General features: G+C 61.3%; 28 protein-coding genes and 2 pseudogenes (1 of these 30 running past the window's edge). All 30 read left to right on the top strand.

Annotated elements, in window-relative coordinates; all coding sequences use genetic code 11:
- Nucleotides 1-705: the 3' end of a YfhO family protein gene (locus tag HUU46_22705; GenBank protein NUM56457.1), read on the top strand. It extends 1,629 nt beyond the left edge of the window; 705 of the gene's 2,334 nt are visible here — the last part of the coding sequence; its start codon lies beyond the left edge, outside the window; it ends in the stop codon at nucleotides 703-705.
- A 98-nt stretch (nucleotides 706-803) separates the two neighbouring features.
- Complete coding sequence (locus HUU46_22700; GenBank protein NUM56456.1) at nucleotides 804-2,993, top strand: transglycosylase SLT domain-containing protein; 2,190 nt, start codon at nucleotides 804-806, stop codon at nucleotides 2,991-2,993.
- Nucleotides 2,994-3,546: 553 nt separating this feature from the next.
- Complete coding sequence (locus tag HUU46_22695) at nucleotides 3,547-8,736, top strand: IPT/TIG domain-containing protein (GenBank protein NUM56455.1); 5,190 nt, start codon at nucleotides 3,547-3,549, stop codon at nucleotides 8,734-8,736.
- Between the two features lie 111 nt (nucleotides 8,737-8,847).
- Nucleotides 8,848-11,331: a hypothetical protein gene (locus HUU46_22690; GenBank protein ID NUM56454.1), complete on the top strand. Its 2,484-nt coding sequence runs from the start codon at nucleotides 8,848-8,850 to the stop codon at nucleotides 11,329-11,331.
- A 553-nt stretch (nucleotides 11,332-11,884) separates the two neighbouring features.
- Entirely contained in the window at nucleotides 11,885-12,817 is a 933-nt protein-coding gene (locus tag HUU46_22685; GenBank protein ID NUM56453.1) for a PDZ domain-containing protein, read from the top strand.
- Between the two features lie 145 nt (nucleotides 12,818-12,962).
- The gene (gspD, locus tag HUU46_22680) at nucleotides 12,963-15,629 is read left to right on the top strand and encodes a type II secretion system secretin GspD (GenBank protein ID NUM56452.1); all 2,667 of its coding nucleotides are present in this window, start codon (nucleotides 12,963-12,965) and stop codon (nucleotides 15,627-15,629) included.
- A 3-nt stretch (nucleotides 15,630-15,632) separates the two neighbouring features.
- Nucleotides 15,633-17,375: a type II secretion system ATPase GspE gene (gene gspE / locus HUU46_22675; GenBank protein NUM56451.1), complete on the top strand. Its 1,743-nt coding sequence runs from the start codon at nucleotides 15,633-15,635 to the stop codon at nucleotides 17,373-17,375.
- Between the two features lie 4 nt (nucleotides 17,376-17,379).
- Complete coding sequence (gene gspF / locus HUU46_22670; protein NUM56450.1) at nucleotides 17,380-18,606, top strand: type II secretion system inner membrane protein GspF; 1,227 nt, start codon at nucleotides 17,380-17,382, stop codon at nucleotides 18,604-18,606.
- Between the two features lie 15 nt (nucleotides 18,607-18,621).
- Nucleotides 18,622-19,068 carry a type II secretion system major pseudopilin GspG gene (gene gspG, locus HUU46_22665; GenBank protein ID NUM56449.1) on the top strand — a complete coding sequence of 149 codons (447 nt, stop codon included), beginning with the start codon at nucleotides 18,622-18,624 and terminating at the stop codon, nucleotides 19,066-19,068.
- A 19-nt stretch (nucleotides 19,069-19,087) separates the two neighbouring features.
- The gene (locus HUU46_22660) at nucleotides 19,088-19,993 is read left to right on the top strand and encodes a prepilin-type N-terminal cleavage/methylation domain-containing protein (GenBank protein NUM56448.1); all 906 of its coding nucleotides are present in this window, start codon (nucleotides 19,088-19,090) and stop codon (nucleotides 19,991-19,993) included.
- Entirely contained in the window at nucleotides 19,971-20,657 is a 687-nt protein-coding gene (locus HUU46_22655) for a prepilin-type N-terminal cleavage/methylation domain-containing protein (GenBank protein ID NUM56447.1), read from the top strand. The genes HUU46_22660 and HUU46_22655 overlap by 23 nt, the downstream gene beginning before the upstream one ends.
- A pseudogene (locus HUU46_22650) lies at nucleotides 20,657-20,755 on the top strand (prepilin-type N-terminal cleavage/methylation domain-containing protein). The gene HUU46_22655 and the pseudogene HUU46_22650 overlap by 1 nt, the downstream one beginning before the upstream one ends.
- Before the next feature lie 989 nt (nucleotides 20,756-21,744).
- The gene (gene gspK, locus HUU46_22645) at nucleotides 21,745-22,833 is read left to right on the top strand and encodes a type II secretion system minor pseudopilin GspK (protein NUM56446.1); all 1,089 of its coding nucleotides are present in this window, start codon (nucleotides 21,745-21,747) and stop codon (nucleotides 22,831-22,833) included.
- On the top strand, nucleotides 22,830-24,359 hold the full coding sequence (locus HUU46_22640; protein NUM56445.1) for a hypothetical protein: 1,530 nt from the start codon (nucleotides 22,830-22,832) through the stop codon (nucleotides 24,357-24,359). Before gspK ends, HUU46_22640 begins: the two co-directional genes overlap by 4 nt.
- Nucleotides 24,360-24,373: 14 nt before the next feature.
- Nucleotides 24,374-24,892, top strand: coding sequence for a hypothetical protein (locus HUU46_22635; protein NUM56444.1), 519 nt, complete (start codon nucleotides 24,374-24,376; stop codon nucleotides 24,890-24,892).
- A 453-nt stretch (nucleotides 24,893-25,345) separates the two neighbouring features.
- On the top strand, nucleotides 25,346-27,253 hold the full coding sequence (tadA, locus tag HUU46_22630; GenBank protein ID NUM56443.1) for a Flp pilus assembly complex ATPase component TadA: 1,908 nt from the start codon (nucleotides 25,346-25,348) through the stop codon (nucleotides 27,251-27,253).
- Between the two features lie 18 nt (nucleotides 27,254-27,271).
- Complete coding sequence (locus HUU46_22625; protein NUM56442.1) at nucleotides 27,272-28,390, top strand: type IV pilus twitching motility protein PilT; 1,119 nt, start codon at nucleotides 27,272-27,274, stop codon at nucleotides 28,388-28,390.
- Between the two features lie 18 nt (nucleotides 28,391-28,408).
- A complete protein-coding gene (gene tadA / locus HUU46_22620; protein NUM56441.1) occupies nucleotides 28,409-30,151 on the top strand; it encodes a Flp pilus assembly complex ATPase component TadA in 1,743 nt (580 codons plus the stop codon).
- A gap of 29 nt (nucleotides 30,152-30,180) precedes the next feature.
- Nucleotides 30,181-31,416 carry a type II secretion system inner membrane protein GspF gene (gspF, locus tag HUU46_22615; protein NUM56440.1) on the top strand — a complete coding sequence of 412 codons (1,236 nt, stop codon included), beginning with the start codon at nucleotides 30,181-30,183 and terminating at the stop codon, nucleotides 31,414-31,416.
- Between the two features lie 52 nt (nucleotides 31,417-31,468).
- Nucleotides 31,469-31,555 (top strand): annotated as a pseudogene (locus tag HUU46_22610) (prepilin-type N-terminal cleavage/methylation domain-containing protein).
- A 741-nt stretch (nucleotides 31,556-32,296) separates the two neighbouring features.
- Complete coding sequence (locus tag HUU46_22605; protein ID NUM56439.1) at nucleotides 32,297-33,256, top strand: prepilin-type N-terminal cleavage/methylation domain-containing protein; 960 nt, start codon at nucleotides 32,297-32,299, stop codon at nucleotides 33,254-33,256.
- Between the two features lie 13 nt (nucleotides 33,257-33,269).
- Nucleotides 33,270-33,707, top strand: coding sequence for a hypothetical protein (locus HUU46_22600; protein NUM56438.1), 438 nt, complete (start codon nucleotides 33,270-33,272; stop codon nucleotides 33,705-33,707).
- Nucleotides 33,708-33,730: 23 nt separating this feature from the next.
- Nucleotides 33,731-35,332 carry a prepilin-type N-terminal cleavage/methylation domain-containing protein gene (locus tag HUU46_22595; GenBank protein ID NUM56437.1) on the top strand — a complete coding sequence of 534 codons (1,602 nt, stop codon included), beginning with the start codon at nucleotides 33,731-33,733 and terminating at the stop codon, nucleotides 35,330-35,332.
- Nucleotides 35,333-35,407: 75 nt separating this feature from the next.
- Nucleotides 35,408-43,633, top strand: coding sequence for a lamin tail domain-containing protein (locus HUU46_22590; GenBank protein NUM56436.1), 8,226 nt, complete (start codon nucleotides 35,408-35,410; stop codon nucleotides 43,631-43,633).
- Nucleotides 43,634-44,036: 403 nt separating this feature from the next.
- Nucleotides 44,037-50,612, top strand: coding sequence for an IPT/TIG domain-containing protein (locus HUU46_22585; GenBank protein NUM56435.1), 6,576 nt, complete (start codon nucleotides 44,037-44,039; stop codon nucleotides 50,610-50,612).
- A gap of 161 nt (nucleotides 50,613-50,773) precedes the next feature.
- Nucleotides 50,774-52,174, top strand: a complete 1,401-nt coding sequence (locus HUU46_22580; protein NUM56434.1) for an SUMF1/EgtB/PvdO family nonheme iron enzyme — start codon at nucleotides 50,774-50,776, stop codon at nucleotides 52,172-52,174.
- A 215-nt stretch (nucleotides 52,175-52,389) separates the two neighbouring features.
- The gene (gene pilM / locus HUU46_22575; GenBank protein NUM56433.1) at nucleotides 52,390-54,636 is read left to right on the top strand and encodes a type IV pilus assembly protein PilM; all 2,247 of its coding nucleotides are present in this window, start codon (nucleotides 52,390-52,392) and stop codon (nucleotides 54,634-54,636) included.
- Nucleotide 54,637: 1 nt separating this feature from the next.
- Nucleotides 54,638-55,570 carry a hypothetical protein gene (locus HUU46_22570; protein ID NUM56432.1) on the top strand — a complete coding sequence of 311 codons (933 nt, stop codon included), beginning with the start codon at nucleotides 54,638-54,640 and terminating at the stop codon, nucleotides 55,568-55,570.
- A 33-nt stretch (nucleotides 55,571-55,603) separates the two neighbouring features.
- Complete coding sequence (locus HUU46_22565) at nucleotides 55,604-56,182, top strand: hypothetical protein (protein ID NUM56431.1); 579 nt, start codon at nucleotides 55,604-55,606, stop codon at nucleotides 56,180-56,182.
- A 68-nt stretch (nucleotides 56,183-56,250) separates the two neighbouring features.
- Nucleotides 56,251-57,671, top strand: a 1,421-nt coding sequence (locus tag HUU46_22560; protein ID NUM56430.1) for a tetratricopeptide repeat protein, incomplete at its 3' end; no start/stop codon positions are given.

Below are 57,671 nucleotides of genomic sequence, written 5' to 3'. Positions count from 1 at the left end.
CTCACCGGGGAGGAACCGCGGCGTGACCGCAGCCCAGACTCTGCGTTAACGCCGCGGTCGCCGGGTTCGCGGTTGTTGCGCTACATGGCCGCGCGGTTGGTCGTGGCCGCGCCACAGGGGCCGATGTATGAAGGAAGCTGGGAGGACGGCGGATCCAACGTTCGCGAGGTGACGCCGGTGGGTGGCGTGCGGATGTTCGTGCTGGACGATGCGCTACCGCGCGCGTATTGGGTGCCTCGCGCACGGGTCGAAGTGGGGATGCCTTCGACGATAGACACATTGATGAGTCCCGAATTCGACCCCGCGCAATCTTGCGTGGTGGACGCACAGTCGAAGGGCATCGAAAAACTCGCGAATCAGTCCGGCGCGGTCGAGGGGACGCAATCGGCCTCTCCGCCGAGCGCTACGTGCAGCATTGAAGACGTCTCGCCGGAACGCGTGGTGGTGCGCGTGGACGCGCCGCGCGCGGGGGTGACCGTGTTGTGCGACAGCTACGATCCGGGATGGGGCGCGTCCATCGACGGCGTGCGGACGCCAATACTGAAGGTGAATGGGATTTTTCGCGGCGTCGCAACGCCCGAAGGCGCCCACGAGATCGTGTTCACGTACCGGCCGTGGAGTGTGTACATCGGTTACTGCATGTCCGGTTTGGTGCTACTCGCAGCACTGCTACCGAGCGTGCGCACTCTCGCAAGGCCGGCATAACCGGACGACTCGTTCCAATCGCGTTCGGCTTTGATCGAATCAATCTCGACTGTTACGATTCTCCCGCGTTTTGGCCCCCGTCTGGAGTGAACCGCCCGATGCCGCGAATCTTCATCATCTGTTCCCTGATGGTTTCGCTGAGCGCAATGGCGCGGGCGGATTCGTATCCCGGCGGCGCGCCGTACGTTGCCGCGCGCGACGCCGAACGTGGGGCACGGTACGCGGACGCGATTGCCGGGTTCGAGCAATGCGCGAAGGCCGATCCCGAGTTGGCGGAGTACGCGCGAGTCCGGGCGGCCGTGTGCCGCGCGCGTGGGGGCGACGCCGCGGGCGCCATCGAGCGTTTGCGTGCGATAGCGGACGGGCCCGCCGAGCATGCCGTTTCGCTTTTCGCGCGCGCGGAATTGGCCTACTTGTTATACGAGCAGGGCGGGAGCGCCGAGGCCGTTCGACTGCTTGAACCGATCGTCAACACGCCGATCAGCCCCAAATGGTTGGACCCATACGAGCGCGTGTATGGCGACAGTCTTATCGCATCGACCAATCCCGAAAGCCGAACGCAGGGGTTCGCGCTGTTCGCGCGGATGCTGGGCGAGGCGCGGACGCGATCGCAGCGGCTTGAAGCGGCGAACCGGCTCGCAAACTCGCCGGCCCCGCGCCAGCGGTTGGACGCGGCCGACGTATTCGTCAACGCGGGCGAATGGGCGAGCGGAATCAAGACGCTCGATGCGCTCGAGGCGGCGTTGGGTGCGGGACGCGCGGCGCACGCCACCGAGATCGACTATTTGCGCGCGCGACTCAAACTCGCCATGGCGCCCGACAAAGACGCCGGAAGGACGGCGTTGCTGTCCGTCGCCAAATCGCACTCGGACTCGGCATCCGGCCGGCTCGCGCTGATGTATGCCGCGCGCAGCTATTTCACGGCGGGCCGGGAACCGGAACCCAAGCCAAAGAAGGAACCGGCCGAAGCCGTGGCGCGGCGGCAGTCGTACCGCGAGACGGCCACGACGCTGTTTGACTTGATGGCGGGCCAGTTGCCGAACACGAAGGAAACGGGTGACGCCTTGTGGTGGTTGGCGCGCCAGCACCTCGACCGGGACGACGAGCCGGCGGAGATTGACGCCGCGCTTGCAGCGTTGCAGCGGCTTGTCGCCGTTTGCCCGAACCACGAGCGGGCCAGCGACGCGCTGTATCGCGTGGCGACAATCTTGCGCGAGAAGGGCGACGCGCAGGCCGCATTCGCGCCGTTGACACGGATTATCGAACAGCATCCCGACAGTGCCTATGCGTCTGCGGCGGCATACGGCAGTGCGGTGATCCTGCTGGCGCAGGAAGACCGGGCGCGTGCGGTATCGCATTTCGAGCGGGCCGTGGCGCTCGGTGGCATCGGCAATTTCTACGCGCACCGCGCGAACCAGTGTCTTGCCGAGATGGACCAGGCCCGTGCCGGGGCGTCCACGGCGATTGCCGCGCCGGGTATCGGGAACTATCTGCGGCCCATCGCAGTCGAGGGCATGCAAGACGCCGCGCAGCAGTTGTCCGACAAATGGATTGAGCGTATGCGGTTCTTCGCGTCGCACGGGTACGAGGAGGCGGAGTGGGAGGTGCTGGCGCACGCGCCCGCCGTACTCGAATCGAAACGCGCGGGCGCGTACCTCGCGGCGATCTCGGATGCCGGCCTCGCCGCAACGGTCGACCACATCATCGAACGTACGAAGTGGGGGTTGAAAGACGACCGACCGACGGCCGAGGCGCTGCCGGCGTTGTATCCGCGCGCCTACTGGACCGCGGTCCAATCGACGGCGCGCGAGACCGGTTCCGACCCATTGCTGTTGCTGGCTATCGCTCGGCAGGAGAGCCTGTTCCAGGCGCGGGTCGAATCGCACGCGGGCGCGACGGGGGTCATGCAACTCATGCCGAGCACCGCGGCGTGGATAGCGAAAACCGAGACGGCCATCGGCCCGGGGCACTTGGAAAACCTGGACAAGCCGGCCAGTTCGCTGCGCGTTGGGGGCTATTACTACCGGTACATTCTTGGAAAAAATGGCGGAAACACCGTCTACGCCATCGCGTCGTACAACGCCGGCCCGGGGAATGTCTCGAAATGGCGGGCACAGTTCGACGCCGGCCATCTGGACGAGTTCATCGAGGCGATACCGTTCGACGAAACGCGGGACTTTGTCAAGAAAGTCTTGGGCAACTACGCGGCCTACCATTCGATTTATCCGGCGCGAAATCGGGTTGCGCAAGGGGGATACGTTGAAATGGCGGCAGGGCTTGCGGAGTAGGTGGGTCAGCGGTGACGAAGGAGTGCTCAGCGCCGTGGAACTGGCGAGCGGTTATAAGTTGACAGATATTAGCAATAGTGCAAGCCTGCGAATAGGCAAAGATATACTTAACCTTCTGCTACGGTAGGAATTGCGCAACCCATGTTTGTTGACACCCCATATCTTCTATGATATAAGAGGTTGTGACAAGCATACTACGGGGTTGTAATCTTGTTGCGTAGGGTTATCTTCACGGGAGTGGGGGCGATCCTTCGGACGTACGTGTTGTGTCCAAAGCGAGGGTGCTGAAATTTGATCCGCGGCATACGGCCTACGGGTAAGGCGGGGTTTGCTCAGACCGTACACCATTACGCGCGCAGGTCGTGTCTTTTCGGGGTCTACCCTGAAGAGTGCGAAGCGACAGCGGTTGGAGGGTTCTCTCTTGGGTAAGTTTTACGGACTCCGAACGAGCGGCCTTTGCTGCGTGGCAAGCGCGGTTCTCTCAATCCTCGCAACAGTCTTATCGCCGCTGGCGCACGCGCAGGATTGCGACCCTGGCCCTCGAAATTTCGTTGTGCAAACAGAAGCGGCTGCGTTCGCCGTGGAGGATTTGTTGGCGGACGGAAGCGGGTTACTTCCATTGAACGACTGGCAGCCGCTGTTCCTTTTCAATATGAACGGTTTGCAGCCGCGTAATTTGTCGAATTTGGGATTCTTGGTGAAGGACGACCCCAACGGCGGTGATCGCGCCTACACGGTTGTCGGCGGAGAACTGCGAGAGTCGGACATTCTCGAGTTTGCGATTTTCCGCGAAGGCGGACCAGTTGACGAACGCGGCACACTGAACTACCAGGACTCTATTGTTCAAGGGCGAACTGGAGCGGGGCGACCATTTCCGGGTATTGACTGCCGGTTCGATGCACAGGGCGTTGTATTGGGGACCGGAATCACTATCGACTCGGACCCGACTGCGCTCGTTTACGACCTCGATCTAGAGGATTTTGCGATCGACAACATTTGTTGCGACGAGGGACAGAACTACATTGTCGCGGTGCGCACGTCGGCGACATGGCGCAATCATATTAGCTTGGCATATGCCTGGATCTGCGCCTTTATGGTGACGCCGCAAGGTGACATCGCGATTAACGATCAGGGCGCACCGTTGGATACCTACCCCGACGATGTGTTGGATCCGGGGACAGCTTACAGCTCAAGTTTCGCAGTGTGGGATGTCACCAGCGGACCCGTCGTGAACTTCAATAACGGTGGAGACCTCCGCTACAAGAACGCGTGGGCAAACCCGCGGTTCATGTACACACCCCTGGGCGAGTACAGCCGGCCCCGTTTCGATGTTGGAGGGGCCACATTCGACTTTGTCACGGGAGAGTTTCTCGAGTTACGAAAACTAGTGCCATTAGACAACTGGCGAGAGGTGATTGGAATAGACCTGCATGGAGCGGCCCAACCAGAGTTGCCACCGAAGTTCCCGTCGCCGGACGATGTAACGGTCGATGCCGCGGTAAAAGAAGTTAATATCATCCTCACCGATATTGGAGCGGATCCGAATGGGCCTCCAGGAAATGGCGGCTTCAATCCGACGCAAGGACTTGAATCATTCACGAACGCAAACGCGTTTCCCTTGGAAGCGCACCTTGACGACGCGGTTGGACGAGACTTCGCATTCAACGGAGCATGGGTGTACTTCGATACGAACAATAATGGCATGTTTGACGTGCCTGTGCCGCAGGGTGGTACGGGCGGCGTGACACTCACCGACCATCCAATGCTCCCTGAGGGCTTTAACCTCGGAGAGAACCCCGACGATATTAACCCTGGTGTCGCTCGCTGGGAATACGTTCCCTTCCCGCCAGGCGGCGGTGACCCGTGGTGGAAAATCCGCTTACGGTTCAGCGACAACGGTCGGCGTCGTATCGATCAGACCCCGACTGGTTATCTCGATCCGGTCCCCGACAACGAGACGGTTGTGTATCCTTCAAGCTTCGTACCGGATTATTTTGTTGTCGTTCGGCCGGATTCCGGCTATCAGGATGCTTCGGCGCTTCCGGGCGACGGTGTGGGGCTCACATACGGCGCGGATTTTCGCGCATTTATCGAGCCGCGCCGGTTCAATCCAAACAGCGGCCAGGAAGACGGCGGTATTTTCGTTCAGACGCAAATCCCGTTTGACAGTCTCATTGCGGAAGGGGTGTATATAGGCAATGCATGGCAGGAGAGTTCGCTATGGGTTCAGGAAGATGACGTTACACCGGAACCGTTCTGGCCGGAACGTACGCTCAACAGGACGAATGCAAAGCCGGCAAAGACAACCGTAGAGATTCACGATCTGGTGATCAACTACGAAACGAATAATCTTTTTGGCAAGCTGACCAACACTAACTACGGTGACAGCAACTTTTTTGACATTCTCGGCCTTGCTAACTTCGGGTTCATTTCAGGATTCGCTTCGTGGCTGGATCCATTTGGTCTGACGGCATCTCAATTCCAGGACTCTCATTCTGTCGGCGTAGTCGGCTGGCTTACGTTCGTGCCGGGAAGCGACGAGCACTTCTTTACCAACTTCCAATATCCATATGAGACGGTACCATTCTTCCAACCGGACAACGACCTGCCGCCGTTTGGGCCGCGTTCGGCCTTCTTCCCGACGCCGCCCGCCGCGCCAGAACTCCCGGACTATCTCGAATGGCCTGCGACCTTGGGGCCGGACGAATTCCCCATGGAAGCGAATTGGGACCTTGCATTCCGCGAGGGCCGGTACTTGAAGCAGCATATCGACTCGAACAGCCGCGCCACGGCAATGATCGGTGTCAACATCGTCGGCGCTGACGACCCGATCGTGAACCAGTTTTCGCCGATACAACTGCAGCAGTTGACGGTTGCCTTCTGGGGCCCGGATTTCGATCCGCGCGTCGATCTCTTGCCGCTCGACCCGGGCGGTACGTCCAGTAGTTCGGGTGTGTTGCTTGTTGAAGACGGCGTTCCGGATACGGAGTCAACCCAAACACCGACGCCATATTTTGGCCAGAACGGTATTTTTGGCGGCAACTTCGGCGTCGTGACCGAGTTATCGGTCGATACACCGGTGCCGCTGACAAACCTCGCGTGGCGAAACAATCCGGAACTCATTGACCTCAATGGCGATAATGTCGCCGACGACTTGAACGGCGACGGCGTTGTAGACGATGACGACCGCGCGTGGGTCCTTCGGCTGCGTCCGCGCACACCGTGGCGCTTGCCGGCACGCGATGAAGAAGGCGGGTTCTTCCCCGTCGATCCCGGTACCGGCGGCGGCGGTGGCGGCGGAAAGTCGCAGAACGCCAGCGAACAAGTAGAGAATAACGCGTCCGCAGTCCGTGCAGTTCCCGAGAGCGATATTACGGGAGGCGACGAGTCCGACACGTCCAAGGCAGACGCGGCACGCGTACCCTCGCCAACCGGCACGGACTACTTTGCGAAGATACCGGTGCAGGTAACCGAGCAGGAGTCGCTCGACGCGACCTTGGGCAGGACCGATGAGAAAGCGTTTGGTCCCGCGGGCAACTCCGGTGACGATTTGTTTGTCGTAGTTCGCACGTCGAACTTGATCACGCGGTTTGAGCAGTTCCGCTGCCTGGTGCCGTCGAGGCTTCCGGAGCGCAGCGTGAACGAGCAGCCGGCGGGTTTGCAGTTGTTACCGCAAACACCGATCAGCCTCGATGTGTATAGCAAGAGCCATCCCGAGGAAGGCGTTTACCCCTACTACGGTCCGGAGCCGTTCGGGTTCGACATGGTCGAAGCGAACGTTGCGGGCGATATTGTCGACCTGACGGGTACCGGCCAGACGATTACGCCCGAGAGCGGCGCGGTTGCGGTCCTCGGGCTCGATCTGAGCACGAACCGCGGCACGGACGGTATCGCGGCGGAAGGCGCGAGCGGCAGCGGCGGGGCGGCGCAGTTCAACGTGCCCGGCGCCGGTTGGACGGGCGGCGCGTTTGCCGGTTTGTTCCTGATCGACAGCAGCTTCACGCAGTGGCGCATCATTTCTAACACGTCGAACCGGCTAAATCTCGATGCGCCGGCGAACGCCAGCGGCACGCCTACGAACGGCGCGTGGAAGATTGTACGAGACCCGACCTTCCTCGAGCAGGTCATTGTCGAATTGTACGACCGCGACAACGACGGCGAATTCAATTTCCTCGATGACTTCGCGCCGATGGACATCGACCCGGAGATCAGCGGCCTCGCGATTTACCGAGACAACGACAACAACGCGTCCAACGAAAACGGCGTATTCGACGAAGGCGACTTGCCGGTGCAGTTGGACTATGCGCCGTTCCAGATCGGTCAGGCCGGCGAACCGTTGACCCAGCTCATGATGGTTTTCTCGACGCCGGGAACGGACGACATCCCGATTAACATGACGAACCAGACGCGGTACCGCCAATGGATTCCGGACACGTTCGGTACCGGCAATGACGATCCGAATAACGGGCCGGACTTCTTCATCGTGATTCGCACGTCGGATGGCATCACGTTGGGTGACGATTTCGGCGTGGGTATCGCCTCGTGGGGCCCGAATACGCCGACTGAACCGGACCCGGACACGTTCCCGCCGCCCCCTGCGTCGCGCGCGGGCGAGTTCGACGTGTTCAGCGAGTTCCCGTGGGGCGCGCGCGCGGTCGGGTTGATCACGATCTTCACGACGAACCCGTACTACAAGCAGTTCCCGGAAGAGGACAACAGCGGGTTCGAGTGGGTACGCTCGTCGATCAACAAACAGACCCAGACGCGAACCATCACGACGGTTGACGAGGTTTCGCAGCCGGACGACCTCATCATCACGGAGGTGTCCCCGGATACCTTGCCGGAGGAAGTTGTCGGCGACGGACTGACGCTGCTCATCACGGGCCAGAACTTCGGCGCGTCGCCAACGGCCACGCTGGATGACATCGCGTTGACAATCGTCTCGTCGTCGAACACGTCGATCACCGCGATCATCCCGGGCGGATCGATGCTCGATACGGACGGTGACGGGAACGTGTCGTTGCGCGTGGAGAACCCGGCGAACGGCGACTTTGACCGATTCAATGACTTTACGATCGTGCCGGGTCCGGGTGGCGGCACTGGACCGACGATCACGTCGATCGACCCGGATCAAGGCACGAAGAACGACTTCCCGGTTACGATTACGGGCACGAACTTCGACGACCCGACGGTGACGTTCGAGGGCGTAATCATGCCGATTCAGGGCACGCCGACGAGCACGACCATCGTCGTCGGTTTCCCGACGGGCGGATTGCCGTTTACGGGGCTGTTGGACGTTCAGGTCAGGAACAGCAACGGTCTGCTGGCCGTGAAAGCGAACGGATTTAACTACATCAACTCGCCGACTGGCGGCGGTGGTGGCGGCGGGTTCGGCGGCGGCGGTGGATTACCGCTCGGCGGTTGCTTCATCGCGACAGCCGCATACGGGTCGCCGTTCGAGTCGCACCTCGATACGTTCCGTTCCTTCCGCGACGAGGTGCTGCTGAAGACCGCGCCGGGCACGGCGATGGTCGAGGCGTACTACACGTTGAGCCCGGCCATGGCGGATACGGTTGCCGAGTACCCGGCGCTCGCGTACGTTGTGCGTATCGTGCTGACTCCGGTAGCATGGGTACTCGAGTCGCCGGTCTTGTCGGCGATGTTGCTCGTCTTGACGATTGGTGGGGTCGTCGCGTCGCGCGCGCGGAAGAAGCGCGCGGGCGCCGTGTCGCCATCGCGATAGAAAGTTGACTGATCGTCGCGCGTGCTGACGGCGCCGGGGCCTACCCCGGCGCCGGCCCGCGCGGTTCAGCGGGGTGGAAACCCTCCGGCTAACGAGAAAGGAATTCTTCTGGTGAGCACGACAACACGATGCGCCACGCGGCTTCTACTCACCGTAGCCCTCCTTACATTGGCGATCCCAAGCGCCTGGGCGTTCTATCCATTCGGGTTCTTCAGCACGATTCAGAACGGCCAGCTCGTCATCATCAAGTGGCCGCTGAGCGCCTTCGATACCAACGGCGACGGCGATGTAACCGCCGACGAGGGCCTTGAACTAAATTTTGAAATCGGAAATGGCGAAGACGGCTTCGATGCGACGGAAGCGGCGAAAGTTGAAGCGGGTTTTACCGAATGGGAACTGGTATCCACGGCGTACGCCGCGTTTCGCCGGGGTCAGAATATAACGGACCCTGTCGAACTGACCGGCGATCTCGCGTCGATCGATGCGTTTAATGTCGTTGTCTTCGAATCGGACAACGATGTGGTGGAACAAGGTGGAAGTATCATTGGTGGGTCGTTTGCCATCAATCTAATTGCGAATTCCTTTGAAGACACTTTTATAACGATTGGCGACACGACCGTACCGGTTACAGGCGGACAGATGATTGACATTGACTCCGCATACGCTGCGCAGGGTCGGGTCTTGGAAGCCGCCCAGAGCGGGACATTGAAAGGCACTGCCGTACTTGGTGCGGGGGGCTACTTGAGCCTTGGGTGGAGCCCGCTGACGAACATTGATGAAGAAGCGTCCGAGGTTGCCGGGGTCCAAATCGAAAACCGAGTCGTTGCCATCCGCAATTTTGACGGGACAATCGGATTGCGCGGCGTCACGTCCAGTATGTTTAACGACTTCTTCAATTACGACGATGGCGGCAATAACTTCGTCGATTCCTCTCAGGACCTAGCCCCGACGGACATCGCCGGGGTAACGTTCGTCTATCCGCGATCTAATTTGGATATCTTTTTCGATCTCAACCAGCGCGCACGCACCAACGCGGGAGCTAATCAGGTGTCGCAACCCATCGCGGGGGCGTGGATACGCGCTTGGTCCGATGCCGACAACAATCCGGGGACCGCGCGCGTTCCCATGTTTGACACCTTGACAGGTTTGTACTATAGCGGAGTAGATACGAGTTTCCGGGGACACTTCAAGCTCAAAGGTCTGTTTAAGGAATTAGAAACGATTAACGAGCAGACTTTCACCGCGTCGTACGTAGTGACGTGCAGCGAATTCTTGCCGATACTGTTCGGTGGCGACGCGCGACCGACTTACGATTCCACGCACGGGGGGTTTAACCAGGGCACTCCCGGCGCGGGCGCGATTACGTACGACACATTATTCCCCGCCGAAGTCTTTAACGAGAACGGAAACCTGTTTGGACTATCCAACACAAACCAGGGCACCCCGCTAATCTTCGACCTTATTACGCGAAAGATTGTGAGCCAGGATACAGGCAAGACGCTCGATGTGCTTCTCGCCACTGGACGTCCAATGTTTGGTGACGCCAACCAGACATGCCCCCTCAATGTAATTATTGGCCCCCCTGTGGATGACGGCGGCGACACCGGTGGTGATACAGGCGGTGGCGACACCGGTGGAGACACGGGCGGTGGCGATACGGGAGAAGAAGACGACGGTGGCGGTTTTGGAAAGGAAAACCTTGCCGCACTACGCGGGTTCCGCGACGACACGCTGCTGGGCAGCGGCCTCGGCGTAGCGATTACGGACGCGTACTATCGCATGGGTCCGGCGGTCGCGCAGTTCCTGCTCGAGCATGAGACGATTGCGGACATTGCGCGGGCGTTGGTTGCGCCGGCGCGGTGGATCATTGTTAACGCGGAGTGGCTTCTCGTGACAACCGTGTTGCTGCTCGTCGGCGTGCGCGTACGGCGCCAACCGTTGCGCGCGCGTGCGATGACGGCGGGTACCGCGGTTCTCGCAATCGTGCTGGCTTCGTTTGCGGCGGATGCGCGGTTCGCACCCTTGGAACTTTCCGATTATCTCGCAAACGCCGACGATGTACTCACCGGAACAGTTACGGAAATCGAGAGCCGGTGGATTAACAACAACACCAAGATTATTACCGACATCGCAATCGAAGTCGACGAGACGATTAAGGGCACGCAGAATTCCGGCGGAGTGGTACACCTACAACTTCCGACGGGGCGCGTCGGCGCGATTGGCCGGACGTCGCCCCAGTTGCCGACGTTTACGGTCGGCGAGGAAGTGTTGGTGTTTCTGGACGCGTTGAAGAGCGGATACACGGTGTACGGCGGTGTCGCCGGGAAATTCCTCATCGCGCCGCATCCCAGGACGGGGGAGAAGTACCTCTTCGCGACGTCGATGCCGGGCCATACGCGGCTCGAACGCGAAATCGCGAAGATGAACCAGGACAAGGCGCCGGACGGCGTCGAGTTGGCCAATACCAAAGGCCCGATGAAGATCGATTTCGAGCACCGCACGCTCGTGAAGCTTGACGACTTTGTAAAATATCTCCGCAACGTCAACAAGCAGCAGGAAAAGCTCACCATTTCCGCTTCGCAGCCCGCGAAGTAGGTTTCCCAGACGCGACGAGGCGGGACGCGCGCGTGGCGGTCCAGGCTGGGGCGACAAATCCACCGACCTATCGCTCGCCTGTCCGCTCACGTTGGTCATTCCTTGCGGAGTGAGAGGACGCAAAGGACCAAAAGGACCCACGGGACGGAAGGGACCCAAAGGACGAGGGGACCAGCAGGCCGTCATGTTCCGCGCCCCGATCTCGGTTGGGGTAGAACGTCCGTAGCGTGGATCGTGCAATGCCTTGGTGGCGCTGGCCATATCTGGTGTCAGTAGCCACACGCCGCTCCATATTCGGTGTACGCGGGCCGAAACCGTTGCAATGGTAGCGTGGGTCAAGTAGACTGCCATCTAGCCGGACTTCCGGCCCGCATTCTTGGTCTGCCCGTCAACCCCGCGGTCCGGGCCAGCGTTAGTTTTGGAGGTTGGAAGGCCTTGCGGCGTACCAACTTGGGGCCACCGCCGCGGACGATACGGTGGCAGCCCCGCGCCTTGACCCCGTGAAAGGGGTGTGCCGGTCGGCCGATGCCGGCGCGGGAACAGGGAGATCGCAGTGGTTAAAGGACTTCTCATACGGCAAGCCCTGACGGCCATTAATATCCTATTAGCGCTAGTTATTGCCTACATTATTTTTCTCGTGTGTATGCAGCAGTTTGGCGCGCAGGTGTCCAGCAGCCCGCTGGACGACCTGTCGGCTGACGCCGCGGGGGACACCATCGAAATTGCGTCGGTCGGGCCACGTTCCGAATACGACGCGATCGTGAACGGCAAGTTGTTCGGAGCGGCGGGCACGGTGGCCGCGCCGCCGCCCGACGCGCCTGTGCCCGTTTCGGACGTTGTCGTGCAAACGTCGGCGCCGTTCAAGCTGCTGGCGACGGTGGCATCGTACCCAACCGATCCGCTGGCGACCGCGGTCATCGACAATCCCTCGGCGACAACGCCGAACAAGACGTCGACGTACTATCTCGGCAGGCCCGTCACGGAAAACTATGTTCTGCTCGAGGTCCATCGCCGCCGCGTGATTCTGCTCAACACGGAGAAGAACCGGAAAGAAGAGTTGCAGATGGATCAGCTCGGCGGTATGGCGGCGTTGGCGAAAAACACGGCGCCCGGCGGGCGCAACGCGAGGGTTGCCGCGGCGGGCGGCGGCGACAGCGCGAACCATGTCAGCGTCGAGCGTACGGCGGTGATGGAAGAATTGAACAGCTACGATTACGCCGACCTCATGGCGCAGTTGAACCCGACCTTGGTGGAAGACGAGAAAGGGAACGTGACCGGCATTACATCCGCAAGCCTCACCAGCATTCCGATTGCGAAACAGGTCGGCCTGAAGGACAACGATGTGATTCAGGCAGTCAACGGCATCACGATCGACAGCGAACAGAAAATCGGCGAGATAGCGCAGAAAGTCGCAAACGCGAATACGATTCGCCTGAGCGTGCTGCGCGACGGCAAACCGCAGATGCTTACAGTAAAGGTGCAATAGGTTACACAGCATGCGCAACCATATCGCGTTCGGGGGTCGCGGCGAGCGCCGTGGCGATAGCGAGTTTGAGTGTCGAGGCGGGGCGGCTCGGACGGAGCCTCGCCCCACCCAGAGTGGATGCTGTGCGGGCGGATCGCGGGTAACCATGATCGCGTTGTTGGCGGTTGGCGTGTCTGTTGCGGTCTTTCCTTCGTTCGCGCAGCAGGCGGGCAAGTCGGTGTATGCGATCTCCGCCGAGCATGCCAAGGAAGAAAAGGACAAGCGCAAGGAAGACCGCAAAGAGCAGAAGGCGGAGAAAAAGGAACAGAAGAAGGCGGATAAGAACGGCGCCGCAGGCGAGGCAAGCCCCGAGGAAGCGGCCGCGCCGGTTGTCGGGCAGACGCCGCCGCCGCTCGAATCGGCGGAACCTGCCGCCCCCGCGCCGGAGCAGGACGCCGAACCCGCCGTCGACGAGACTTCGCCGCCGCAACCGCGTGTCGAATCTCCGACGCGTCCGGACCCGTCCGCAACGGTGATGGAACCGCCCGCAGTCGATGCAAAAGGGGTTTTGCCTCAAGCGCCGCCCGCGCCGCCGGTGCCGAAAGATGATAATCGCCCCAAGGAGGGAGAGGGTGAACGCGAGCCGTTCTTCATCGACTTCAACAAGCAGCCGTTGACGGAGGTGATCGCCGCGATTGGCCCGATGGTGGGCAAGAACTTTCTGCTCGATCCGACGATTAGCACGCAGGAAGTCACGCTGATTACGCACGCGCCGCTTCCACCCGACATGATCATGCCAATCTTCGAGTCCGTGCTGAACACGTTCCAGTTCAAATTGGTGGAAACTGCGGACGGCAATCTCGTGAAGATTGTGCCCATCACGGAGGGGAAAGATCAGGAAGAGTTGCGCATCGGCGAGGTTAAGCCACCCACGGGGTACGAAGGGTATTTGTTTCAGGTCGTGCAAGTGAAGCACGCGGCCGCGAGCGAGATTTCGCAACTGCTCACGGAGGTCGGATCGAAAGAAGCCAAGGTCACTGTATACGAACGCACGAACATGCTTCTGCTGTACGGCACCGAGGCGAGCATTCGCAAGATGATGGAACTGATCGAGGAAGTCGATCAGCCCGGGTTCGACGAAGTCGTCGAGTTCTTCACGCTCGAATTCACGCGCGCGGACGTCGTGGCGCAGCAGATTCAGCAGGTGTTGATGGGCGACGAAACGCAGGGTGGTGGTGCGGCCGCGCCGCAGCCGGGCCAGCCCGTCGTGCGGCAACCCACGCCCGTGGTGCGGCCCTCGCGCCCCGGCACGAGCACGGGCTCGGCGGCTACGCAGCAAGTCATCGGCACCCAGGCGCTCACGTTGCGCATCACGCCGGACGAACGGTTGAACGCGCTGATAGTCGTCGCGTCGCAACCGCTGATGGTCCGCGTGCGCGATCTGATCGAGAAGCTGGATTCGCCGACGCCGCCGGACTCGAACAACATGCACGTGCGCGAATTGCAGTTCGCCGACGCGGAACTGGTGCAGGAAGCGCTGCAGAGTTTAATCAGCGGTGGCGGCAGTCTTGGTTCGCGCACCTCACGGACCGGGACGGGCGGTGCAACAGGCCGGAACGTGAGCACGGCTTCGACCGGAGGCGGCGCGGGTGCGGTCGCTTCGGGGGGCGGTGGTCCCGGCGCGGACGTGCAACCGTTCGAAAAGAACGTCACGATATCGATGTTCGAGCAGACCAACGCGCTGCTGATCATCGCGTCTCCGCAGGACTACAAGCTGCTCGATTCGATCATTGCGCAAATCGACAAGCCTTCGCGGCAGGTGCTGGTCGAGGCGATCATTATGGAAGTGGGGATTGGCGACCAGTTCCGGCTTGCGATCGAAGCCGCGGGCCTGACGGACAACGACTACTTCGCGTTGAACAACATCGTGAATCTCGCCAATGTGCTCACGCAGGGGCCGCTGGCGTCGCTCGAAGGCGGGGACATCCTCAATTTCGGCATCATCGACGGCACGACCAGTCTGCAGATTCCCGGCGCAGACGGCACCAGCACCACGCAGGAAGTGAACAACGTTCCGTTCCTGTTGCAGGCGCTGGAATCGCTCACCGCATTGGATGTGTTGTCGCGTCCGAGCGTTATCACCGTGGACAACGAAGAAGCCAACGTGCTGGACGGCCAGAACATCCCGATTCCGTCGGGTTCGGAACGCAACCTCGGCCAAGGCGGGACCACAGGCGCAACGATCTTTACTCCAACGCAACGCGAGGACGTTGGCGTGATCATGAAAGTCACGCCGCAGATCAGTGAGGGCGACTACGTATTTCTCGATCTCGACATCGAGGTATCGCGCCCGATTCAGAGCACGGTCGGCATCGATCCAAACGCAACAGGCGTGACGCTGGCGAAGTCGAACATCATTACGAAAGCGGTTGTGCGCGACGGGTCCACGGGTATCCTTGGCGGGCTCCTGAGCGAAGGCACGGACCGCAGCCGGCGGCAGACCCCGATTCTCGGAGACTTGTGGTTAATTGGTTCATTGTTTGGGCGCAAAGACTACAACCGCACAAAACGCAATCTGGTCGTGCTGATTACGCCGCACATCGTCAAGGAAGGCATCGACTACGACCGGTTGACCAGTGCCCAGATGAACAAGGCCGCCGTCGCGAATGCGGACCTGTTCTTCGAGCGCGGGATTATCAAGGTGCTGCCGACGAAGGCCAAGCTGCGCAGCAAGTATCGGCCGACCGACGCAGCAATGAAAGAAGTGCGGGGAATCTCGGAAGACGCGGCGCCCACGACGTTGGAGCGCGGCACCTTACAGGGAGCGCAGTAGGCTGTGTCCGATCGGCGCGGAAATTTGCTCGGCGAAATCCTGGTTCGCCTGGGCCATGTCCACTCCGAGCAGGTGCAGGAAGCGCTCGAACTGCAGAAAATCCGCGCGAAACGCACCCGTATCGGCGAGCTGCTCATGGACGTCGGGTACTGCGAAGAAGACCACGTACTCGAAGCGCTGAGCGAGCAGTTCGACATACCGTTCGATCGCGAAATTCGCGGGTCGATGGATTCCGCGCTTACGACGAAGGCCCCGATCAATTTCATCCGCGAGTACCGCATGGTGCCGTTCAAGCAAAACGGAAGCTGCTTCTATGTCGCGGTCAACGATCCGGTGAACCTGCTGCCGCTCGACGACCTGCGGCTGCTGCTCGGCGGCGCGGTCGAACCGGTGCTTTGCCGGAATGACGATATCCAAAACGTGATCGATACGTACTTTGACCAGCAGGGCGAAAACGCGCGCGACATGATCGATAACATCGTGCTCGCCGGCGGCGAAGACGACGAAATCCAAACGCTCGATATGATGGACGCGGACCGCGACCTCCTCGATCTCGCGAACGAAGCCCCCATCATCAAGCTGATCAACCTGCTGATTTCCGGCGCGGTGAAAGAGCGCGCGTCGGACATCCATGTCGAGCCGTTCGAGCGCGAAGTCCGGGTGCGCTACCGCATCGACGGCGTGCTTTACGAGAAGTTGACGGTGCCGAAATCGCAACAGGCGGCTATCATCTCCCGCGTCAAGATCATGGCGCACCTCAACATCGCCGAACACCGCCTTCCGCAGGATGGGCGCATCAAGATTCGCCTGAGCGGCAAGGAAATCGATATCCGCGTATCGATCATTCCGATTGCGCACGGCGAACGCGTCGTGATGCGTATTCTCGAGAAGGGCAGTTTTCTGCTTGGTCTCGAAGACGTGGGTATGGACGAACACGACTTCAAGTTGTTCGACAAGCTTATCCAGAGTTCGCACGGAATCATCCTGGTCACGGGGCCGACCGGCTCGGGAAAATCGACAACGCTGTACGCGGGATTGCAGCGGGTGAGCTCGCCCGAACTCAATATCATTACGGTCGAGGACCCGATCGAATACCAGATGCAGGGTATCGGCCAGATTCAGGTGAAGCCAAAGATCGGGCTGACCTTCGCGGCGGGACTGCGCAGTATCCTGCGCCAGGACCCGGACGTGATACTCGTCGGCGAAATCCGGGATCTCGAGACCGCCGACATGGCGATTCAGGCATCGCTCACCGGCCACCTCGTGTTTTCGACGCTGCACACGAACGACAGCGCGGGCGCGATTACGCGGTTGGTGAATATGGGCATCGAGCCTTTCCTCGTGAGTTCCTCGACGCTCGCCATTCTCGCGCAGCGGCTCGTGCGCAACATTTGCAGGCACTGCCGCGAGGAATACGAGCCGGAGCTGGAAAGCTTGATGGAGCTTGGCCTCACGCGCGACCAGGCAATGGGGCGCACCGCGTTCCGCGGACGCGGCTGCGACCGCTGCCAGGGCCGCGGTTACTACGGCCGCACGGGCATCTTCGAGTTACTCATCATGACGCCGATGATACAGGACTTGACGTTGCGCGGTGTCGACTCGAACATTATCAAGCGCGAAGCCAAGAAGGCTGGAATGCGGACCTTGCGCGAGGACGGCGCTTCGAAAGTTTTCAAGGGCGTGTCAACGATCGAAGAGGTGATGCGCGTTACACGAGACGACGTGCTTCTCGAAGTGGCGGAGTAGCCCGATGGGCGTGTTCGAGTACGAGGCGATGGCCAAGTCCGGCAAGTCGGTGCGCGGCGTGATTGATGCCGACACGCCGGCGGCGGCCCGCCGCAAGCTGCGCGAACAAGAGCTGTACCCCACCAAGTTGTCGCAGTCGGACGCGAAGGCGGCGGCAGGCGGCGGTCCGGTCGTGGAAGAGCGCGGCACATTGGTCGGCCGGATATCGCAACGCGATATTTCGCTGATGACGCGCCAGCTTGCCGTGTTGTTGCAGGCGGGCATGCCGCTGGTCGAGGCCCTCGGCGCGCTTATGGAACAAACCGCGAACCCGCGCTTGCGCAAGACCATTTTCGCAGTACGCGACAAGGTGAACGAGGGCGTCACGTTGGGCGACGCGTTGTCCGCGCACAAGCGCATCTTCTCCGAGTTGTACATCAACATGGTGCGCGCCGGAGAGCAGAGCGGCGCGCTCGAGAGCGTGTTGTTCCGCATCGCGGACATTACGGAGCGGGCGGACCGTCTGAAGCGCAAAGTCACGTCGATGCTCGCGTACCCCATCCTGATGGCGCTGGTCGGTATTTCGATCGTAACGTTCATGATGACGTTCGTGGTCCCGAAGATCGTGCGCATATTCACCGCGCAGAAACGGGAATTGCCGTTCATTACCGAACTGATGATTAACACCAGCCAGTTCATACGCGACTGGTGGTTCCTGTTGGTCGGCGGAGCGATTGGAGTTTACGTGTTGTGGCGGTTCTGGGTGTCGCGTCCTGAAGGGAGGCTGCGTTGGGACCGGTTCAAGATGAAGCTGCCGCTGGTCGGTCCGTTGTACATCAAGATGATCAGCACGCGGTTCGCGCGTACGCTCGGCACGATGCTGCAGAGCGGACTCACGATGATGAACGCACTCGACGTGGTCAAATCGGTGCTGGGAAACAAGGTGGTCGAAGCGTCGATGGACGACGTGAAATCGGGGGTGCGCCGCGGACGCGACCTCACGGTGCCGCTGCGGGAAACGGGCTTTTTCCCGCCGATGCTGCTGCACATGGTCGAATTGGGCCAGCGCAGCGGCGAAATCGAGAACATGCTGATCAAAGTTGCAGACACCTATGACGAAGACATCGAGATGACGGTGGACGGGATTGTGAGTCTGCTCGAACCGATGATGATTTTGATCATGGGTGTCTTTGTCGGGTTCCTGGTCATGTCGATACTGTTGCCCATCTTCGATATCAGTTCGGGCATGTAGAGAGGAGATCGAGAAATGAAAACACATCGGACGGCCGCGCGGCGCCGCGGCGAAACCGGTTTCACGCTCATCGAACTTATGGTGGTGATTGTGATCATCGGCATGCTCGCGGCCATTGTCGTGCCGCGATTTATGGGTGCGGCGGGCAAGGCGGCGCAGACTTCGGCGCGCGCGCAGATCAGCTCGTTCAAGACGGCGCTGCAATTGTACAAGCTTGATAACGTTCGCTATCCGACAACGAGCGAAGGCTTGGAGACACTCATTAAAAACGCGTCCGGCAAGAACTATTTAAACGACGTCGAGACGTTGCCGAAAGACCCATGGGGCAACGCGTACCAGTATACGTGTCCCGGGCAGAACGGGCGCGATTTCGACATTGTGTCGCTCGGCGCGGACGGCGCCGCGGGCGGCGAGGGTGAGAACGCGGACGTGCAGAGCTGGAACCTGCAACAGCAGAACTGACGTTGCGATAGCGTGCCCCATGTATCCGGCGACATTAATCGGGTCCGCGCGCGCGAGGAGAAACTGTATCAATAGAGGCGGGTTGTGCACGCGCGAAGGTTACACACTCATCGAACTCATGTTCGTGGTGTTCATTATCGCGCTCGTCCTCAGCATTGCGATGCCGAGCCTGATGCCCGCCATGTTGTCTTCCCAGCTTGAAGGTTCCGCGCGTCACCTGGCCAATTACGGGCGCTCCGTCATCGCGTACAGCGCGCTCAATCACGAACCCGTCACCGTGCGCGTCGATTTGGCGAACGGCGAGTACTACTGCCTGAAGTGGTCGGAGGAAGACCTCGCGATACAGTCGGGCCTGCAGTCCGCCGGGTTGTCCGGCATCGAGGGCAAGAACGATATGGGGCTGACGCGGGACCCCAACAAGCAGGCGGACGGCTTGTCGACGGGCACCGGCAGCGAGATGACGATTCAGGAGTTGATGTCCGTCGGCACGCCGGAGGACCTCGAATTTCAGCGTGACGAGGTGCAATACGAATTGGATCAGATTTTCCAGCGGTCGTTGATTGCGCAGGCCCGGAATGTACCGACGGAGAGCGTGGTGAGCGATGTCGATCCCTTGTTACAGAAGGAATTCTCGCTCACGCTGGAAGGCAAGGAGGAGCAGCGCGAGGAAGTGCAAGACGCGTTGATCGAACACGGTTATCTTCCTCCCGATATCGTGATCGAATCGATCCTGCTGAACGGGCAAGAAGTTTCGGAGGGCCCGATCGATATCGAGGTCACGCCGATTGGGCTCAGTCAGTCCGTGTCCTTCTTTTTGAGGGGCGCGAAGGACGAGTACTACACCGTGCAGTGGGACCCGATCACGGGCGGCGCGCACCTCATGCGGGGCAAGGAGGCGGGCTATGCCGAACCTGCGCTGCAATAGCACGTCCCGTGGGCGAAACGACACAGCGGGAATCGGGTATCGGGAATACGAGCAGGCTACCGTCAAGAATAGTGTTGCTCATTCTTGGTGTCTATCAATCCAAAATCCAAAACCCAAAATCGAAAATGCGCTGCGCCGGGGACCAAAGGGGACAAGCGCGGATGACGCGGGGTTCACGCTGGTCGAAATCATGATCGCGCTGGCGATTCTCGGGATGTCGCTATTCGTGCTCCTGGAAATGCACTACAACGCGGTGAACGCGCAGGCGCGGCTCGAGAACGAAATCCGCGTGCGCAACTTGCTGTCGTTGGCGGCGGGCATGTCCGAAGTCGAAATTGCCGTTGGCACATTGAAGGACACTCAGGAATTCGGCGACCGTTACCCCGGTTGGCGCTACGCGTTCGACGCGCAGGAAGTCGAGGCGTCGTCCACCAACAGCGGGCGGCAGACGGGAAGCGCGCCCGCGTTTCCAGGGTTGTACGATGTCCTTGTCACGATCGAGGACCCCGACAAGACGACATACGAACTCCGTTACTACACCGTGGTCAAGACGTTTGCGGGCGATCAGGCCGCGGCCGACGACGAAGAAGGCGAAGAGGGCGCCGAAGGCGAGGAAGGCCAAAGCGCCGGCGCGGCCCAACTATCGTCGGGGTCTACCGAATGATGCGCCGCGGTTTTACTTTATTGGAAGTGCTGGTCGCGATGACAATCCTCGTTCTCATCGTCGCGGTGGTGTACGCGAGTTTTGCGAGCGTAACGGACACCATTTCCGTCGCGCGCGTGCGTACGGAGGAGATGCGGCTGCGGCAGTTTCTCGAGCGCAGTCTTCGCACCAACCTGACGTCGGTCTATGTCGATCGCCGGTTCGAGCAGCAGGTATTTCAGTTCATTGGGACGAACGACGAGAACACGACCGGGCCGCGCGATTCGCTTCGGTTTGTGAGCACAAACCAGTTGATGGGCGGATTCGCATTGCCCGGCGATTTCAAGGAAGTGCGTTTCGAAGTGTTTGGCGGCGAAGAGGGGCGCGTGCAGCTCGGCGTGGACCGCGAGCGGATCGCGGAGTACGAACTCACCGACGAGACGCCCGACCAAGCGAAGCTCGAAGCGACGGAGACACCGTTGCTTGCATCGAACGCGCAGGCCGTGGACGCGGAGACTGGCAACATCGACGTTACCCAGACGAATACTACGAACCCGGACATTCCGGTGTATCAGGCGCCGTCGTGGTCTGTCCCGATTCGCACGTTTGACGTGACGTATTACGACGGCACCCAGTGGGTCGAGGAGTGGGACTCGCAGTTGCTCGGCAGTTTGCCGTGGTGCGTTCGCGTGCGCATCAACTTCGCGCGCACGGACCAGGAAATTCAGGCGGAGATCGAACAGAACATCGACATCGTGGAGAATCCGGACTTCGAGCTGGTCGTGCCTATTCCGCTGTCGCTGGGTCAAATCACCGACGGTCGATCGCAGGCCGCTTTGGAAGAAGCCGGTGAAGAGGGCGGCGAACAGACGCAGGGGCAGACTGAAGGCGGCGCCGCTGCCGAGGGTGCGGCGGAGAGTGATTCCGCGGCCGCGAGTAGTTCCGGCACGTCGCGGTCAGGCCGGACCGGGTCGGGCAGAATCTCCGGCCGTGGCGCCCCTGGGCGGACGCCGGGAATCGGCAGTGGCAGCAACATCTTTGGCGGACGAGGTTCAACCCGATCGGCACCCGGTGGCGGCCGCGGCGGTCTGGGAAGTCGTTTGGGCCAATGAACGCGATACACAGACATGGACGGAACGACGACGGCGTAGCCCTTCTGCTATCGCTGTTGTTCATCGTATTGTTGACCGTGCTCGTCGTCGAATACGCGTACGAGACGCAGGTGGACACGTCGCTGGTGGCGGCGAACTTGTTGGACTACCAGGCGCAAGTAGCCGCGAAGTCCGCAATCGCGATGGGAGTGTCAGTCCTGACGGCCGATGCAATGGCGTTGCAGTCCGCGGGCGAGCCCGGCGTGTCGCAGGCGCCCCAGATTGGTTCGGGCACGGCGGACGATCCGACGGTTGGCGGCGCGACGTTCGATAGCTTGGACGAGATGTGGGGCTACGGCATCCCGTTTCAAAGTATCAATAAGGCAATCATGCAGTGTTCGATCGATGATGAATACGGCAAGATCAATCTCAATGCGTTGCTCGATTCCCGCACGCAGGAGCCAAACGAAACGCTGGAGAACGCGCTTCGATTCTTGTTCGAGGCTCGCGGCGCCGAAGAAGACCCGACCGACGCCATTCTCGATTGGATCGATTCCGACGACGAAACGCGCCCGAATGGCGCGGAGACGGACTATTACCAGTCTCTCCTGACGCCGTATCCGTGCAAGAACGCCCCGCTCAGTTCCGTCGAGGAACTCATGCTCATCCGTGGGGTCACGCCGGCGCTCTATTTCGGTGACATCGATCTTGAGCAACTGCCGTTGTCAGAGGTACTCACTGTGCACGGCCACCGCAACGGCCGCGTCAACATCAATACCGCCGAGGCGGAAACGCTTACGGCGATGGGCGATTCGTTGAGTATTCCGGGGCTTGCCGAACTGGTGATAGAGGAACGGCAGCGGTCTCCGTTCTCGAGCAACGCGGAATTGCAGCAACGCGGTATAATGCCCGCGCAGCCCAGCACTCCGGGCGGGGAATCGGGTGCGCGTGCGGCTCGCCCGTTCACGGTATCGAGTTCGTCGTACCGGCTTTACGGCAATGGGATTTGCGGTGACAGCCGCGTGCGCATCGAGGCCTTCTTGACGCGCGACCCGAGCGCGGGCGTCGACGGCATTCGTATCACCGAGTGGAAGGAACTTCGATGAAATTGTCTTCGCGCGTGGGCGCGTTCGAAATTGCCGGAAACGAAGTGCGGCTTGCCGTCGTGCAAACGGGCGGCGCGCAACCAACGCTGCTTGAATGGCACGTCGCGGCGCTGGCGTACGACACCGTAGAAGAGCTCGCGGAAGCGTTCATGGCCGCGGTACAGAAAATCCTGGCCGAGGTTAAAGCGCGTCCCGCGCTGTTCGTTTTGTGTATCAACAGCGCGAACATGGTCGTGCGCACGCTCACGGTGCCGTTCCGCGGCCATGCGCGTGTTACGGCTGCCGTCCCTGTCGAGCTTGAACCCACGCTCGCGTTTCCCATCGACGACCTGATCATCGATCACACCGTGATCAAGGAAGCGCCGGGAGAAACCACGGTGCTCGTTGTCGCAATCAAGCAGTCCATCCTCGAAGACCAGATCAGCGAGTTCGCGGCGGCGGGTGTGAACATCGAGGGAATCAACCTCGATGTTGCCGGATTGTCGACGTTGTGGCTGGCGGGCCGGCGCAAGCCCGCCGGGCTGCATGCCCAGTTGCACATTCGCGACGACGGCGCGATTTTTGCCGCGATTCATGGCAGGAAACTCGTCTACTTCCGGCACTTGGCGGCGACGGCGGAGCGCGCGATTTCCGATCCCCGCGCGCTGTCACGCGACGCGCGCAACACGCTGCGTGCGTTCGCCACGTCCTGGTCGGGCGAGGAAGCCGTCGAGGATTTGACGGTCACGGGCATCGAGTTCGACAGCGTGTCGCGCGAAGAGTTTGAAGATGGACTCAATGTCCCGGTGGTCTACGCGAATCTTGCCAAGAATGTTCGCGGCGCCGAGAAAGCGGTCGCGCGCCTCGTCGGCGTAGCAGTCGGCGATGGGACTGGCCTCGAACCACCCAACCGCTGGGAAGCGGCCGCGGGTGCGGCCGCGGCCGCGGCCGGTAGCGGAGTTTTCTTCGAGTTGCGCAAGGGCCCGCTCGCTCCGGCGAACGTGTTCGCCGGAATGCGGCCGCGCCTGTTGGGCAGCGCCGCTATGCTTTTCGTTACCTTGGCGGGAATCGCGGGATATTGTGCGGCCCAATACCAAAACAATATCGCCGAGACGGAGCGGATCGGGGCGGAGATTTGGTCTATCTACGCTGCGACGTTTCCCGACGCGGAGGATGCCAAGGAACGGCCCGAGGGCGACGTGGGCGGGCAATTGTCCATGGAGCTGCTCGAAGCCCGACAAAAGGAAGCGGAGGAATCGGCGTCACGACTATCGGCGGAAATGCTGGCGCGGCCGCCGCTGCTGGCAATCATCAAGGAATTGGCCGACACGTTTCCGAGCGGCAAAGTCGTGCTCTCGCAGATTCAAGTCCGCGACGCACGGGGCGGTTCCCAGTCGCTGGTCGTAGAAGGCGAAATCGTGGACACGGCCGGGTTTAACGAAGCCGTGGACAAGCTAAAACAATCGGCAACCTTCAAACTGGACGACGATCCGACGCTTGCGACGAAAGAGGGCAAGACGTTCTTCCGGATGCAGGCGACGATTTAGGGGCGGATGGGCACATGGCGAAAGTAAAACTACAACCGCGCGAACGTATGGTGCTTGTTCTCGGCGCGATCGGCGTCGCTGTGATTGGAGCGTACGGAATTTCGCAGGGGCCGTACCAAGCGTACAAAAAGTCCATCGAACAGGTGGCGCAAGCCCGAGAGCGGCTCAATCTCGCAAAGATTCTTCAAGCTACCGTAGAACGCGACCGAAAAAAGCAGGAAGCCGTCCAGGCCAGGATTGCAAAGGCCGGTCAATTCAACCTGTTCACCGAAGTCGACAAAGCGGTCAAAGACCTGAAACTTGGTGCCCGGTGTTCGATGCGAAGCAACCGGGGCAGTTCGACACCCGGGCAAGAAAGCAGTTCGGTCGAAATCACTCTCAATGGGGTATCGAATCAAGAGCTGGTCGATTTGCTCCACCGCGTCTACGACACCGGTCGATTTGTCTACCTCAGCCAAATGCTTTACTTGCGTCCCTCCCAAGACGCCAAGAGCCTTGACTGCCGCTTGACGTTCGTCGCTCCTCAGGCGTAGGCCCGCCCCATTCGGGCCGGCAGATCTCTTTACACAATTTACCCACATGCCCGCGCCGTTTGTCGCCGCAATTACTTGACTTTCCGTCACTTCTGCGGGACAATTGTCCTCGGAAGGTGTGGTCATCCGGGGACGCAGATGGGGTGCCGAACCGTCGTAACTTGGGCATTTGTAATCGGTTGCCGAAGGGCGCGTAAGCGTTGCGTTAAGGCTGTCCCGTTGGCCATTTGCCGTGAGCGAGTAGGCTTGGTGGTGTGAGCCGCGCGAGGGGTCGTGTTGGAAGCTCTGGATACCACGGAACAAGACATGCCGCGTTGGCAAGTTGCGGGCGAATAATCTATTGACAAATTCAGTTATAAATGTAATGCCATCAATGACCATTAGCATTATTTACATTGACTTTCAACGCGTTGAATGGTACAGTTAAATTGCTGAACGGCTGAGGATCGAACCGTGGCGACCACAACACAACCTCCAGGCCCACCGACGACCGGTGGGGGCTACAAGACTTTCGGGCAAAGCCTTGTCAGCCGCGGCATTATCACGCAGAAGCAGCTTGACGAAGCGGTCCACAAGCAGCAGACCTCGATGGGGCAGCGCAAGCTGGGCGAGATACTCGTCCGGCTGGGCTATATCAGCAGAAGCCATATCTCCGAAGGGCTGGCCGATCAGCTCGGCATTCCCATCATTCGCCTGTCGGACCGCGAGATTCCTGAACGCATTCGCAACATGGTCGATCCGCAGATCGCCACTCTTTATAAGGTTATGCCGATTGGCGAAGAGCATGGGGCGCTGCTTCTGGCCACTGCCGATCCCACAAACGTGCAGACATTCGACAATCTCGAACGACTGCTCGATCGCCGTGTCGTCCCGCAATTGACGACGCCGGAAGAAATCAAGGTAGCGCTCGCGAAGTACTACGGACTGAACGAGAAGACGGTCGAATCGATGCTGTCGACGGTCAGCAGCGCGAGCACGCTCAGCACGCTGAGCACGATGTCTAACGTGAGTTCGATGGCCTCGTCGATGAGCAGCATGGGCAGCAGCGTTTCCGGAAGCGACATCAGCCTTAGCAGCATCTCGATGGATAGCGTTGACTTCAACGACAGCATCTCCGTGACAAAGCCGGCGGGCGGCGTGGTGACGCAGGACGACGACGACGACAGCGACAGCCCGGTGGTGCGGTACATCAATCACCTGATTCTCGAGGCGTTCCGCCTCCGCGCGTCGGATATTCACGTCGAACCCGGCAAGTTCGATGTCAAGGTGCGGTATCGCATCGACGGTATCCTGCATTTGATGCCGACGCCGCCCAAGCGCGCGCAACCCTCGATTATATCGCGGTTGAAGATCATGTCCGGCATGGACATCTCCGAGCGGCGCATCCCGCAGGACGGCCGCATCAAGATTGCCCTGGGCGGCAAGATGGTCGACCTGCGCGTGAGCGCGCTGCCTGCCGTCTACGGCGAGAGCGTCGTAATGCGTATCTTGGACAAGAGCGGCCTGCTCCTCGGCATGGGCCAACTCGGGTTTGCGCCAGAGGACCAACGCCGCTGGGAAGAACTGCTTGGCCAGGCCACGGGCGTTATTCTTGTCACCGGCCCGACCGGCTCGGGCAAGACGACGACGCTATACGCGTCGCTGCATCAGCTCAATCAGACGGACGCGAAACTCGTCACCGTCGAGGACCCGGTCGAATACCAGTTGCGCGGCATCAACCAGGTGCAAATCAACCACGATATTGGGTGGAATTTCGCCCGCGCGCTCCGTGCCATTTTCCGTCAGGACCCCGATATCGTGATGGTCGGTGAAATTCGTGACCAGGAAACGGCGGAGATCGCGATCAAGGCGGCGCTCACCGGCCACCTGGTTTTCTCGACGCTTCACACCAACGACGCGCCCGCGGCGATTATTCGTCTCGTCGATATCGGCATTCGCCCCTTCCTCGTGGCGTCAGGCATCCGTGCGGTGTTGGGCCAGCGGCTGGTGCGCACAATCTGCACGGCGTGCAAGGAACTTTACAAGCCAACCGATTTCGAAAAGGAGCGGTTGGCGATGAAAATCGACTGGAACAAGGTTGAAGTTTTCCACGGCAAGGGGTGCGACAACTGCAACCATACCGGGTATTCCGGCCGCGTCGGCGTGTACGAACTCATGCTGATGAACGACGAGTTGCGCCAGATGATTATGCACGGGTCGCCTGCCGGCCCGCTCCGGCGCAAGGCGCGTCTGGAAGGCATGACCACCATGCGCGAAGACGGTTGGAAAAAGGTGCTCAACGGTATTACCACCGTGGAAGAATGCAATCGCGTGACCGCGGTGGACGAGCCACTGGTGCGGGAAACGGCTGCGTCCGCGTAGCGAAGGAGACTGCCTGACATGGCGTACGAAATGGTGAGTTTGCTGCGGATGCTGATCGACCGTGACGGGTCAGACTTGCATCTCGCGGTCGAGAACCCGCCGGTGGGCCGCGTGCACGGGCACTTGCAGTACTTCGGCGAAGACCCGCTCACGCCGGACGACACCGAGCGGCTCATGAAATCGATCGCATCGGTCGACAACCAGCAGGAACTGCAGGAAGTCGGTGGGTCTGACTTTGGGTTTGCGTTCGAGGATATCGCCCGGTTCCGCGTATCGATCTTCAAACAGAAAGGCTGCGTGGGCCTCGTATTGCGGCTCATTCCGCGAAAGATTCTGACCTTCGAGGAGATTGGCCTGCCGAAAAGTCTGCAGCCAATCATCACCCAGCCGCGCGGCTTGATCCTGGTCACCGGCCCGACGGGTTCGGGCAAGAGCACGAGCCTCGCCACGATGATCGATTGGATCAATACCAACTTCGACCACCACATCATCACCATCGAGGACCCGATCGAGTATTACCATACGCACAAGCGCAGCATCATCACGCAACGCGAAGTCGGCGTGGACGTGCCAACCTTCGCGGAAGCGCTGCGGCGCGCGCTGCGTCAGGACCCCGATATCATTCTGGTCGGCGAAATGCGCGACCTCGAGACCATCGGCGCCGCGGTGACCGCGGCCGAGACCGGTCACCTGGTGTTTGGCACGCTGCACACCACGGGCGCGGTCCGCACGATCGACCGTTTGGTTGACGCGTTCCCGACGAACCAGCAGGAACAGATTCGCACGCAGCTTGCCGGTAACTTGAAGTCGATCATTTCGCAGACGCTGGTCCCCCGCAAGAGCGGGTTCGGGCGCGTCGCCGCCTTCGAGGTGATGATTACGACGCCGGCCATTCAGAACCTGATCCGCGAAAACAAGTCGTACCGCATCACGTCCGCGATCCAGACGGGACACAAGTACGGCATGAACCTTCTGGACGAACACCTGCTCGCGTTGTACCGCAAGGGCATCATCAAATACGAAGACGCCCTCGGCCGCGCGCAGATGGCCGACGACTTCGAGGCGAGCGCCCGGGCAATGGCGCCGGAAGGTGAAATCATCCCGACAAAAGCCAAACAGCAATCGATTACCCGCTAACGCGAGGCTACGGACACCATGGCCACGATGAAAGAAAGAGCGTTAGGCGACATCCTGGTAGACCAGGGCGTCATCAGTCCGCTCGAGCTCGACGAAGCCCTGCAGCGGCAACGCCTCACGGGCGACATGCTGGGCCGCGTGCTCGTTCGCATGGGCCTGTGCGAAGAGCAGGACGTCATCGACGCGCTCGGCATGCAGTCCGGCATGGAGAAAGTGGACGTCACCAAGCTCAAAGTGGCGGACGAGATACTGCGCAAGGTCGAGCCGGACGTTGCCAAGTTCTACATGATTGCGCCCATCCGCGAAAAAGACGGAAAGCTGATGGTTGCGATGGCAAACCCGATGGACCTCGGCGTGCTTGACACGATCTCGCAACTTACCGGACAAGAGATCGTCGGCGCGATCAGCAATCCGCAAGATGTGTCGGTGTTCATCAAGAACAACTACGCATTCGACACGGAGAACATCGAATCTACCCTGAAAGAACTCATCGAGCGCGTCGGCGACGCCGAACTGACGCTCGAAGAACTTGGCACGCAGGAGATCGTGGGCGACATAGACAACCTCGTCCAACTTGCGCAAGAGCCCGAAGTCATTAAAATCGTGAACCTGGTCCTGCTCGACGCCATCACGAAGCGCGCCTCGGATATTCACTTCGAGGTGTACGAGGAAGACTTCCGCATCCGTATCCGCATCGACGGCGTGCTGCACGAAATCACCAGCCCGCCGAAGGCATTGGCGCTGGCGCTCACCTGCCGCATCAAGATCATGTGCAGCATGGACATCGGCGAACGTCGCCTGCCGCAGGACGCGCGCATCGAGCTTAAGATCGGCGATTCGGAAGTGGACATCCGCGTCGCGACGTTGCCGACGTTGTACGGCGAAAGCGTCGTGATGCGTATTCTCGACCGCACGACGGTAAAGGTCGACATCGAGAAGCTGGGCTTCGAGCCGAACCAGTTGACGGCGATCAAGACGTGCATCGCGAGGCCGAACGGTATCTTCCTGGTCACCGGCCCGACCGGTTCCGGCAAGACCACCACGCTCTACGCGTGCCTCAATGAACTCAACGAAGTCGCGGTAAAGATCATCACGACGGAAGACCCCGTCGAATTGAAAATGGACCGGGTGGTCCAGGTGCAGGTCCGCGAGGAAGTGGGCCTGACGTTTGCCGCGTGCCTGCGCTCGATTCTGCGTCAGGACCCCGACATCGTGATGGTCGGTGAAATCCGCGACCTCGAGACCGCGCAAATCGCCGTCGAAGCGTCGCTCACCGGACACCTGGTGCTGAGCACGCTCCACACGAACAGCGCGTCCGAGACCATTACACGCCTGCTCGATATGGACCTCGAACCGTTCCTTATCACGTCATCGCTAACGGCCGTGCTTGCGCAGCGCCTTGTCCGCGTCGTGTGCCGGCACTGCCGCAAGCCGTACAAACCCGACATCGAAGAGATGGAACTGCTTGGCCTTCCGGAAGACTACCGGAAAGCGCCGAATCTCGCCTTCTGGAAGGCGGACGGCTGCCCGGCGTGTGACTACATCGGGTACATGGGCCGCGTAGGCCTGTTCGAGTTGCTTACGGTCGACGAGCCGCTGTGCGATCTCATCAACCAGCGCGCACTCGCGTACGAAATCCGCAAGTACGCGCGCCGCAAACAGGGCATGCGCACCTTGCGCGAAGAGGGCATCATCAAGTGTCTGAAGGGTATTACGACCACGGACGAGATTCTCGCGCACACCGACAAGTTTGACGATTAGGGCAGGTCAAAACCGACGGAGATTGACCGATGAAGTTCGCATACAAAGCGATGAACCGCGACGGCAAGGAAGTGTTTGGCGTCATCGAGTCGGATTCGCAGGCGCTGGCGATCAACGACGTCAAGGGCCTCGGGTTGTTCCCGACCGTCGTCCGCGAAGCCAGCAAGGCCGACGAACGCCGCGCCCGCAAGGCCAAGAAGGGACCGGGCGAGTTTTACATCGGCGGCATCAAGGTCAAGCAGCTTGTGGTCATGACGCGCCAGTTGTCTACGCTGATCGACGCCGGCCTGCCGCTGTTGCGCAGCCTGAACATTCTGATTGCGCAGCAAAAGGCCTCGAAACTGAAAGACGTGCTGCGCGAAATCTCGTCCGACATTCAAAGCGGCTCGACGTTCTCCGACGCGCTCTCGAAGCACACCAAGTACTTCGATCGGCTGTACGTCAATATGGTCCGTGCCGGCGAGGTCGGCGGTATGCTCGAAGTCGTGTTGCAGCGCCTGGCGATATTCATGGAACGGCGCCAGGCCCTCAAGCGCCGCGTCAAGGGCGCAATGATCTACCCAATCGCCGTGCTGACCATCGCCGCGGCAATCGTATGGTTTCTGCTGACGTACATCGTCCCGGAATTCGCGCAAGTGTTCCAGGATTTCGGCGCCAAACTCCCCGCGATGACGCTAATCCTGATCGACATTGGAGACTTCTGCCGGTTCAAGTGGTGGATTATCTTGTTGACGATTACCACTACGCTTAACGTGATCAAAATCTTGTCCAAATTTAAGTTGACCAAACGCATCATGGACCGCATCGTGCTCAAGCTGCCGCTCGTCGGCGACCTGGTCACGAAAGTTGCCGTGGCGCGGTTCGCGCGCACCCTCGGCACGCTCATCACGTCCGGCGTGCCCATCCTGCAATCGCTGAAGATTACGAAAGAAACCATCGGAAACGAGGTCATCGAAAACGCCATCCAGAAGGTGCACGACAGCATCAAGGACGGCGACACGATCGCCGCGCCGCTGGACGAATCGAAGGTGTTCCCGGCTATGGTCGTGAACATGATCGACGTCGGCGAAGAGACCGGCAGCCTCGATTCGATGTTGATGAAGGTGGCGGACATTTACGACGCCGAAGTGGAGGCCGCGGTGGAAGCCATGCTGCGGCTGATGGAACCAATCATCATTATCGTCCTCGGCGGAATCATCGGGTTCATCGTCATCGCGCTGTACCTGCCGATCTTCTCGCTGGCGGACGCTATCAGTGGACAGTAAAAAAGGAGCCGCGCGCGGGGTCGGGCCGCGCCGCGCAAAGGAGACTATAGCCATGAAACGCAGCTACGGGTTTACGTTGGTCGAGTTGCTGGTGGTGATCGCGATCATCTCGATCCTCGCCGGCATCGTAATCCCCAATGTGCCCAAGTACATCAACAAGGCCCGCGCCACGCGCGCCTTCGCGGAGATCAAGGGCATTGATTTGGCGACGACAAAGATGCTCGTCGACGCCGGCCGAACCGATTTCACGAGCGGTTTTTTCGCTACGTGGCCGAACCAGGGGTTCATTCCCGCAATGGACGTGAACGGCACCTATCAGACCGTATTCTACTTGCTGCTTCGCAAGGGCAAGTACGCTGAAGCCGATCCGCAGTGGCCCGGCGGCGTGTCTCTCAACGAAGAAGTCCGGCGCAAACTGGGTGACAGCTACATGGAATTGGGCAAGGATCCATGGGGAAGCCTGTATCATTTCGCCCCCGGTCCGTTTAACTTTGACTGGGACGGTTCCGGCCCGCCGTTCAAGGTGCCGTTCCGAATCTACCAGCCGGACTTGTCCGTGCCCGGAAGCGCGGCGACGGATGACAGTGCATGGAACCCCGGCGCCATTCGGTTCGACGTCGTCGATCCGGACGACCCCACCGGTCCAACGCTGGACGTTGGCTGGCCCGCGCCGCGCAAGCAGACATTCTACGTGTGGTCGGACGGGAAAAACCGCACGTCCAACCAGCAGTACAACCAGGGTTACTTCTCCGATCCCGCCGAAGTCGGACTCGACTTTATCGGCGGCGGCGACGACATCAACAACTGGGACGGCGACAACAGTTGGGAAGGCTTCTATAACTAGGCAGGGCGACCTGTGACGCGCAGACGCATGGCGAACATGAACGCGAAACGACATAACCGCTTCGGCTACACGCTGACGGAACTGCTCATCGTGCTGGCGATCCTCGCGATGCTTTCCGGGCTGGCGATCCCCGCCGTCGTGAAGATCGGCGGGTTCCTCAGCAAGAAGAGCGACGCGGCCGCGCGCGATCTGTACGGCGTGCTGCGCGCCGCGCGCATCAGCGCGATTTCGTACCGAAAAGATACCGCGGTCGTGTACGTCGTTCATTGGCGGCCGGACAATTACAGCAACGGGCAGTCGTACATCATCGACGGGTACAGCATGGCAACCCGGGCGACGAAAGAGCAGGTCGCGTTCATTCTGAACCCGCCAACCGTGGTTGTCGACAATGCCGCGTATCAAGACTTGGAGAATTCCCTCGCGGCGTTCGCGGCCCGGCTCAACGACCAGTCCATCCAGGAGGACGACGTGTTCATCCTCCCGCAGGAGACGCAGGCGCGATTCCGTGCGATGCCAAACAATACCGCCGTCATCGGTCACTTGACCGCGCAGGAAGAACAGACGCTGGCCGCGACCGGCTTTGTCGACGTGCCGCCGCAGTCGCTCGCCGAGTTTGTGGACGGGACCAACGATCCGGAAGGACGGTACCGCGGACTGCATTCGCGCGGCATGCGCACGATTTACATGTTTCGCGAGCGCGACGCCGACGGTTTCCTGGAACCGATCGCCGCGGAGATCACGATCGATCCCGCCGCGGCGCCGCTGTCCAACGCGTTTCCCGCCCACGTGTTCTTGCCGACCGGCGAGTTGAGCGTCCCGGGCGACAGCCTGGAGCCGTGGAAGGAGCGCATCACGATCGCCGTCGGCGCATCTCCCGACGCGCCGCTGGAAGACCGGTTTACCGTAGCCCCGAACGAGGGACCTCAACCCGTGATGGCGGCGCCCGCTCGGATCGAAGTGTACCGCTCGACAGGGCGGATCCAAATCGGATCGTAGGAGTCAGTTCGCAGTGTGGTTTAAGAAAGTATGCGACAACGGCGGGTTCTCGCCGGTGGAAGTGTTGATCGCGATGGGCATCCTCGCGATAGGCGTGATGGCGGTGGTGCGCCTGTTTCCAACGGGCCTGGCGTTCACGCGCCAGGCGCAGGAAAAGACCAGAGCGGTCGAACTCGCCGAGAACAACATCGCGCGGCTGCGCATGTCCGGCGCCAGCAACCTGCTGGGCGTCGCGCAGGCCGGGTCGCTCTACGGCAACGTCGCCATGGCCAATGCGCAGTATCTCGGCATGGGTGGCCACGTCGAAACGACGGACATTATCGATGGGTACTCCGCGGCGGTGCGCCGCGTTAACGGCTCGGGAGAACACGCGTTGGTGCGCGTCACGTTTTCGGTGGACATGGCCGACGGGCGGCGCGAAAACTTCGTCACGTACGTAACGGATTATTGATGACAGCGCGGACGAGGCGTGCCATGCATTATCGCGACGCAAAAGGCGGGTTTACGCTCACCGAACTGCTCGTGTCGACGGCGATCTTTGCGATCCTGATGACGTCGATCGGCGCCCTGTTCGTGGCGAGCCTGAACGCCGTCAAGTCCGGCTACCAGTCGCAGAAGGTCTACGAAGACGCGCGCGGCACGTTCAACGTCATTCAACGCGATCTCACAACCGTGTTCACCTCGCGCGATTTCGGCCAGTACTACCAGTTCTACGGCAACGAATACGGCATGATGATGGTCGGCCTGCTCCAGCTTCGCGACGCGAGCGGCCGCGATTACACGCGCATCGGCCGCATCACCTATGTCATCTACCCCGTCGTGCTGCGCGGAGGCGACAACGCGTTCTACGTCACCGAACCGTTCGCGATCGACTACGCAAAAGAAGTCGGCGTGACCGACACCGGCCGCGCGCCTGACTTCCACCAAACCCGCGGCGTGCGCTTCGCCGGCAACGATCCCAATTCGGACGCGGGCAGCCGCGAAGTCGCCATATGCGCCCTCGTGCGCTACGTCGAACCCGGTGTCTCCGAACTCGACGCGTATCCGTTCAATTGGGACGATTTGATCGACGAGACGGAGAACAATCCCGAGTTTCCCGCCACCAGCAGTCCGGAGTCGCTCCGCTCGCAGTTGAACGATTCGCTCGAAGTATCGAACACCCTGAGTTTGAGCCCGTCGAACGATCTGCGCATCCTCGGCCGTCTCGACAGCGCGCGCGACCAGATGTTTGCCGCGAAGAAGCGCGACCTGTGGTTGAAGATGCTGTCGTGCCAGAAGTATTGGATACCGCGGCTCGTGGGCGGCCAGGCGCTGCTGCCGAACCCGTGGGGCCGCGTCGATCCGAACTCCGGCGCCGTCACCGAGCGGTGCTGGTTGCGGGGCGGCAGCACCGTTTCCGTCGTCGATCCGCGCGACTTCGTCGCCGTCGAAAACATTGGCGTGTTCACGCCGCAAGATTACTGGACCACGTGGCCGTTATTGGCCTATCGCGCCGACGGCGGATACAAACCGTTCTTCGAGTTTGGCCGCATCACCGCGGACACGTCCGTGGACCTCATGCCGTTCTGGAACTCGAACCGCCAGTCGTACGCGGGCAACATTCAATTGCCAAACGATGGCGTCGACAACGATCAGGACGGGCTGGTCGACGAACCGGGCGAACGCCTGGTGGTTGCCGGCATGACCGATCCGGCCATCTTGCTTTTGGACCCGAACGCATACGAAAGCGATGGGCGGGACAACGACGCGGATGGGCAGATCGACGAACCGGGCGAGACGTTCGTCAATCCGATCGAACAGGACGGTCTCGACAACGACGGCGACGGTACGATCGATGAGCCGGGCGAAACGATCGACAGTTTCAATCTGCCCACGGACGCGAGCGTACCCGATGGTGTGTTCACCGCCTATGGGTCGCCGTTGCAGCCGCGTTTGCCCGAAGCGGTGATGGTGCGCATTCCGATGGTGTTCGATCCGGCCTATCTGAGGGCCCCGAACTTCGAACGATCGATGGAACTGTTGATTGAAGTGCCGACCGCCTACACGCGGTCGCAGTTGGCATACGAACAACCTTAGTTCGCTCGGTGTAAGGTGTGGGCCGGTCCGCCGGAGAGACATCCCGCGGGCCAGGGTTGAGAGCAAGGAACGCGAATGAGCCGTATGTTCAAAGGTCCGGGCCGGTTGGCGGAACGCCAGCGCGCCCAAACGTCCGAAACCGGCAAATCCGATTTTGGATTTTGGATTTTGGATTTTGGATTGCGCCGCGCGCGCGTTGCCGGGGCGCCCGGCTTCTTTGGGTCGTTTAGGTCCTATATGTCGTTTGAGGGGGCCAAAGGACCTATAGGACGAAAAGGACCTGAAGGACACGCGGCAGTTTCGGGCCGCCGCGGCCCCTTGCTCGAAGGCCCGCAATCCAAAATCCAAAATCCAAAATCCAAAATCCGTTGCGCGTTTCCGCAAGGCGAAGGCCTCGCCGAATCGTCCGGCGCGGCGCTGATCATTTCGGTCGCGATTTTCGCGGTACTGCTGTTCATCGGACTGACATTCTGGTCGTCGTCGCGCATCGAACACAGCGCGGCGGTGCGCCACCAGGAAGGCTACCGCGCCGAACTGCTCGCGAGCGCGGGCCAGGCGCTCGCCGTGTCGCACCTGCGCCTCGACAAAAAGTGGCACCCGACCTACACGTCAATCGATCACGGCTGGAACACCGTTTTCAATGGTGCGTGGCTCGCAGGAAAACCGTGGGCCTTCAAACCCGACGCGTTCGGGACCCGCGTGCTCGACCGCACGTGGACGAGTTGGGCCGGTGGTACGCCGTACAAGCGCATTCCCTACATTGATTACTGGGCCGACGTGAAGCTGCAGGAGGCCGAGCTCGACCTGCTGATCCAGCGCGCGCTCTTTGTCGACGGCATCGACGGCATCGACAACGACGGCGACGGCAACATCGACGAAGCGGACGAAATCCGCGAATCCCTTGGTAGTGCGCTCGCCCAGATCAAGAACCCGCTGTTTGTGCCGCGGTTCCAAATCGATCCGGACGATCTCGACGACCCGTCGATCCGCGCGTTGCTCGATCAGCAGTACGCGTTCGCAACGACCGGCGATCCCGGCGACAGCGATTTCCTTGCCGCGTTCGACTTCCCTGTCCAGTACGCGTACAACTTCACGAGCTTCGACACCGCGTTTGACGATCCGTTGAACATTCCCGATGCGGACTACGATCCGTTCGCGGCGGGCTGGCCCGCGCGCGTGGTGACGCCGCAACAGAAAATCAACGCATGGGCCGACGTGGACAGCGACGGCGACGGGCTGCGCGACGCCATGTGGATTCCCATCGGCGTCGAGGAATTCTTCGGCGGCATCGACCGCAACGGCGACGGCCGCGTCAGCGCGGACAAAGTCGGCGCGATCGGCGACGAAGGCGGCGACGGCATCGACAACGATCTCGACGGCGAAGTGGACGAGCCGGACGAGACGGCAGTATTCGTGTATTGGGGCGGCAACGACGATCTCGACAACGATCAGGACGGGCAAATCGACGAAGCCGACGAACAGCGCGTTTTCCTCACCGCGCCGCTCATCGCCGACAGCTACTGGGGCGGCAACGACGGCGAAGACAACGACCACGACGGGCAAATCGACGAGCCGGACGAGCAACGCATCTTCCTCACGTCCGACGATCGGATCAACAACAACGCGCTAAACCCGCGCGTGCCCGCGAACCTGCCGATTATTACCCCCGCCGAGGGGATCGATTACCAGGACCCGGGCGAGAGCATTCCGCTGCTCGATACGTTCCATGTGCGCGTCAATCTGCAGACGCTCAACGAATACATCGCCGGTTCCGGCATTACGATCACGTCGGAGACGGACTCCCGGCTCCAACTTGTGGACCCCGGCAATCCCTTCGGCCCGGCGGTGGACCGCATCGACAACGACTTCACGCAGATCGTGAACGACACGCACGGCCACGTGTTCCTCGAACCCGGCGTGCCTCAATATGACAACACTGGAAACTTGAACTTCCCATGGGATCAACCAGGTGTTATTCCCGCAGCGCAGGAAAACCGCGCGCGCTCGTACTCCCGCATCAACATCGATCCCACCGATCTGCGCAGCTACTCGGCCGCGCTATCGGACCTCGTTCTGCCGTTCGCCAGTATCCCCGGTCACGTACCCGTCATTACGTGCGCGGGCGAAACCGTCTGCACCATTGCCGGCCGCGTCGCCGTCCACGTGGTGGACGAAGCGTCGAAGGTCAACCTCAACACGGCTGGCGCGATGACGGTCGCAACCGTGCAGGATGTCGAGACCAGCACCGCGACGGGCAGATTCACGTACCTTCGCAATGCCGAACTCCTCACCTTCGCGCGCAACGAGGGCGTCAGTACGGGCGAGTACGATACGCGCGTGCTGCCGGACATCGGCGTGCAGCGCGCAGTCGACATCTTCATGACGCGCAACGGCGCGCACAAGGACGACCCCGGCGGCGGAAAGCCGCAGAATTTCCCGCCGATCCTGCCCATCGACGCGACCGATTTCCTCACGCACTTCAACGACAACGACAGCGACGGGGACGGGACGAACGACAACGCCGCGGAAGCCGGCTACGCCTACGACGAATACTTCCCCGGTTTTGGCCGCACCGATGACAACGCGAACGTGTTGCAACTGCAATTCAACGGCATCGACGACGACGGCGACGGCGCGTACTACACGCACGACGGCATCGACAACGACAACGACGGCGTTGCCGACGAGGCGGACGAAGCGCGCTTCGGCATCGACGAACCCTTCGAGGGCATCGACGAACCGCAGGAACTGCAAATGTTCCGTCCCTACCGCAACCGTCTCGCGGAACTCGATGGCATCGACAACGACAACGACGGCGTGATCGACGAAATCGGCGAACTCGGCGACCGCCTCTACAGCACCGGCGACGAAATGGCCGGCGCGCTTTCGAGCGTCGCCGAAATGGCGCCGTTGCGCGCGGTGCTCACCGTGCAATCGAGCGATCCCAACGCGCGATACCAGCACTACATCGGCGGCGCGCAGGGCGACCTCGCGCGCAACATCTCGCCGGACACGGCGCCGATCACCGGCATGAAACTCGACTACAACCACGCCACGCCGGACGCCATCGCGAACGCGTTGCGCGAAGACTGGTCGTATCCCGCGTTCCACGACGTGCTGAAGACCGAGATGGTCTACCCAGCGGACCCCACGCAGGCGGCGTTCGCGGGCAACCCGTACCTGTTCTCCGAGTCCGGCTACGCGCCCACCACGACCCCGGCCGCGTACATCAACGATTTCCGGTTCCAGGCCGCGTACTTCGCGGGGCTTCGCCGCGAGTCCGTCTCCGTCATCGGCGCACCCGCCGGCATCGTGGACACGCGCGTCGAAGCGCCGCAGAGCGCGCTCGCCCTCACGCCCGGCCGCATCTTCGAGGCGGACGCGGGCCTGCGCGCGTACCAGCTCGCGCTCAATATCGTCGATTCGCGCGACACCGACCGCGTGCGCAATTCGCTCACCTACCGTCTCGGCGACGATTGGTGGAACACCCTCGTCGGTCCGGCCGCGCCGCAACGCGAAATCAGCTACACCCTCGCCGGCGTCGAAGGCATCCGCATCAACGAAATGATGGTGCGCGCCGTCCGCCGCGTCGAAGCGGAATCGAATTACGATCCCGATCCCGTCGGCGATCCGCGCCCGGAGAACAATCCGAACGTATTCTCGGAAGGCCCGATCGATTTCGATGTCGTGACGACGACAATCGAGGATCGAGCGGGAACGGTAACCAATCAAGATGGCAGCATCCCGTGGGAGTATTTCCCGCAGCCGCTCAACCTGGGCGACGACCGGGTCGGCCTTGGGCAGCTTGCGGGCTTCCAGACGGACTCGAGCACCGTTACGATCAGCGGCGCCACCTACGACAACGTCATCCAGTTCCGCATCGGGCCGAGTGCGCAGCTTCCGCCGGGCCGGTATTACTTGCTCGTGAATACGATTGACGAGATTGGCTACGCGAGCGTGGACGACCCGACCGATATTGATTTCCGTGTTAAGTACGGGCTGGATAGGAATATTCCGGGGAATCCAGACATTCTCGACGACGTGATCGCAGGAGGCGCGCCGGGGTCTCCGCCATTCGACGGTCTCGTCGCTGCTGCGACTATTTCCGAACCCCAAGTAGGGCGCCGCAGCGGAGCGTCGCCGCTCGATCCCAACGTTAGCCCGGCGTCCGGCATGGTGTTCTTGCCGACAATCGACACGCGCGCCGCCGTCGTTCCGCCACCCGGATTCGAAGCCTATGCCGGTATTGGCGTCGAAACGCAGTTGCAGAGCGAAGCATACACGGTCATCGTGCCGCCGTTTGCGGCGAATGCAGCCGATCAGTTCTACCTCCACATCGGCATCCGCAATCCGGTCCCGGGCCAGACGCTCGCGATCAACTTCCTCGATTTCAGCCAGGAACCGGATCACGAATGGGTCGAATTGGTCAACGTTTCCGCGTCGCCGGATCCGATCGATCTCTCCGATTGGTTGCTCGAGGTCGGCGGCGGATCGAACGATCCGACCCGCGCGGTGTACCGCATTCCGGCGGGCACGCAGATCGCCCCGAACGGTTCGCTGCTACTCACGACGAACAAGTACGACGTCGGCCCGCTCGCGTTCGCTGCGCCAGGCGCGCGCATTTTCTCGGCCAACGGCATGGGCATGGCAAGCCAACCCGCAAGCGTTGCCGCGCCGTTCGGCACGGCCTCGGTGGGCATATCCGAACCGCCGATCCCACGCTACGCCACGCGCGGCGAAATCGGCTTTATCGGCCAGCCTCTGCTGGGTGCGAACCTTTGGAACGGCCGCTGGGGTGAACCCCTCGGTTCCGGCGGGCTGCTTGCCGAAAGCATTTTCCAGCGGCCGACCGGCGGGTTGCTCGATTTCCTCGATCTGGATGGCGACGGATTGAGCGATCCCGGAATTCGTACGGACGATCTAGTGATTTCGACCATCGACAATCCCGCGACCGACACGCCGACGAAAGCGTGGGACCGCATCGTGCAGATCGAACCCGCCGCGGCAAGTCCACTGTCGTTCATCAACGACGCGTTGACTCCTGCCGGCGAAAGGCTCGCTTTTGTGGCCACGATGGTGTTGCGCGGCGGCATCTTCCCTAATTATCCCGAAAACGATTTCGTGGACAACGACGGCGACAACCCCGAGCTCATGCGCGACGGCATCGACAACGACGGCGACCGCCTGCTGCTAGATCGAGACCTCGACATCAATGGCTTGCCCATTGACAACGATGGCGACGGCATCGCGAACGAAGGCAACGACAGCATTGACAACGACGGTGACGGCCTTATCGACGAAGCCGACGAAAGCGAAGGCACCGACGAACCCATCGATCCGCGCTACGACTACGATGGAATTAACAATGATGGCGACCCATTCACCGACGAAGGCGCGGACGGTATCGACAATGACGGTGACGGCCTCACCGACGAATACGACGAGTCCGAAGGCTTTGGCATTCCCGAGGGCGTGGACGAAGGCGGCGTCGCGCGGTGGTTGAAATATGATCGCGGCGTGGGCCTGGGTCCGATTGGTATCGGCCTCGGTCCGCTGACCCAGGTGTCCGGCTCCTATCACCGCACGCCGCAGTTTGTGCTGTATCCCGGCGAACCCGCGTGGGTCGAAGGCACGAACGCCGCGCCCGAGTGGAAGGAATTTACCGAACGCCGCATGTTCCCCGGCGACGCCGTCCGCGTGACGTTGTACGAGCGGTTCCCGGACGAAGAGTTCGTCGTCGATCGCGTGACCTACACGCAGAACGACGTCGAAAACCGCGCGCCGGACGATGTCCGCTCGTTCCCGGTCGCCGCGCCGGACGCGCTGCTCGACCGGTTCGTCATGCTCAACGCGGTGACGGGTCTCGGCCTCGAACGCGCGTGGCCCGAGAATACGATGGGCGTGGACTTCTACCGTTCGCTCGAACGCAAGCACCCGCTCTACACCGGCGACCGGTTCGGCCTCGCGAACCGCTGGACCGCGACGGACGGCAACTACGACGATTGGGCGCCCGGCACCAACCGCTGGTTCTGGGACAACGTCAACGACGTCGCCATGCCGATGACGAGCGCATTTGTATTCGGTCCCACGGGCGCGCCGACAGCGGTCTCCGGCATTCAGTTCTTCGCGCACGGATTCTCGGGATCGCCGCTGCGCCCGAACTTCTTCGCGCGCGTCCTGAGCGATTCGCGCCTCGGATATTCGCCCGATCCGCCCGTGCGCCTCGCGGCGAACGACGCGCCCGTCGTGCCCGACGCGCTCGTAGGCGACAACCAACGCGTTCTGCTGCGCGGCCGAGTGCGCGACGCGAACTTCCGGTCGCCGGGCGATCTCTTGACCACGCCCTACCTCGCGTTGTCGCGCACGTATACCATAGGCGAATACGACGTCGTTGGCCGTGAAGCGCTCCAAGGCCCGACAGTCGCGCCGGAAGACATGCTCGTGGGACCCGTGCCGCCGCACCTGAAAGGCGCGTCCATCGGCACGGCATATCCCGAGGATTTGCGCGCGCTGATCGACACCGCGTCGTTCGATTCGATCGTCTTGAACGTCGGTCAGGCGGACTTCTATCCGTTGTTCCCGCTTATGGCCAGCTTGACGGGTGGCGGGCTGGCCGAGTTGGCGCAATGGGCGCCGATTCCCGATGCGGCCAATCCGACCGACTACCGCGCGCCCCAGGCGTGGGCGCCGGTGTTCCTGGCGTCGCTCGATCCCAACGGGTCCGAACCGGAAGGTGCGGACTTCGCGACGATGCAGACAATTACGATCACGCAGTCCGGCACGCCGCCGCAGTATCCGAACATGTTGCCGTGGCCGGGCTATCCGATCCAGTTGGCGTTCCTCTACCGCAACGTCGACCTAAGCGTCGTCCCGCCGTACGGGAATACGCGCTGGCTGTTGCAGGACAACGTCGGCGGCGCGGGCAGCCTCGCGTCCGTGCGTTGGCCGCTCGAACGCCGCGCGATGATGTACGTTTCCAGCAATCCCGATGCGTTCCGCCCCGATCAGACGTCGCACAACATCGTGCCGGGCGGTCCCGGCGCGCCCGCGGCGGGCGCGTATCCGTCCGAGGCGCTCTTCGTGTGGGATGGCGCGGACGGTCTGCCCAACGGCGAATACGATCTCTATGTCGTGACCATGCCGGACATGACGTATCTCGAAGAATCGACGCGCGCGTTCGATGCGACGCGCAACGATTGGCTGCCCGCCAAGCTCGATCGCGTGCGCCGCCGCCTGCCGATCGACATTCAGGTGCTGACGGACAAGGACGGCGACCGCAAGTGTTGGGTCGACGGAACGGGCCCGACGGCGAACATGCCCGATACCGAGGAATTGGGCCTCAACACCCAGAGCACCGGCCCCGCCGATCAGCGCGAGAAGTTCCCGCTCAAGGCCGGTCTGGTACCGGCAAGCGATGGCACCGTCCATTACGGCGTTGTAAAGATCGAAAACAATTTCCTGGGCGTGTTTGTGCGCAACTGGGCCGACGGCCGCAATCCGGAAAACGTGAACGCAATCAGCCGCGTCGTGCTGATGTCGCGCGACCGCACGCCGGGCCGCGTCAATCTGAACACGGCGATCACGCAACCGCTCGCCGCGAACCTCTCCGGCGCGCCGGATTTCAATGCGTTCAATCCGCTGACCGGACTCATCGGCTTCACCGCGGAATACGTACCCGATACGAACCCGCTGTCGGACCTCGGCGCCTTCACGCCCGCGCCGTGGAGCGATCAGATTCCCGTTGCGACGGGGCCGCCCTACGCGTTCACGTTTGGCGAATACGGCGCCGTCCTCGCGCGCGCCAACCAGGTGATTGGCCAGCCGCCGTTTGCGCTTGCGGTGGCAAACCCCGGGTTCCTGCCGCGCGGCGAACGGTTCGTCGATTACAACAGCGACGGGCTGCCCGATCCGCCGATCGATATCAGCGGCGACGGCCGCGCCGATCTCGCCGTGCGGTTCGACGGCCGCTATTTGCTGTCGCCCGCGGAGTTGATCGTCAGCGGCGACGAAGCGGCGTTCACGTCCCGGCCAATGTCGCTGATGCCAAGCCTGATCCCGCAATACTTCGACGTGGCCGCGCCGACCGCGAACCAGAAGGCGCAACAGTTTGACGAAGCGATGGAACGCTATACGCGCATGGGCAACAGCATTACGGCGGCGTCCGACACGTTCGAGATTATTGTCACCGCGCAGACCGGTTACGCGTTCGACGCGAACCGCGACGGCGTGATCAACTGGCGCGTCGATTCGGAATTCGTCGCCACCGGCGAAAAGAAACTGCGCACCGTGTATGAACGGTAGCTCAACCACAGATTGCACAGATGACACAGATTCAAGATAGAGCAAGAACAGAATACGAAGTTTCCACTTCGTAACGGGCTCTTGAAAAGCTCCGCTTTGTGCATTCACGACGCGCCTCGGCCGGACGAATACGGAAGCAGAGCTTCTCAAGAGTGCGTTCCCAAATGGAAATTTGGGAACGAGGAAAGAGCGGAATTCCTCGTTACGAAGTTTCCACTTCGTAACGGGCTCTTGAAAAGCTCCGCTTTGTACATTCACGACGCGCCTCGGCCAGACCAATACCGAAGCAGAGCTTCTCAAGAGCGCGTTCCCAAATGGAAATTTGGGAACGAGGGAAACTGCGCACGGTGTACGAACGATAGAGGAATTTTGGATTTTGGATTTTGGATTTTGGATTAAATTCATGCAAACGCATCGCCACACACACCAATCCGGGCGCACGCGCGCAACCAGCGGTACGCGGGACCGATCGCGGAATCCTGGTTTGGGAAGTTGGAGTTCGACTCGCAGCGGCGATACGCCGCCCCAGGACCGCATGGTCGAGCGCGCCCCGCATCCGTCGTTCAATCCAAAATCCAAAATCCAAAATCCAAAATTCCTCGCCGCCGTTCTCATGTTCCTGTTCGTCTCCGTTGTTGCGTTTGCGCAGACGCCCGCGAGCGTGCTGGTCGCGTGCACGGGCGGCGTAAACTGCCCCACGGGCGGCCACAACTCGCCGTACACGGACCTGCAGGAAGCCATCGACGACGCCGTCGCCGATGCGATCGCGCTCGATCAACAGGTATTGCTGCTCGTCGTCGGCGGGCCGTGGGTCGGCAACTTCACCATTCCAGCGGACGCAAACGTCCGCATCCTCGGCCTTCAGTTCAACGCGCAGCAAATCGTAACGATTGTCAACAACTCCGCTACGCCGACAGGCGGCACCTTCACGCTTTCGTTTACGAATCCGAGTACGGGCGCCACCGCCACGACGACGGATCTTGACTTCGACGCCACCGCCGCCGAAGTCCAGGCCGCGCTCGAAGCGCTCACGACGATTGGCGCGGGCAACGTCGCCGTCACCGGTCCCGACGGCGGACCATACACAGTCGATTTCAGCGTCGGCGTGTTCGCGGGCGTCGTCGTTCCGCTGCTCGTCGGCGACGAAACTAACCTTACCCCCGCGGGGACGTTTTTGTTCGTGGCCACCGCCGACGGCGCGTTCAACACGGTAATTCAAGGTACCGGCCCCGCTTCCGGCGCTGTTTTGACGATCGACGGTTCGACGGACGCAGACCGCGACGCGGGCTTCGCGCGCGACAGGTTGATTATCGAAGGCCTCACCTTCGAGAACGGCTCGCAGGGCATTCGCGTCAACGGCGGCAACTTCACCGATCCCGCCGACAAGATTGAGCCCGTGCTGAACCGGCTCTACATCCGCGAGAACGGCGACGGCACGTCCGCGGACAGCGCGGGCGTGTTGGTCGAAGGCGCGGCCAGCCCGCTCATCGTCAATTGCAGCGTTTCCGACAACGACGGCGACGGCGTGCGCGTGGTGGATGGCGCGGCGCCCGATCTTGCGTTCGCGGACATCCTCCACTCCACGATCGTGCTCAACAGCGACAACGGCGTGTTCGTCGGTGCCGGCAACAACGCGCGCGTGCGCAACACGATTGCGTATCTCAACGGCACCGGCACCGGCGAAGGCGGCCTCGTGTGGGAAGACAATCCGTTCATCGATCCCGATTTCGGGCCGTTGGACGGGTTGATTACCGGAGTAGGCACGCCGATTCCGGTCACCATCAGTGGGAACAATCTTTCTGACGGCACGAATCCAACAGAGGTGTTCTTCGGTCCCACTGGCAATGCCGGGGCGCGCACGGTCGATCTAACACCCGATCCAACAGGCCTTGTCGTCGATCTGCCTCCCGCGTACAATGGCATTCCCGGACCCGTAGATGTCACGATTCGTCGCGGAGACGGCTTCGAGATTGTTGTTCCAAACGGCTTCCTGTACACCGGGGAACAAAACGGCCCGAATCCGATCCCGCAAGTGTGGCAGGTCGATCCCGGTTGGGGTCCCGTGGACGACGCGACGACCACAGGCGTTGATGAGAGCGTGATCGATGTGTACGTGCTCGGTGCGTTTTTCGAACGCGATTGCTCGGTGTTCTTCGATCTCGACGACGACGACGTACTCGAAGTGAATGAAATCTCGCCGCGCGTGCAATGGCTGTCGCCCGGCAGGCTGTTCGTGCGCGTGCCGTCCACAACCACGCCGAACAAGGTCGACGTGTGGGTGCGCAACAACACGACTGGCGCGGTGTCGCCGCTCGGCCCGCTCGAAGAATACGAGTACCGTGCCGGGTTCGACACCGAAGGCCCGCAGATATCTTCGATCGTCCCCGACCGCATCGACACGACGGCCGGCTCCGGAAACAGCACCGACTCCGATGTATTGCCCGACATCTTCGGCGCGAACTTTGTCGCCGGCGCAATCGTGACGATCGGCGGCATCGTCTGCCCATACGACACGTTCGCGACAAACCGCCTAACGGATATCACCATACCCGTCTCCGAATTCGGCGGCGGCGGCGTGTACGACGTCGAAGTGATCAATCCCGACGGACGGAAAGACATTCTTCCGCGCGGGTTCACCTACTTCCCGATGAGCACGCCCGGCCTCGACCTCCTGCCGTGGCGCGTGTCGAATTTCATCGAGCGCGGCGTGGGAGGGACGCGCGATCTGCTCGGGCACGGCCTGGACTTTAATGTTGACCTGATTGCGGACCCGGCAGTCGTGAACAACACCTTTGCAACGATCCAGCCCGTCGCGCAACGGATTATCACGTTTGGATATCCCGCCGATACGAACCTGCTAGGACTGGCTGCCGGTCTGTCCGAAGTCGACATCGACGTCATGAACGCTGCTACACGAGCGGGCAATCCGTTCGCCGCGCCCGTGGCATCGACGGTTCTCGTCTACACCGAGCCGCGCGCAACGCAGGTCGCGCCCGCCGGCGGAGCGGTGTACTTCCAGATCAACTCCGTCACCATCACCACCGTCGGCGCAACCGACACAATTCAGTTGGACATCGAAAACTACCGCGCGCAATACGATATCTTTGTGGGCGAAACGCAAGTGCTTCCCGCGGACATCACGCTGATTCTTGCTCCGAATCCGCCGGTGAATTTTAACGGCATCATTTCGTTCCCCGCGCCAACGCAGCCGGAAGGCGTGTTCGGGCCGGTGGACATTCGCGTCGTCAGCCCGAACGGTACCGGCGAAAATCTAACCTCTCAGGACCTGTACTTCATCGCGGAGGACGCATACAGCTATCGCCGCGCGGGCACGGACGAATTCCCGCAGGTCTCCGCCGTCACGCCGAACACCGTGCCCGACAACGGCACCGGTGAAGTCCAGATTTCGGGACAGAACTTTATCGGCCCGGTCGGCATCGGCGTGTTCACGCGCGCATGGATCGATGGCGACGGCAATTTCGCGACCGCCGCCGATAACATCGATCTCAGCGCCCTTGCAACCGGATACGCGATCGACTCGGTTTCGCAAATCAGTTTCACCAACTTTGATCTGGACGCTGCAGATCCTACGGCGACATTGATTCCACGCGACGCGCCTATCGATATCGTCGTCGAACAATTCGATGCGATTAACGGCGTCGTGCTCGTAGACGCCAGTGGCGTGCCGCTGCGTTCGCGGCTCATCGGCGCAATTACGTTCCGCGACGCAGTCGCCGCGCCGACGATTACCTCCGTCACGCCGCCGGATGGACCGGTGAGCGGCAGCGACAATGGTGTCATCCCCGTTCAGATTATTGGCACGAATTTCGGTGCAACCGAGCCTATCGTGCTCTTTGGAAGTTCGCAGGCAAATGTTGTTGGTTTCACAGCGACGACAATTGACGTTGAACTGCCGTCCGCGCCAAACGGTTTGCCCGGCATATACGACGTGACCGTCATCCGCACCGCCGATCAGATTGTGGCATCGCTCGTGGACGGCTTCACGTACTACATGGACGGCGTGCCGATTGTCACGCAGCTTTCGCCGAACCACACGTTCTTCGATCCCGCGGCGCCGCCCGCGACGCCCACCACGATCTTTGTGACGATATACGGGTACAACTTCGACGACGACGTACGCATCACGTTTGAGGATCCCTCCGGCGGCGAGTTGTTCCAGCTCGATACGAACACGAACGCCGATCGCGTCGACGTGTTGTCGCCGTACGAGATCGTCGTGCAAATCACCACCGACGATCTCGACACAATACTGGATGGGACCGAATACGCCCTCGACCTGGCGACGCTCGACGTCACCGTGCAGAACAAGGCGGACGTCTACGATCCGAATTCCGTCGATCCAACCAACGCGGCGAATGCGGTATCCCTCACCAGCGGAGTCGTCAACTTCTTCGTATACCGCGACACGCGCGGTGATGTGATCGTCGACATACCCGAGTTGCTGTACAACGACGTGTTTGGCAACAACCAGGACGACTACATCAACGTCGCGCCCGGCGCGGGCAGCATCTCGATCAACCCGGTGATTCTATTGACGCCGTGGATCGGCAAGTTGCTGCCGGACAGCGTGTCGCACCCGCTGTTGAGCACCGCGGGCCCGTTCACGGAAGACCCCTACACGCTGACGGATTTCGAACTCGAGCAGCGCCCGCAGGGGTCCGGCGCGGAAATCGGCGCGGACGAAATTATCGAGATCGACGAGCTTGGCATTTGTTCGTGGTACTATGCGCGTGTCACGCCGAGCCCGGTGGGCGTCACGCCCGCGAACCAACTGCTTGTCGAGGTCCAGTTCACCGGCAACTGCGGCGGCGCGCCCTTCATCGTGCCGCAGGGCGGCAACCCGGCTGATCCGGCGGACCGCATCGATCTGACGCTGTACCAGAACCCGGGCGCGGGCTACTACCTCTACACCAACACCGACGCGATCACGACCATGCTCGACGATCGCGACGGCAGCAATGATCCGAGCGTGGGCGACCTCATCGCGGACGGACACGCCGCCGTGTTCATGCAGCGCGGCACGGAAATCATTGGCGACGAAGATTCCGGCGACGAGTTTAGCGAAGGCGGGATCATCGTCGATCAAGCGATTATCGGCCGTCACTTCCTGATCGATACCGTGCCGCCGCGCATAAACCTCGCGGCATACGGCCCGGACGGGCTTATCAGCCTGGCGGATTTGTACACGCCCACGGTCGTTCTCGGCAGCACCGACAACATCACGGCCCAGGATATCGCTGCGCTAACACATCCTGCGGGATTCCCACCGGCCACGATTTACCGGCCATCCATTCTTCCGCCGCCGAACGCCGCCTACTGGCCTGCGGACGACGGCGTGATCGCGTTCCGCGCGCCCGGCGCGGCGCCGGGCCGTGGGTTGCAGGTGTTCTTCAACCGCGGCAGCATCTCGAATCCCGATCCAATCCCGCCGGGCAGCGTGCTCGCGGGCGCAACGCTGGACGATCTCGTCATCGAGATTCAGTTTATCGACCCGCCGGTCACGGACCCCGAAGATTTGTCGCCCAACCCGTATTTCACCGGCACCGCCATCCCGGGCCTCGACTTCTTCACCGGCGCAACGACGCGCCAGGTGGCGGGCTTCCCGCTGCCGAATCCGGACCCGCTTACCGAAGCGTCCGGGGGCGCCCCCGCGGACAATATCCTCCTGCAAGGGTGGGGGCGCTGGTTCCCGGATTCGACCGTTGCCCTCACAAACGGCGTAGCGAAGACGGCGGTGTTTGTTGTGGGCGGCACCGGTGCCAACGTCGGCGTGTTCGACCCGACACTCGTGCCGGGTGACTCGGTTCCCGACCCCGTCGATCCCGAGCGAACCGACAACGACACCATGATCGTCACGTGGACGATCAACGACCTTGTCCCGCCGCCCAGCCAGGCGTGGCGCGTCGACGCGCGGTTTGTCGGCGAAGACCTCGCGTTCAATGCGACGACCAACACTGCGAGCAATGCGGGCGCGGCAATGTACTACGAGACGCTGTTCGATCCGCTGCAACTGTGGTGGATGTACGACGTATCGAGCCTGTTAACCGGCGGCCCGTCGAATTGCGAGGCCGAAGCCGCGCCGTACTTCAACGTCAGCCTCATCGGTCAGCGCCCGAACGTGACCGGCCAGCCCGTGCCGCTGTTCACGTACAACTTGTACGTGAGCGCGACCTGCGCCGGCCCCTACGTCGATTCGGGTGTTGGCTGGTCGGCGTGGCGCCCCGGCCCTGTCATTGACGTGCTCGCGGACCTGCGCGCCGTGCTCACGCCCGCGCAACTCGCCACGCTCAACAACCAGCACATGATGATCGTCGTGCTCGGCGCCGACGAAGCGGGCAACCTCGAACCGTTGCTCTTCGACCCGACCACAGTGGACGGCAGCACGCTCAACGTGCCCAACGCACGCACGTTCCTATTTACCGATCGCCAACCGGCGGACACCGCGGTCGGCCTCGAGCTCTGGTACGACCTAAACAATAACGGCATCATTGACGGCGGCGAACCGACCTTCGGCGACAGCCCGATCGTGCCGTACAACCCGGCGCTCAAAGCGCGTTACGCCGTGTCCGTGAACTCAATTGGCTCGGCGATTGGGCCATTTAACGTGTCGTGGACATTCCACGAGGACGGAGTTCAGACAACCCAGAGCCCACCGGGGCCGCTGGTTGGCCCATTCGTATCCAACTCAGACGTCATCCCGGTCGTGACGCCGGGCCCGTCTACCGGTGTCTTTATCAATCCCCTAAATCCAAATACGCTTGGACGGCTTGGCCGGCCCGATGCCGCGGTGACGTATCTGTTCACCGCCGCCGCTTTCTACAACGATGCCGGCACAGATATCTTCGATCCGACACCCGCGTCCGCCTACTTTGTGGTCGTGCCCGCGGGCGTGGGCGATTATGTGATGTCCGAGGAGGACGCAAACAAACAACCGATCAAGGAGCAAGGCCGCGAGTAAGCGTTTGGTGAAGCACAGTTGAATCAAGCCAGTGTCAACGTAAAGTCTTGCGCTACACGGGCGGATTGCGGTTTAATAGACGTACAAGGTTCATCGAGAACGGTCTACAGCGGACGCGCGGCTTACGCCGCGCATCGTAATCGGGGTGTGGGAGCGAACTCGTGACTACGATTGGGCGCTTAGCAGCGTGGACTGCGCTCGTGCTCGTGGTGTATGCCGCGGCGCTCGTTCCCGGCTGCAAGGGCGGCGACGAAGTCTACGACACCGAGATCGTCGTCAACACCGCGCCCCAACAGGGCGCCGAACTGAAACTCAACGGCCAGGTGTACGGCGTTACACCGAGACCGGTCAGAGGGCTGCCTCCCGGTCCGGTGTTTGTTGACGTTTCCCTCGCCGGCTTCAAGCGCGCGTACGACACGTACAAAGTCCCCGAGTCCGGCTCCGCAACGTTTACGATCACCATGGAACGCATGGTCGGCGATGTCACAATCCAGTCCGAGCCGACTCGCGCGGCCGTGTATCTCAAAGACGGGACCCCGCTCGGCGTGACGCCAATCACCGGACTGAAACTTCCGGAAGGCATCCACGAGATCGAAGTGCGGCACGAGAAGTACGAACCGCTGACGGAGAAGATCGTGGTCCGCGCGGATTACAAGTACAGCAAGTTATTTACGTTGAAGGCGCGGGAGAGCCGGATCGAGGTGTTCTCAACGCCGAGCAGCGCGAACATCTATCTCAACAACGCGCTGCAAAACGAAAAGACGCCGGCCCGCATCCCCATCACGCCCGGCACGTACACCGTGGGCGTGTACAAGGGCGGGTATATCATGGAAGAAGTCGTCGTGAACGTCGAGCCCGCGTCCGACGCGAACGTGAGCGTGATTCTCAAGGAAGGCGAAGTGCCCATGGGCATGGTGCTGGTGCCCGGCGGTGATTTCATCATGGGTACCGACGATAAATCGCCCGACGAACGTCCGAAACGGACCTTGAACATTGAATCGTTCTACATAGACAAATACGAAGTGACCAACGCCCAGTTCAAAGAAGTGTTTGCTTCGCACACGTTTCCGAAAGGACAGGAAGAGTATCCTGTGCTGGACGTAACGTGGGAGGAAGCGACAGCGTACGCGAAACAGGTCGGCAAGCGGCTGCCGACCGAGGAGGAATGGGAAAAAGCGGCGCGTGGAACGGACGGACGAGAGTATCCGTGGGGCGACCTGTGGAACCCGGAACTCGCAAATGTGAACGCTGGACAGTTGAATCCAAAGGCGCTCCCGGTGGGCAAGCTCATCGGTGGCGCATCCCCCTACGGCTGCATGGACATGGCGGGAAACGCCTACGAGTGGACATCGAGTTGGTACCAGCGGTACAAAGGGAATGAAGACATTGTCAAGGAATACGGCCAAGTCTTTCGGGTTCTGCGGGGAGGCTCGTTTAGAAAAGACCCGTTTGACGCCCGTTGCGTTCGGCGGTCATACGACTTGAACACGAATCGGCGGGAAGACTACGGTTTTCGCTGCGCGGCGGATGTTGCGCCGCCGGGCGGACCGCCACGACGATAAGGTATGTGTTGTGCCGAAAATTCTTGTCAACAGGATTTTATTATTGACAGGGAGTCGGATGTTTACTACAATAACTTGTAAAGGGTTACGGGGTCTGGGAAGTTCGGCGATAGTTCAGAATTCGCCAGGGGTGAAGGCGCATTCGGCGTTGGTAGCGGGGTCACCGTCGTCGCTCACTCTTTCTCGGACGTATGCCGTAACAATGCGGTGATCCTATGGCAAAGCTGAAGCGCGGAAAGTCCAAGCGATTGGTGCTCGATCTTGGTTCGAGCGCGGTGCGTCTGTGCGAGCTCACGCCGACCAAGGCGGGTTACCAACTCACGAAATACTACCAACGTGAATTCCCCATCGATCCCTCGATGGAAGAAGACGCGCAACGCGAAGCGCGAAAGACGACGATCCTTGCGCTCCTCAAAGAGGCGAAAGTTCGCCCGAAGAAGACGGTGTTCGGCGTACCCGGCCAATCCGTTTTCACGCGCACGCGCACGCTGCCCCCGGTACCGGAATACAAAGTCACGCAGATCGTCCGCTACGAAATCCAACAGCAGATTCCGTTCCAGCTCGATCAGATTGCGTATGACTACCAGGTGCTTCAGCGCACGGAAGCCGGCGGCTACGATGTGCTCATGGCCGCAATCAAGGTCGATGTCGTCGAGAAGCGGCTCGAAACGATCAAGGACATCAAACGCCAGGTCGACATTGTCGACGTGTGCCCGCTCGCCGCGTACAACTGGCTGAAGTTCACGAAGGAATTTGGCGAAGCGGGCGAGTGCGTCGCACTGATCGACCTTGGCGCATCCACGACCGATATCGTCATCGAGCGCGACAACCAGTTCCGGTTTACGCGCAGCCTGAATCTCGGCGGAAACGACGTCACCTCGGCGATCGCCGCCGAATTCGGCATGGCGTGGCCGCAGGCCGAAAAGCTCAAGCGCGAGAAAGGCTTCGCGCCCACGGGCGATCCCGCGCGCGACGGCAAGGGCGGCGAAGTCATCGGCCGCGTGCTGAACCGGCTCGTGTCCGAAATCAACCGCTCCTTCGCGTATTTCCGCTCGCAGCCCGGCGGCGGCCCGGTAAACCGGATTATCGTCACGGGCGGCGGCGCCTGCCTGCGCAATATGATTCCATACCTGCAACGCCAGTTGGGTATCGAAGTGCGGATTGCGCAGCCCTTGGCGGGGCTTGCGATCGCGCCGGGCGCGCAAGAAGTGAACGAACACCCCGAGCAGGCCGCGACGGCGATGGGTCTGGCGCTGCGCTGCTGCGAACAGGTAAGCATCGGAATCAACCTGATTCCGCCGCGCATTCTCGAATCGGCGCGCCGCCGCGAAGCAGGCGTGTATTGGCTGCTGTCCGTCGCGACGCTCGTCCTTATCATGCTCACTATCGTTCCGGCGATGGCGCAGCAAAACAAGCTCGTGCAGGACAAGATTGAGATCGCCAAACGCGAGATAGCCACGTTCGACCCCGCGCTCCCCTTCCAACCGGGGCCGCCAACCGGGTGGAACTCACCCTTCGAGACGCAGCTCAACGCGCAGATGTCCGAGATTCAGGGCTACATCCAGAGAGTCACCATGCTGGATGAACGGCTCAAGAACCGCCGCCAATGGCTTAACGATCTCCTCGCGGTAAACGATGCGCGGCCGCGCGGCAAACTGTTGCTCATCAATCGAATGGAAACATCGTTTGTGGCGCCTCCCGGTAACGCACCGGGCGCCCCAGCCGGCGTCGGCGCGCCCCGAGGCGGCGGCGGTGGCGGGGGAACCCCCAGCGCACTCAGTCAATTCGCACAAAGTCAGGGCATCGGACAGGGCGGGCCGGCCGGTACGGCGGATGACGATTCGTTCGAGTACACCCCGAGTCAGACCGAGATTTCCCAACCGGACCTGTGGTCGAGTTCGGGATTCGAAGGCATTGTGTCGGTTTCCGGCGGCGCGACGACCGGAGATTCGCTGGTGGCGAGTGCTGAAGCACCCGTGCCGTGGGCTTACAACGGCTTCATTATCACTGGATTTGCACAGGATATCCCGACGATCGAGGAATTCAAGCAGAATCTCGAGACCTGCGGCCGGTTTGTTGTAAACGGCAGTCCCATGGTCTACTTTGACCAGCGGTTTACCGACCCGAAGCCATTCGAAATCCTCGACAATGCCGGGCAAATGGCCGGCGCCCAGGTCGGCGGCGGCGGAGGATTTGCCGCCGGCGGTTCGGACGATGACGACGACGACCGGCGCCGGCGTGGCGGTGGCCGTATGCAGAACTTGGCCACGGCAAACGCCAATTCCGCGGTGGGACTCAACCTCGCGGGCTCGCAATGGGGCGCCTACGGCACGATATTGTCGTTCCGGATCGACCTTCAGTTCCGGGGTGACCTGACCGCGATGCCGGGCCAGCTTGCAGGCACCGCCCCTGCGGGGCGCGGCAGCGCCAGTATGCGAATGAGAGACCGGAAAGCGGATTAACATGCGGCGCGAACAGATCATAGCCATCGTGGTCGTGCTACTCCTCGCGGGTAGCGCGGGGGCCGGGTATCAATTCTACTTCCGCCCTGCGCTCGAGAAATTTGCCGCGGACCAAACATACCTCGAGGGCCTCAACACAAAATTGCAGACGCTCAAACGAACGTTCCCGTCCGGCAGACCGGAAGCTGCGGTGCAGCTCGTCGCCGAGAAGACCCAACCGTGGCACGACACGCTCGAGCAGCGCGCGCGGCAATTCACAATCCGCGATTTCAAAAAACTCGATCCGCTGCCTAAGACCCTCGTCTTGCGGGCGTACTACGACCAGATGGCCCAAAAAATGGCGACGGACCTGGCGACGGAGCTCGCGATTAAAGGGGTCTACTACAATCCGAATATCAGCTTCTATTTCGGCGCGGCCCGGCCCGGAACGCTCGCCGGAAAATCCGTCAACGAACTGCAGGTTATCCACTGGCTGTCGTCCATCAAGCTCGGCACCTCGATCATGCGCATGCTGGTCGATTCGGACATGCTGGGCATCGAGAACCTGCGGTTGTGGACTCCGCGCACGACCGCCGAGGGTTTCGAGTCGTATGCCGTCGGCGTTTCGATGTGGATGACCATGGACCAGTTCTGCAAGTTTCTCGAAAAACTGCACGGCGACGAGACGATGTGCATCCGGGTGAACGGGTTCCGCATGACCAATACCTCGCTGCGAGCCTACGTCGACCCGCCGCTACGCATCGAACTCGTTTTCGAGATCGATGTATACAACTATGTACCCCAACCTCCCGCCGCTGTCGGAGCGGGAGCGGCAGGGGCGCCGGCAACCGGCGCGAACGCCGCCATGCAACAACTGCGCGCGCAACGAGCGGGGGCGGCAGCCCCGAAGCCCCAGGCGTCGACGAGCTGGTGGCGCAAATGGTTACCCCTATAATGCAAGTGATCGAATGATAGAGTACCTCACGCGATGAACGACATAACGTCAAAGCTCCGCAAGGCGGGAATTTGGGCATGGCACCAAAAGGAGAAGGTGTTCCTCGGCGCCTTGCTCATCGTGCTGTGCTTCCGCGTATGGGTCGTACTTCGTCCTGCCGATGCAAGCGTCGATTCGCCGATCCCAAAACCTCCGGTGACCGGGCAGAAACCGCCTGTCGGCGGCCCCCCGGCCCCTCCAGGCCAAACGCGGATGGCCGCGAACGATGTGCCCGACCCGCCGCCTCGGCCGGTGACCGAGCGCGCGGATGACTACAGGCCCCTCGTGCGCCAGAATCCGTTCACGATTTACAGCATACTGCTCGATAATACCGGCACGCAGGACGCCGAAGGCGACTCAATCGACGTTACACTGAACAACATAATGAAGTGGAGCGACGGCGCCTATCGCGCGGAATTGACGACGAAAGTGACCGGCAAATCCAAGCGGTACAAAGAGGGCGAAGTCTTCGAGAACTACAAGCTGATGTCGATCGATGCGGCCAATAAGACCGTGACCATTTACTCGAGCGCCCATGATAAGACGTTCGAGCTCAAGATGCCGGGAAGTTAGGGGACCGAAATGCGTTGTGTGGGGATGCGAGTTCGTTTATACTCGTTCCGAATTGCGGGAGGATTGAAATGCTCAATAGTTTACGGTTGAAGCGGTTGACCACCGCCGCATGCCTAATTGCCGTCTGCTTGACAGCCGGAACGGGGGTGTTCGCCGCCCGGGCCGCCGAGCAAGCGCCCGAGCCGGCAGCGGGCACAGCCGGGCTGTCCCAGGCGGAACAGCTTTACCGGGAAGGCGTCACGCTGTACAGCAAGGAAATGTACCGCGAAGCGCAGAGCGCCTTCACCCGCGCGCTGGCCCTCGAACCCGATCACGAACTCGCCAAAGACATGCTGAAGAAGTGCGAGGGAAAAATCGAAATGGTCAGCGCCGGCGAAAGCCCCAGCGCCGTCCAAAGTTTCGATACACTCGACCCGGAAACGATACCCGCGGCGGGCGACGGCGGCGTTCCCAAGACGGCTGATGACATCAAGTACGAGCGTACGAAGAAGCTCATCACCGACGGTCAGTTCTATCTCGAAAACAAGAAGTACGGGAAGGCCAAGGAGCTGTTCGAGCAGGTCCTGCTCATCGATCCGGGTAACAAGACGGCCAAGCGCCTATTGGGCGAAGCGACCGTAGGCGCCTACGGCGACGACATCAACGCCGCGTGGCAGCAGCGCAAGATCGACACCGAGAAGATTCGTCTCGGTATCGAGAAGCGCAAGAACCTCCCCGAAGGTTCCGACGACATCGGCATCAAGGAACCGCCGCTGTACGTCCCCGTGGAAGAGGAAACGTACCGGGAGGAGCGCGAGCTCTCCGTTATCGAAAAAGCGCTCGACGCCCCGGTATCCATCGAGTTCGACAACACGCACATTGGCCGTATCGTCGAATTCGTGGCGGATTTCGTCAGCATTAACATTGTCGTCGACGCGCGCGTCGTGGCGCCTCCTCGGCCCGCGGCGCCCGCCGGACTGCCTGGCGCTCCGGGAGTTCCCGGCGCGGCGCCGTTTCCCGGCGCAGCCCCCGGTGCGTTCCCCGGCGCGGCCCCCGGCGCGTTAGTTCCACCTGGCGCGGCGGACGACCGTTTTGCGGGATTGAACGCCCTCTCGGCTGCGCGCGGCGCTGGTACCGTCGGCGCGCCGGGAGTTGTCCCGGGTACGACCGGGGCCCTCACGCCGCAGCTTACCGGCGAGCAGGCAACGGACGGGTATGTCCCGTACGTCAAGCTTGAAGACGTACCGTTGCGCGACGCGTTGAAAGCGCTCTTGCGACCCCTCAATTTGTCGTACAGCATCCAACCGAGCTTCTTGTGGATTAGCACGGCGGAAAAGATTCGCACCGAAACGTTTGAAGACCTCGAAACGCGCATCTACGAACTCCGCAATGCCGGCGCTGAAACACTCTTCAAGATCGTGGTTCAAAACCCAGGCGGCGGACTTCAAGGCGGCGGCGGCTTCGGCGGCGGCGGCCTTGGCGGCGGCGGCTTCGGCGGCGGCGGCCTTGG

This window comes from Candidatus Hydrogenedentota bacterium (genome assembly GCA_013359265.1).
Lineage (GTDB): Bacteria > Hydrogenedentota > Hydrogenedentia > Hydrogenedentales > SLHB01 > JABWCD01.
This window is presented reverse-complemented; position numbering and strand designations above follow the sequence as displayed.

Bases quoted from the DNA above. Each gene is read 5' to 3' on its own strand.
- HUU46_22700 (NUM56456.1), top strand. From the start codon at position 804: ATGCCGCGAATCTTCATCATCTGTTCCCTGATGGTTTCGCTGAGCGCA.
- gspD (NUM56452.1), top strand. From the start codon at position 12,963: ATGATCGCGTTGTTGGCGGTTGGCGTGTCTGTTGCGGTCTTTCCTTCG.
- gspF (NUM56450.1), top strand. From the start codon at position 17,380: ATGGGCGTGTTCGAGTACGAGGCGATGGCCAAGTCCGGCAAGTCGGTG.
- gspG (NUM56449.1), top strand. From the start codon at position 18,622: ATGAAAACACATCGGACGGCCGCGCGGCGCCGCGGCGAAACCGGTTTC.
- HUU46_22660 (NUM56448.1), top strand. From the start codon at position 19,088: ATGTATCCGGCGACATTAATCGGGTCCGCGCGCGCGAGGAGAAACTGT.
- HUU46_22655 (NUM56447.1), top strand. From the start codon at position 19,971: ATGCCGAACCTGCGCTGCAATAGCACGTCCCGTGGGCGAAACGACACA.
- gspK (NUM56446.1), top strand. From the start codon at position 21,745: ATGAACGCGATACACAGACATGGACGGAACGACGACGGCGTAGCCCTT.
- HUU46_22640 (NUM56445.1), top strand. From the start codon at position 22,830: ATGAAATTGTCTTCGCGCGTGGGCGCGTTCGAAATTGCCGGAAACGAA.
- HUU46_22635 (NUM56444.1), top strand. From the start codon at position 24,374: ATGGCGAAAGTAAAACTACAACCGCGCGAACGTATGGTGCTTGTTCTC.
- HUU46_22625 (NUM56442.1), top strand. From the start codon at position 27,272: ATGGCGTACGAAATGGTGAGTTTGCTGCGGATGCTGATCGACCGTGAC.
- tadA (NUM56441.1), top strand. From the start codon at position 28,409: ATGGCCACGATGAAAGAAAGAGCGTTAGGCGACATCCTGGTAGACCAG.
- gspF (NUM56440.1), top strand. From the start codon at position 30,181: ATGAAGTTCGCATACAAAGCGATGAACCGCGACGGCAAGGAAGTGTTT.
- HUU46_22605 (NUM56439.1), top strand. From the start codon at position 32,297: ATGAACGCGAAACGACATAACCGCTTCGGCTACACGCTGACGGAACTG.
- HUU46_22595 (NUM56437.1), top strand. From the start codon at position 33,731: ATGCATTATCGCGACGCAAAAGGCGGGTTTACGCTCACCGAACTGCTC.
- HUU46_22590 (NUM56436.1), top strand. From the start codon at position 35,408: ATGAGCCGTATGTTCAAAGGTCCGGGCCGGTTGGCGGAACGCCAGCGC.
- HUU46_22585 (NUM56435.1), top strand. From the start codon at position 44,037: ATGCAAACGCATCGCCACACACACCAATCCGGGCGCACGCGCGCAACC.
- pilM (NUM56433.1), top strand. From the start codon at position 52,390: ATGGCAAAGCTGAAGCGCGGAAAGTCCAAGCGATTGGTGCTCGATCTT.
- HUU46_22570 (NUM56432.1), top strand. From the start codon at position 54,638: ATGCGGCGCGAACAGATCATAGCCATCGTGGTCGTGCTACTCCTCGCG.
- HUU46_22565 (NUM56431.1), top strand. From the start codon at position 55,604: ATGAACGACATAACGTCAAAGCTCCGCAAGGCGGGAATTTGGGCATGG.